The organism is Arthrobacter sp. ISL-28 (assembly GCF_018613875.1).
Lineage (GTDB): Bacteria > Actinomycetota > Actinomycetes > Actinomycetales > Micrococcaceae > Arthrobacter.
On the sequence record NZ_JAGGPJ010000015.1, the window covers coordinates 1 to 57,671 of the forward strand.

The 57,671-nt window shown below is 64.8% G+C and carries 52 protein-coding genes, 1 tRNA gene and 1 pseudogene; 40 read left to right on the forward strand and 14 right to left on the reverse strand.

All coding sequences use genetic code 11. The annotated features are described in order from the left end of the window. The 4 genes and pseudogenes from J7E80_RS11605 to J7E80_RS11620 form a co-directional block, all read right to left on the reverse strand. Positions 1–198: pseudogene (locus J7E80_RS11605) on the reverse strand (MmgE/PrpD family protein); the annotation flags it as partial. Between the two features lie 41 nt (positions 199–239). Next, positions 240–881 (reverse strand): GntR family transcriptional regulator, encoded by a 642-nt coding sequence (locus J7E80_RS11610; protein WP_215051683.1) that lies wholly within the window; start codon positions 879–881, stop codon positions 240–242. A gap of 291 nt (positions 882–1,172) precedes the next feature. Beyond that, positions 1,173–1,886: a response regulator gene (locus J7E80_RS11615; RefSeq protein ID WP_215051685.1), complete on the reverse strand. Its 714-nt coding sequence runs from the start codon at positions 1,884–1,886 to the stop codon at positions 1,173–1,175. Beyond that, a complete protein-coding gene (locus J7E80_RS11620; RefSeq protein WP_215051687.1) occupies positions 1,883–3,532 on the reverse strand; it encodes a sensor histidine kinase in 1,650 nt (549 codons plus the stop codon). Before J7E80_RS11620 ends, J7E80_RS11615 begins: the two co-directional genes overlap by 4 nt. A gap of 138 nt (positions 3,533–3,670) precedes the next feature. Between J7E80_RS11620 and J7E80_RS11625 the strand changes: the two genes are divergently transcribed. The 10 genes from J7E80_RS11625 to J7E80_RS11670 all read left to right on the forward strand — a co-directional run bounded on the left by J7E80_RS11625 (position 3,671) and on the right by J7E80_RS11670 (position 13,313). Continuing rightward, positions 3,671–5,011, forward strand: a complete 1,341-nt coding sequence (locus J7E80_RS11625; protein ID WP_215051688.1) for a cation:dicarboxylate symporter family transporter — start codon at positions 3,671–3,673, stop codon at positions 5,009–5,011. Between the two features lie 239 nt (positions 5,012–5,250). Next, entirely contained in the window at positions 5,251–6,150 is a 900-nt protein-coding gene (locus tag J7E80_RS11630; RefSeq protein ID WP_215051690.1) for a ParA family protein, read from the forward strand. Positions 6,151–6,175: 25 nt separating this feature from the next. Continuing rightward, the gene (locus J7E80_RS11635; RefSeq protein WP_215051692.1) at positions 6,176–6,988 is read left to right on the forward strand and encodes a ScpA family protein; all 813 of its coding nucleotides are present in this window, start codon (positions 6,176–6,178) and stop codon (positions 6,986–6,988) included. Continuing rightward, positions 6,985–7,647 carry an SMC-Scp complex subunit ScpB gene (locus J7E80_RS11640; RefSeq protein WP_215051694.1) on the forward strand — a complete coding sequence of 221 codons (663 nt, stop codon included), beginning with the start codon at positions 6,985–6,987 and terminating at the stop codon, positions 7,645–7,647. The genes J7E80_RS11635 and J7E80_RS11640 overlap by 4 nt, the downstream gene beginning before the upstream one ends. A 106-nt stretch (positions 7,648–7,753) precedes the next feature. Next, positions 7,754–8,983 (forward strand): pseudouridine synthase, encoded by a 1,230-nt coding sequence (locus J7E80_RS11645; RefSeq protein ID WP_215051695.1) that lies wholly within the window; start codon positions 7,754–7,756, stop codon positions 8,981–8,983. Between the two features lie 3 nt (positions 8,984–8,986). Next, positions 8,987–10,096: a prephenate dehydrogenase gene (locus J7E80_RS11650; protein WP_215051697.1), complete on the forward strand. Its 1,110-nt coding sequence runs from the start codon at positions 8,987–8,989 to the stop codon at positions 10,094–10,096. Beyond that, entirely contained in the window at positions 10,096–10,809 is a 714-nt protein-coding gene (gene cmk / locus J7E80_RS11655) for a (d)CMP kinase (RefSeq protein ID WP_215051699.1), read from the forward strand. Before J7E80_RS11650 ends, cmk begins: the two co-directional genes overlap by 1 nt. Before the next feature lie 43 nt (positions 10,810–10,852). Continuing rightward, on the forward strand, positions 10,853–11,536 hold the full coding sequence (locus J7E80_RS11660) for a 1-acyl-sn-glycerol-3-phosphate acyltransferase (RefSeq protein WP_215052139.1): 684 nt from the start codon (positions 10,853–10,855) through the stop codon (positions 11,534–11,536). Between the two features lie 10 nt (positions 11,537–11,546). After that, entirely contained in the window at positions 11,547–13,097 is a 1,551-nt protein-coding gene (gene der, locus J7E80_RS11665) for a ribosome biogenesis GTPase Der (protein ID WP_215051701.1), read from the forward strand. A gap of 139 nt (positions 13,098–13,236) precedes the next feature. Further along, positions 13,237–13,313 (forward strand) — tRNA-Pro (locus J7E80_RS11670). 96 nt (positions 13,314–13,409) lie between these two features. Here the strand turns inward: J7E80_RS11670 and J7E80_RS11675 are convergent. Then, positions 13,410–14,282 (reverse strand): Fpg/Nei family DNA glycosylase, encoded by an 873-nt coding sequence (locus J7E80_RS11675; protein WP_215051702.1) that lies wholly within the window; start codon positions 14,280–14,282, stop codon positions 13,410–13,412. Between the two features lie 206 nt (positions 14,283–14,488). On the opposite strand from J7E80_RS11675, the gene gcvH reads away from it, so the two are divergent. From gcvH to J7E80_RS11700, 5 genes are all read left to right on the forward strand, one after another. Further along, positions 14,489–14,875: a glycine cleavage system protein GcvH gene (gene gcvH, locus J7E80_RS11680; protein ID WP_215051704.1), complete on the forward strand. Its 387-nt coding sequence runs from the start codon at positions 14,489–14,491 to the stop codon at positions 14,873–14,875. A 135-nt stretch (positions 14,876–15,010) separates the two neighbouring features. Further along, positions 15,011–15,487 (forward strand): FHA domain-containing protein, encoded by a 477-nt coding sequence (locus tag J7E80_RS11685; RefSeq protein ID WP_215051706.1) that lies wholly within the window; start codon positions 15,011–15,013, stop codon positions 15,485–15,487. Between the two features lie 22 nt (positions 15,488–15,509). After that, positions 15,510–16,226 (forward strand): MerR family transcriptional regulator, encoded by a 717-nt coding sequence (locus J7E80_RS11690; protein ID WP_215051708.1) that lies wholly within the window; start codon positions 15,510–15,512, stop codon positions 16,224–16,226. After that, the gene (locus J7E80_RS11695; protein ID WP_215051710.1) at positions 16,226–16,729 is read left to right on the forward strand and encodes a bifunctional nuclease family protein; all 504 of its coding nucleotides are present in this window, start codon (positions 16,226–16,228) and stop codon (positions 16,727–16,729) included. Before J7E80_RS11690 ends, J7E80_RS11695 begins: the two co-directional genes overlap by 1 nt. A gap of 251 nt (positions 16,730–16,980) precedes the next feature. After that, complete coding sequence (locus J7E80_RS11700) at positions 16,981–17,577, forward strand: MerR family transcriptional regulator (RefSeq protein WP_215051712.1); 597 nt, start codon at positions 16,981–16,983, stop codon at positions 17,575–17,577. Positions 17,578–17,677: 100 nt separating this feature from the next. Here the strand turns inward: J7E80_RS11700 and J7E80_RS11705 are convergent, their stop codons facing one another. After that, on the reverse strand, positions 17,678–18,502 hold the full coding sequence (locus tag J7E80_RS11705; RefSeq protein ID WP_215051713.1) for a ParA family protein: 825 nt from the start codon (positions 18,500–18,502) through the stop codon (positions 17,678–17,680). A 306-nt stretch (positions 18,503–18,808) separates the two neighbouring features. Between J7E80_RS11705 and J7E80_RS11710 the strand changes: the two genes are divergently transcribed. Beyond that, positions 18,809–22,204, forward strand: coding sequence for a pyruvate carboxylase (locus J7E80_RS11710; RefSeq protein ID WP_215051715.1), 3,396 nt, complete (start codon positions 18,809–18,811; stop codon positions 22,202–22,204). Positions 22,205–22,335: 131 nt separating this feature from the next. Here the strand turns inward: J7E80_RS11710 and J7E80_RS11715 are convergent, their stop codons facing one another. After that, positions 22,336–24,156, reverse strand: a complete 1,821-nt coding sequence (locus tag J7E80_RS11715) for a long-chain fatty acid--CoA ligase (protein ID WP_215051716.1) — start codon at positions 24,154–24,156, stop codon at positions 22,336–22,338. Positions 24,157–24,444: 288 nt separating this feature from the next. Between J7E80_RS11715 and J7E80_RS11720 the strand changes: the two genes are divergently transcribed. Next, the gene (locus tag J7E80_RS11720) at positions 24,445–25,434 is read left to right on the forward strand and encodes an ROK family glucokinase (RefSeq protein ID WP_215052146.1); all 990 of its coding nucleotides are present in this window, start codon (positions 24,445–24,447) and stop codon (positions 25,432–25,434) included. A 47-nt stretch (positions 25,435–25,481) separates the two neighbouring features. On the opposite strand, the gene J7E80_RS11725 is transcribed toward J7E80_RS11720, so the two are convergent. Genes J7E80_RS11725 through J7E80_RS11735 form a run of 3 tightly spaced genes read right to left on the reverse strand, consistent with a single transcriptional unit; the run spans position 25,482 to position 27,680 of the window. Then, positions 25,482–26,090, reverse strand: a complete 609-nt coding sequence (locus J7E80_RS11725) for a hypothetical protein (RefSeq protein WP_215051718.1) — start codon at positions 26,088–26,090, stop codon at positions 25,482–25,484. Further along, positions 26,083–26,895 carry a carboxylesterase gene (locus tag J7E80_RS11730; RefSeq protein ID WP_215051720.1) on the reverse strand — a complete coding sequence of 271 codons (813 nt, stop codon included), beginning with the start codon at positions 26,893–26,895 and terminating at the stop codon, positions 26,083–26,085. The genes J7E80_RS11725 and J7E80_RS11730 overlap by 8 nt, the downstream gene beginning before the upstream one ends. Further along, positions 26,892–27,680 (reverse strand): carboxylesterase, encoded by a 789-nt coding sequence (locus J7E80_RS11735; protein ID WP_215051721.1) that lies wholly within the window; start codon positions 27,678–27,680, stop codon positions 26,892–26,894. The genes J7E80_RS11730 and J7E80_RS11735 overlap by 4 nt, the downstream gene beginning before the upstream one ends. Before the next feature lie 111 nt (positions 27,681–27,791). Here J7E80_RS11735 and J7E80_RS11740 point away from each other — a divergent pair, with 111 nt between their 5' ends. Together J7E80_RS11740 and J7E80_RS11745 are read left to right on the forward strand one after the other, a co-directional pair. Then, positions 27,792–28,718 carry a 1-acyl-sn-glycerol-3-phosphate acyltransferase gene (locus J7E80_RS11740; protein WP_215051723.1) on the forward strand — a complete coding sequence of 309 codons (927 nt, stop codon included), beginning with the start codon at positions 27,792–27,794 and terminating at the stop codon, positions 28,716–28,718. A gap of 118 nt (positions 28,719–28,836) precedes the next feature. Further along, entirely contained in the window at positions 28,837–30,228 is a 1,392-nt protein-coding gene (locus J7E80_RS11745; RefSeq protein WP_215051725.1) for a class II 3-deoxy-7-phosphoheptulonate synthase, read from the forward strand. A gap of 118 nt (positions 30,229–30,346) precedes the next feature. Here the strand turns inward: J7E80_RS11745 and J7E80_RS11750 are convergent, their stop codons facing one another. Further along, positions 30,347–32,497: a Stk1 family PASTA domain-containing Ser/Thr kinase gene (locus J7E80_RS11750; protein ID WP_215051727.1), complete on the reverse strand. Its 2,151-nt coding sequence runs from the start codon at positions 32,495–32,497 to the stop codon at positions 30,347–30,349. Positions 32,498–32,605: 108 nt separating this feature from the next. Then, on the reverse strand, positions 32,606–33,883 hold the full coding sequence (locus tag J7E80_RS11755; protein ID WP_251036791.1) for a lytic transglycosylase domain-containing protein: 1,278 nt from the start codon (positions 33,881–33,883) through the stop codon (positions 32,606–32,608). Here J7E80_RS11755 and J7E80_RS23800 point away from each other — a divergent pair. Next, entirely contained in the window at positions 33,846–33,983 is a 138-nt protein-coding gene (locus J7E80_RS23800; protein ID WP_251036835.1) for a hypothetical protein, read from the forward strand. The genes J7E80_RS11755 and J7E80_RS23800 overlap by 38 nt on opposite strands. 198 nt (positions 33,984–34,181) lie before the next feature. Then, a complete protein-coding gene (locus J7E80_RS11760) occupies positions 34,182–34,535 on the forward strand; it encodes an Rv2175c family DNA-binding protein (RefSeq protein ID WP_215051731.1) in 354 nt (117 codons plus the stop codon). A 157-nt stretch (positions 34,536–34,692) separates the two neighbouring features. Here J7E80_RS11760 and J7E80_RS11765 read toward each other — a convergent pair whose 3' ends face one another. Both J7E80_RS11765 and J7E80_RS11770 read right to left on the reverse strand, forming a co-directional pair. Continuing rightward, positions 34,693–35,787 carry a polyprenyl synthetase family protein gene (locus J7E80_RS11765; RefSeq protein WP_215051733.1) on the reverse strand — a complete coding sequence of 365 codons (1,095 nt, stop codon included), beginning with the start codon at positions 35,785–35,787 and terminating at the stop codon, positions 34,693–34,695. Further along, positions 35,784–36,308 carry a hypothetical protein gene (locus tag J7E80_RS11770; protein WP_311380812.1) on the reverse strand — a complete coding sequence of 175 codons (525 nt, stop codon included), beginning with the start codon at positions 36,306–36,308 and terminating at the stop codon, positions 35,784–35,786. Before J7E80_RS11770 ends, J7E80_RS11765 begins: the two co-directional genes overlap by 4 nt. A gap of 75 nt (positions 36,309–36,383) precedes the next feature. Between J7E80_RS11770 and dinB the strand changes: the two genes are divergently transcribed. The 19 genes from dinB to J7E80_RS11865 all read left to right on the forward strand — a co-directional run bounded on the left by dinB (position 36,384) and on the right by J7E80_RS11865 (position 57,516). Further along, entirely contained in the window at positions 36,384–37,631 is a 1,248-nt protein-coding gene (gene dinB / locus J7E80_RS11775) for a DNA polymerase IV (protein WP_215051734.1), read from the forward strand. Positions 37,632–37,919: 288 nt separating this feature from the next. Beyond that, on the forward strand, positions 37,920–38,291 hold the full coding sequence (locus J7E80_RS11780) for a DUF3040 domain-containing protein (protein WP_215051736.1): 372 nt from the start codon (positions 37,920–37,922) through the stop codon (positions 38,289–38,291). A 430-nt stretch (positions 38,292–38,721) separates the two neighbouring features. Beyond that, complete coding sequence (gene mraZ / locus J7E80_RS11785) at positions 38,722–39,150, forward strand: division/cell wall cluster transcriptional repressor MraZ (protein WP_215051737.1); 429 nt, start codon at positions 38,722–38,724, stop codon at positions 39,148–39,150. A gap of 163 nt (positions 39,151–39,313) precedes the next feature. Next, entirely contained in the window at positions 39,314–40,312 is a 999-nt protein-coding gene (rsmH, locus tag J7E80_RS11790; RefSeq protein WP_215051739.1) for a 16S rRNA (cytosine(1402)-N(4))-methyltransferase RsmH, read from the forward strand. Further along, positions 40,309–40,965, forward strand: coding sequence for a hypothetical protein (locus J7E80_RS11795; protein ID WP_215051741.1), 657 nt, complete (start codon positions 40,309–40,311; stop codon positions 40,963–40,965). Before rsmH ends, J7E80_RS11795 begins: the two co-directional genes overlap by 4 nt. A gap of 47 nt (positions 40,966–41,012) precedes the next feature. Further along, positions 41,013–42,815: a penicillin-binding protein 2 gene (locus tag J7E80_RS11800; protein ID WP_215051743.1), complete on the forward strand. Its 1,803-nt coding sequence runs from the start codon at positions 41,013–41,015 to the stop codon at positions 42,813–42,815. Positions 42,816–42,898: 83 nt separating this feature from the next. Then, positions 42,899–44,566, forward strand: coding sequence for a UDP-N-acetylmuramoyl-L-alanyl-D-glutamate--2,6-diaminopimelate ligase (locus J7E80_RS11805; RefSeq protein ID WP_215051745.1), 1,668 nt, complete (start codon positions 42,899–42,901; stop codon positions 44,564–44,566). Positions 44,567–44,572: 6 nt separating this feature from the next. Beyond that, positions 44,573–46,042, forward strand: a complete 1,470-nt coding sequence (gene murF, locus J7E80_RS11810) for a UDP-N-acetylmuramoyl-tripeptide--D-alanyl-D-alanine ligase (RefSeq protein ID WP_215051747.1) — start codon at positions 44,573–44,575, stop codon at positions 46,040–46,042. After that, positions 46,039–47,148 (forward strand): phospho-N-acetylmuramoyl-pentapeptide-transferase, encoded by a 1,110-nt coding sequence (gene mraY / locus J7E80_RS11815; protein ID WP_215051749.1) that lies wholly within the window; start codon positions 46,039–46,041, stop codon positions 47,146–47,148. Before murF ends, mraY begins: the two co-directional genes overlap by 4 nt. Next, a complete protein-coding gene (gene murD / locus J7E80_RS11820) occupies positions 47,130–48,764 on the forward strand; it encodes a UDP-N-acetylmuramoyl-L-alanine--D-glutamate ligase (protein ID WP_215051750.1) in 1,635 nt (544 codons plus the stop codon). The genes mraY and murD overlap by 19 nt, the downstream gene beginning before the upstream one ends. 2 nt (positions 48,765–48,766) lie before the next feature. Continuing rightward, positions 48,767–50,119, forward strand: a complete 1,353-nt coding sequence (ftsW, locus tag J7E80_RS11825) for a putative lipid II flippase FtsW (RefSeq protein WP_215051752.1) — start codon at positions 48,767–48,769, stop codon at positions 50,117–50,119. A gap of 10 nt (positions 50,120–50,129) precedes the next feature. Further along, the gene (gene murG, locus J7E80_RS11830; RefSeq protein ID WP_215051754.1) at positions 50,130–51,230 is read left to right on the forward strand and encodes an undecaprenyldiphospho-muramoylpentapeptide beta-N-acetylglucosaminyltransferase; all 1,101 of its coding nucleotides are present in this window, start codon (positions 50,130–50,132) and stop codon (positions 51,228–51,230) included. Next, positions 51,227–52,606, forward strand: a complete 1,380-nt coding sequence (gene murC / locus J7E80_RS11835) for a UDP-N-acetylmuramate--L-alanine ligase (RefSeq protein WP_215051755.1) — start codon at positions 51,227–51,229, stop codon at positions 52,604–52,606. Before murG ends, murC begins: the two co-directional genes overlap by 4 nt. After that, the gene (locus J7E80_RS11840) at positions 52,599–53,558 is read left to right on the forward strand and encodes an FtsQ-type POTRA domain-containing protein (RefSeq protein ID WP_215051757.1); all 960 of its coding nucleotides are present in this window, start codon (positions 52,599–52,601) and stop codon (positions 53,556–53,558) included. Before murC ends, J7E80_RS11840 begins: the two co-directional genes overlap by 8 nt. A gap of 189 nt (positions 53,559–53,747) precedes the next feature. Then, complete coding sequence (gene ftsZ, locus J7E80_RS11845; protein WP_215051759.1) at positions 53,748–54,980, forward strand: cell division protein FtsZ; 1,233 nt, start codon at positions 53,748–53,750, stop codon at positions 54,978–54,980. An 87-nt stretch (positions 54,981–55,067) separates the two neighbouring features. After that, positions 55,068–55,757 (forward strand): polyphenol oxidase family protein, encoded by a 690-nt coding sequence (locus J7E80_RS11850; RefSeq protein WP_215051760.1) that lies wholly within the window; start codon positions 55,068–55,070, stop codon positions 55,755–55,757. Beyond that, entirely contained in the window at positions 55,750–56,484 is a 735-nt protein-coding gene (locus tag J7E80_RS11855; protein ID WP_215051762.1) for a YggS family pyridoxal phosphate-dependent enzyme, read from the forward strand. The genes J7E80_RS11850 and J7E80_RS11855 overlap by 8 nt, the downstream gene beginning before the upstream one ends. Before the next feature lie 87 nt (positions 56,485–56,571). Then, positions 56,572–57,099, forward strand: coding sequence for a cell division protein SepF (locus tag J7E80_RS11860; protein ID WP_215051764.1), 528 nt, complete (start codon positions 56,572–56,574; stop codon positions 57,097–57,099). 129 nt (positions 57,100–57,228) lie between these two features. Further along, a complete protein-coding gene (locus J7E80_RS11865; protein WP_215051765.1) occupies positions 57,229–57,516 on the forward strand; it encodes a YggT family protein in 288 nt (95 codons plus the stop codon). Positions 57,517–57,671 lie beyond the last annotated feature (155 nt).

Below are 57,671 nucleotides of genomic sequence, written 5' to 3' on the forward strand. Positions count from 1 at the left end.
GGCCACGATCGGGGCCCGGTTCAGCGACGCGATGGCGACCGAGGCGTTGTCGATGATGCGGTTGATCACCATTTCGGTGACGTCGTCCGTGACGGCCACCGGGTCGGCTGCCACCACGGCGATCTTGTGGGCCAGCTGGTCCTCGCGGGGCAGGTTTTCCTCGCTCTTGTACACGCGGACGTGGTGTTCCTTAACCATGGGGGCTCCCTTGCTATATATGGACTGCTATGTGTGGACCGTTAATGAGGTGTATGGGTGGCTTTGACGTGGGAAAGACTGCGGTGCAGGTGCACGGTGGTGGCAGCTTCGGCCAGCCGCGGGTTGCGGGCGGCGATGGCTTCGGCGATGGCCGCGTGCTCCGCCGCCGCTGCGGTGAGCCGGGCGGCGTCGTCCGCGGCCAGCCGCCGGACCCGCACGAGATGCACCCGAAGACTCCGCATGGCCTGGGCCAGGTAGGAGTTGGAGATGGCGGCGTCAATCGCCTCATCGAGCCGGCCGACAAGAACGTAGTAGTCATGGCGGGCCGGATCAGCGCCGCTGATCAGGTCCGGCGCTTCGAGCAGCTCCTTCTGGATCTGCAGGAACAGTGCGGCGTCGCCGCGCTCAGCAGCCAGCGCCGCTGCCTTGCACTCGAGTGTTTCGCGGAGTTCGAACAGTTCGTCAATATCCTCAAGCGAAATATCGGTGACGACGACGCCGCGGCCGCCCGCCGCCGTCGTCAGTCCTTCCGCCGTCAGACGGCTCAGCGCCTCCCGCAGCGGCGTCCGCGAGACGCCAAGCCGTTCGGACTGCTCGACTTCGGCGAGGACTGTTCCGGGGAGGAGCCGCCATTCGATGATGTCATCGCGCAGTGCGGCGTAAGCCCTGTCGCTGGCGCGCATGCTGCCTCCCTTAGTTCATCGACTTCCTTCAGTGTATACAAAAATACCGATTCAGCCCAGCATTGGCGAATATTTCCGCCATTTACTCGTTCGATGTATACAGGTGTGGTCCGATGCCGATGCCTTCCCGCTGGCGCAGGAACGCAGGGTGTTCCGGTTGGAGACCGCCGGTGGCAGACGGAAGGGCCCGGCAGCCTGCCGGGACGGCAACATGTGCTGGGACTTCCGCTGCCCGGGGCCAAGGACGCTGGTTGTGCGTGTCAAACTGCTGGTTGAGTGTGGCGAAACCGGTTATGTCCGGGACCAGCGGTATTCGTTTTCCGGCCGTCCCGGCGCACCGTAGCGGGCCGTCCGGGAGACTGTCCCGGCGTCGGCGAGGTACTCGAGATAGCGCCGGGCCGTGACCCGCGACATGCCCAGTGCCGTCATGACTTCGGTGGCCGAGACCGCCCCCTGCTGCTGCTTGATGAAGTCGCGGACGGCGTCGAGGGTGGAGGGGGCCAGGCCCTTCGGCAGCGGCAGCTCCGACGGCGCCCGGAGGCTGGCGAATGCCTGGTCAACATCGCTCTGGGAGGCCCCGGTTTTGGCCGATCCGGTTTCGGGCGTGGCGAGCTGCTCACGGAAATGCCGGTAGCTGTCGAGCTTGTCCGCGAAGGTGGCAAACGTGAATGGCTTGATGAGGTATTGCACCACCCCGATCGAGACGGCACTGCGGACGATGGCGAGTTCACGGACTGCGGTGATCGCGATGATGTCCGCGAAATGGCCTGCCGAGCGCATCCGCCGTGCAATGTCGAGGCCGTGCAGATCCGGCAGGTTCATGTCCAGGAGAACGAGTTCGACCGGACTCCCCGCGGACGCGAATTCGGTGAGCAGCCGAAGCGCCGACTGGCCGTCCGGGGCGGTCCCGGCAAGGGTAAATCCCTCCAGCCGTCCCACATAGGCGGCATGCGCCGCCGAAGCCACCGGTTCGTCCTCGACGACGAGGACTCGGATGTCTGTCACGTGTGCTCCTCCAGGAGGCTGGGCCGGTACGGCGCCGGCAGCACAATGTGGAAGCGTGCCCCGCCGGTGCTGTCGGAATTGGTGATCGTCATCGTACCGGCCATACGCTGGACGGCCTGCTTAACAAGCGCCAGTCCGAGGCCGCGGCCAAAGGGGCCGGCGGCTTTTGTGCTGTAGCCATACCGGAAGACATCGTCGATCGCCTCTGGTTCGATGCCCTTGCCGGAATCCTCGACCGTGATGTCCAGCCCGCCGTCGCCTGATGCGACCCTCAGCTCCACCCGCCTGGGGGCAGGAGCGTCTGCGGCTGCGTCGATTGCGTTGTCCAGCAGGTTCCCGAGGATCGTGACGAGGTCCTGGACGGCGAGGCCGTCGGCACCGGCCTGCCCGGAGGCTTCAATCACAAGTTCCACGCCGCGCTCGTTGGCCTCAGCGGCTTTCCCCATGATGAGCGCGCTGAGCACGGGTTCCTGCACGGAGCTCAACATGTCATCCGTCAGCTGCTGGCTCAGCTCGAGATCCTTGGTGGCGAAGTCGAGGGCCTCGTCGGTCCGGCCGAGCTCGAGGAGCGAAACCATGGTATGGAGCCGATTGGCGTGCTCATGGGTCTGGGCCCGGAGCGCGCCGGACAGCGTGCGCATGGTCTCGAGCTCGCTTCCCAGGGACTCGATTTCTGTACGGTCGCGGATTGTGGCTACCGTTCCGAAAACCGCCGGACGTTGCCGCCCGGAAGAAGAGTGTGGTCCCACAGCCGGACCTTGGTTCACCACGAGGACGCCGGAGTCCGTCAGATGGATTTCATCGTGGGCCGTCCGGCCCGACTCGAAGAGGTTTTTCAGGCTGGGAGCCAGCGGGAGGTCCGCGATGAATGGAGCGTCCGACCTGTCGCTGTCCGAGTCCCGCGGCGCGAGCCCCAGCAGTTCAGCCGCCTGGTCGTTGTGCATCACCACTCTTCCCTTGGTATCGATCAGGATGACGCCTTCCCTGACTGAGTGGAGCACGGATTCGTAGTACGCAAAGAGCTGGGCGAGCTGTTCAGGCCCCCAGCCACGGGTCACCCGGCGGAGGTAGCGTCCGAGGAGCCAGGATGCGAGCGAGCCGCTCACGAGCAGTCCGCCTGAGATGGCCAAAAGGGCGGGGATCCTGCCGCTCACCGCGACGTCGACTGTCCTGACCGTGACGCCGGCAGCAACCAGGGCCTTCACCGAACCGCGGGCGTCCTTGACCGGTGCGATGGTGCGGACGGACGGGCCCAGGGTGCCGGCGGTGATCTCCGTGAAGACCTTCCCCTCCAACGCATCGGTGATCGAGCCGATGTAGGGGCGGCCAAGCTCCTCACTGCGGGGATGGGTCCACCGCGTCCTGTCCGGCGCCATGATGGTGATGAAATCGGCGCCGGCGTCTTCCATCACCTTCAGGGCATAGGGCTGGAGCCGGGCCGAGGGATCAGGGGAAGCGGCTGCCTGGAGCACTAAGGGGTTGTCCGCAACGGAGACAGCCACCGCGGCCATCCTCCGGCCCGCCTCAGCATAGGTGCGGTCACGGGCATCCACGAAGACCGCCGTCCCCACGAGCGCGGTGAGCGCCAGCACGAACAGCAGGTTAGCCACGAACAGCCGCCTGGCAATGCTCCAACGGTGGATCACAACACCTCCTATGACCAATATGAACGCAACAGTGAGCCAAGTCACTCCATGCCCAATGATGGAAATCACAAAGGACCGACGCGAAGAGCTCAGAGACTGTGCGAAGCGTCTTCCAGATTATCCATAAGGAGACACATCATGGCTTCTCAACGAGGAGAGTCGGCTGCGCCGGCCAAGGCCGCGCGCAAAGGGCTGGACAAATCCCACTACCTTTACATGGCCGTCATCGCCGCCGTTATTCTGGGCGCCCTCGTGGGGCTGCTCTTCCCGGAGGTAGGAAAATCCCTGAAGCCCCTGGGTGACGGGTTCATCAAGCTCATCAAAATGATGATCGCTCCGATCATCTTCTGCACCATCGTCCTGGGCATTGGCTCCATCGCCAAGGCCGCAACAGTGGGCAAGGTCGGCGGTTTGGCCCTGGGCTACTTCGTGCTGATGTCCACGTTCGCTCTGGCGATCGGCCTCGTCGTCGGCAACCTCATCCACCCGGGTGAAGGGCTGAAGCTCGCGCCGTACGACCCCAACAAGAAGGCGGCCACCGACAGCACCGTTGACTTCCTCCTGGGTATCATCCCCAGCGACGTTCCGGTGCTTCCCACCCTTCTCGCCGCCATCCTCATCGGCTTCGCCCTCCAGAAGATGGGCCAGCAGGGCGCTCCGATCCTCAAGGCCATCGGCTACGGCCAGGCACTGGTCTTCCGCATCCTCGTCATGATCATGTGGCTCGCCCCGGTCGGTGCCTTCGGCGCCATCGCCGCAGTAGTGGGTGCGACCGGTTTCCAGGCCATCGTGAGCATGTTCACCCTGATGCTTGCCTTCTACATCACTTGCGCGCTGTTCATCGTGGTCATCCTCGGCGGCCTGCTGCAGGTTGTCACCGGCGTGAACATCTTCAAGCTGATGCGGTACCTGGCCCGGGAATACCTCCTGATTTTCTCGACCTCGTCATCCGAAGCCGCCCTCCCGCGGCTCATCGCCAAGATGGAGCACCTGGGTGTCTCCAAGCCCGTGGTCGGCGTCACCGTCCCCACCGGCTACTCCTTCAACCTCGACGGTACGGCCATCTACCTGACAATGGCGTCGCTCTTCGTAGCCAATGCCATGGGGACGCCGCTGGACCTTGGTGCGCAGATCTCCCTGCTGCTCTTCATGATCATCGCTTCCAAGGGTGCAGCCGGCGTTACTGGTGCAGGCCTCGCCACGCTGGCAGCCGGTCTGCAGGCCCACAAGCCCGAGCTCCTCGGCGGCGTTGGCATGATCGTCGGCATCGACCGCTTCATGTCCGAGGCCCGCGCCCTGACCAACTTCACCGGCAACGCAGTGGCAACCCTGCTGATCGGCACCTGGGTCAAGGAGATCGACGGCGAGCAGGTCACCCGCGTGCTGTCCGGCGAGGAACCGTTCGATGAGACGACCATGATTCCCCATCACCACGGTGTGGAGGAATCGCCCGAGAAGATCGTCCCGGCACACGCCTAGTCTCACAACAGATCCGGACCGGCGCCGGAAAACCGCCCGCACAGGCAATCCTGTGCGGGCGGTTTTCATTTCCCTCGACAGCAACCTTCGACTTAAGGTACAAGGTCAAGGCTCAAGCGCCATCAAAAGTCAAGTTCCACAGAATGCCGTGTCGGGCGCTGTAGCCTTGGGTGGAAGAAGCATGGGCGCTGTATATGCAGCGGCAAAAAATCACCGTCATCGAAAGTGTGGATAGATACGTGAGCAGCGAACAGGGTTCAGCAACTCTGGAAGGCACGGAACTCGACCTGGAAGACGCCGTCATGGGTCCCACAGGACGTCCCCACCGCGAATTTCCGGAGCCCGCGCCGCTGTCCTCCCATGGGCCCGCGCGCGTGATTGCCATGGTCAACCAGAAGGGCGGGGTGGGTAAAACTACCTCCACCATCAACCTCGCAGCCGCGCTGGCAGAGTACGGCCGCCGCGTGCTGCTGGTGGACTTCGACCCCCAGGGCGCGCTGTCCGCTGGGCTCGGCGTCAACCCGCATGAATTGGACCTCACCGTGTACAACGTCCTGATGGACCGCAAGGTAGACATCCGCGAGGCCATCCACAAGACCGGCGTCGAGAATGTTGACCTGCTGCCGGCCAACATTGACCTTTCCGCCGCGGAGGTCCAGCTGGTCAACGAGGTTGCCCGCGAGCAGGTTCTGGACCGCGCGCTGAAAAAGGTCGAGGACGACTACGACATCGTCCTGATCGACTGCCAGCCCTCGCTTGGCCTACTGACTGTCAATGCCTTGACGGCAGCCCATGGCGTGATCATTCCGCTGATTTGCGAGTTCTTTGCGTTGCGTGCCGTGGCTCTGCTGGTAGAAACCATCGACAAGGTCCAGGACCGCCTCAACCCGAGGCTGCAGGTGGATGGCGTGCTGGCGACCATGTACGACGCCCGCACGCTGCACAGCCGCGAGGTCATCACCCGTCTGGTGGAGGCCTTCGGGGACAAGGTCTTTGAAACCGTCATCAAGCGCTCCATCAAGTTCGCCGATGCCACCGTCGCCGCGGAACCCATTACGAGCTACGCCGGCAATCACATCGGCGCCGACGCTTACCGCCGACTGGCGAAAGAGCTGATTTCGCGCGGCGGCGCTCCGTAAACAGACTGTGGATGAAGCCTCGGCCGTGGCCGCACAAAAGCCGGGTTTTGAGGTGCGGCTGGCAAACTTCACCGGCCCCTTTGACCTCCTGCTCGGCCTGATCTCCAAGCACCAGCTGGACATCACCGAGGTGGCACTCGCCACGGTGACGGATGAGTTCATCAAGTACATCCGGAACCTGCAGAAACTGGGCGAGGACTGGGCCCTCGATGAAGCCAGCGAATTCCTTGTCATCGCGGCCACCCTCCTGGATCTCAAGGCCGCGCGCCTGCTCCCGGCCGGCGAAGTCGAGAATGACGACGACATTGCGCTGCTGGAGGCCCGGGATCTGCTTTTTGCCCGGCTGCTGCAGTACAAGGCGTTCAAACAGGTTGCTGTACTGATGGACGCCACGCTGGAACTCGAGTCCCGGCGGTATCCGCGGCAGGTGGCGCTGGAGGAGCACTTTGCGGCCATGCTACCGGAGCTCATCTGGAAGCACACTCCCCAGCAGTTCGCCGCCCTGGCCGACACCGCCCTGAAACCCAAGGCCCCGAAGCCCACGGAAGTGGGGGTTGCACACTTGCACGCCAGCCCCGTGAGCGTCAAGGAACAGGCGGAGCTGATCGGGCTGCGCCTGCAGCAGGGCAGGCCGCTGTCTTTCCGGGCACTGATTGCCGATGCCGAATCCACGCTTGTCGTGGTTGCGCGTTTCCTGGCCCTGCTGGAACTTTTCCGGGACCAGGTGGTGGCTTTCAGCCAGCTGGCACCGCTCGGTGACCTGACCGTCCGATGGACGGCGCCGGGCGCGGAGTGGAGCAGCGACCACCTGAGCGAAGAATATGAGGAGCAACCGTGAAAAATGCGCAGTCGGAACCGTCGCCCGATGCCGGCACTGACGTAGCCGGGCTCCCGGGGGGCGCCCGCGCTGCCCTCGAGGCCGTGTTGATGGTGCTGGACCAGCCTGCTTCAGCCACGGACCTGGCAGCCGGGCTGAATCTGACCGTGGACGTCGTGGAGCAGCTGCTGCTGGAACTGCAGCGCGAGTATGACGGCTATACTGTTAAAGCCCCGGATATGGAAATTGCCAGTGACGCTGGCTTCACGTCCAGCCCCCGGGGCTTTGAATTGCGGAATGTTGCCGGTGGCTGGCGCATCTACTCACGGGCCGAATTTGCCGAGATCGTCGGTGCTTTCGTCCTTGAGGGTCAGACAGCCAGGCTGACGCAGGCGGCGCTAGAAACGCTCGCCGTGATCGCCTACAGGCAGCCCGTTTCCAGGGCCAGGGTGTCTGCAATTCGAGGAGTTAACGTTGACTCTGTCGTGCGGACGCTGACCCAGCGCGGGCTGATCGAGGAGTCCGGAACGGATCCGGAATCGGGTGCGGTCCTGTACCGCACGACGTCGTATTTCCTGGAACGCATGGGAATCGGCTCGGTGGCTGAGTTGCCTCAGATTTCACCGCACCTTCCGGGGCTTGAAGGAATCGACGAGTTCTACGATGCCGGAAGAATGTAGGCAACCGTGCCTGCATCACAGTATTTACCAGGGCAGATTTAATCTGCACGGCTGGCTAGTGTTGTCCTTGGACAACCGTGCCGGTCAACATAACGAAGGACGGGTCATGACACAGGCGGGACGCCAGAGTTCACCACGTAACAGTTCAGGACGTAAAGGTCCGGAACGCGATCAACCGCGCGGCGCAGGGCAGGGCGGCCGTGCAGGCCAGCGCGGCGCTGGCTACGGTTCAGGGCAGCGCGACTTTTCCAAGGGCGGCGACCGGCCCTACGGTGATCGTCCGCATAAGGCGCCGAAGCCGCGCGAGGAGCGCTTCGTCGATCCGGACGAAGTGCCCGCCGGCCAGACGGCCAGGCCCGCCGCAGGGGATTGGAAATCAGGAGCCAAGCCGTCGGCCCGCAAGCCCGGAGCCCGCAAGCCCGGTGCAGGAAAAGCCGCCGGCACGCCCGGAGCGCTGAAGCCCAAGCCCCGGGCAGGCGCGCCCAAGACCGCCGGTTCGCGAGCCTTCGGCAGCGAACGCTTCGGGCAGAACCTCGGTCCGGTCCGCAGGCCCTCCCGTAAGCGCGGCCCCCGCGGCGACGTTCCGCAGTCGGAAGTCCACGACGCCGACGGCGTCCGCCTGCAGAAGGTCATGGCCTCCGCAGGCGTCGCGTCGCGCCGCGTCTGTGAGGAGATGATTGCCGAAGGCCGGGTGGAGGTCGACGGCAAGGTCGTCACCGAGCTTGGCGTCCGCGTCGACCCCAAGACCGCCGTGATCCACGTGGACGGTCTCCGCATCCAACTGGATGACACCCTCGTCTACATGGTGTTCAACAAGCCCAAGGGCGTTGTGTCCACCATGGAGGACCCGGACGGCCGCCCGTGCATCAGCGACTTTGTCCGCAAATCCCACCAGGGCGAGCGCCTCTTCCACGTCGGACGGCTCGATGTCGCCACCGAGGGCCTGCTGCTGCTGACGAACGACGGCGAACTGGCCAACCGCCTGACCCACCCTTCCTATGAGGTGCCCAAGACGTACCTGGTCCAGGTACGAGGTCCTTTCCCACAGGGCGTCGGCGCACAGCTGAAGGCCGGCGTCGAGCTGGAAGACGGCATCGCGTCCGTGGACTCCTTCCGCCTCGTTGACTCCACTCCGGGACATGTGCTGATCGAAGTGGTGCTCCACTCGGGGAAGAACCGGATTGTGCGCCGGCTTTTCGACGCCGTCGGGTTCCCCGTGCAGCGCCTCGTGCGTGTCAAGGTCGGCCCCATCGGGCTGGGCGACCAGCGTCAGGGGAGCATCCGCAACCTTGGCAAGCAGGAAGTCGGCCACCTGCTGGCATCCGTAGGACTGTAGGGCATGTCGGCATTCCGTACTCACGGCCGCGGGCACCTGAACGGCCCGGTCGTTGTTGTCGGCACGGGCCTGCTCGGTACAAGCATCGGCCTGGGCCTTCGCGGCCGCGGCGTGGCCGTCTACCTGTCTGATCCGTCTCCCACCAACCAGGCCGTTGCCGTGGATATCGGCGCCGGGCTTCCCCTCGCCGCGCTGGGCGCGGAGCAGCCTGAACTGGTGGTCGTGGCATCTCCTCCGGACGTGACGGCGGACGTCGTGGAACGTGCGCTATCCGACTACCCGGAGAGCACAGTGGTGGACATCGCGAGCGTCAAAGCGGGCATCCAGGACGAGCTCCGCCGCCGCGGAGCGGACCTGGGACGCTATGTGGGCACGCATCCGATGGCCGGCCGCGAAAAGTCGGGGCCGGTTGCTGCACGCGGCGAGCTTTTCACGTCCATGCCCTGGGTCGTTTGCCCCTCCGCGGAAACGTCGGCAGCGGCGCTGCAGGCAGCCCGGGCCCTGGCCGTTGACCTCGGCGCCCTGGTGTCGCAGTTCACGGCGGAGGAACACGACGAAGCGGTGGCATTGGTATCCCACTTGCCACAGGTAATGTCCTCGCTGCTGGCCAGCAGGCTGCAGGGCACCCCGCTGCATGCGCTGTCCCTTGCGGGCAACGGACTGCGCGATACGACCCGGATTGCTGCCAGCGACCCCACCCTCTGGGTACAGATTCTGGGGGCAAATGCGGAGAAGGTCGTGGAGATCCTGCACGGTGTCAGGGAAGACCTGAACCGGCTGATCGGCACACTCGAAGACCCGGCCGCACCCGGTGCCCGCCTGGACCTTGCCCAGCTGATGAGCGAGGGCAACGCCGGCCAGTCACGCATTCCGGGAAAGCACGGAGGGCCGCCGCAGGCGTATTCCTGGCTCACTGTGCTGGTGGATGACAAGCCTGGGCAGATCGCCCGCCTGCTGACGGAGATCGGCGAGATCGGCGTCAACGTGGAAGACCTGCGGCTGGACCACTCGTCCGGGCAGAACGTCGGCATGGTGGAACTGTCCGTCCTGCCGAACAGACATGATCTCCTCATCGAAGCCCTTAACGACCGTGGATGGCGGGTACTGCAGTGATGACACAGGAAGCTACGGACACGCTGCCTGCGCTCCGACTGGGCAAGCCACTCGTGGTGGCCATCGACGGGCCTTCGGGTTCAGGCAAGTCCAGCGTCAGCAAGGAAGTGGCCCGTCGCCTGAACCTCGCGTACCTGGACACCGGGGCCATGTACCGTGCCCTGACCTGGTTCTGCCTTGACCGGGGCACCGACCTCACTGACGCCTCTGCCGTTGAGCTGGCAGCCGAAGATCTGCCGCTCGAGATCAGCACCACGCCGCATGAGGAGTACGTGCGGGTGGACGGCACTGACGTCACCGAAGCCATCCGGGAGCCGGAGATCTCCTCGGCGGTCAGCGCGGTGGCCACGACGCTCGGGGCGCGGACGGAACTCATCCGCCGCCAGCGCGCTCTGATCGAAAAGCACCACCGCCGCATGGTGGTGGAGGGCAGGGACATCACCACCGTCGTCGTGCCTGGCGCCGAAGTACGGATGCTGCTGACGGCGAGCGAAGAAGCCCGGCTCCGCCGGCGGGGAATCCAGCTGGGCGGCACGCAAAGTGCCGAGCAGCTCGCCGCCCAGGTGACCCAAAGGGACGCCAAGGATTCGACCGTCGTTAACTTCACCCAGGCCGCCGACGGCGTGGTGACCCTCGATTCCTCCGATCTGGACTTTGAGGAGACGGTGGCGGCGGCACTGCGGATCGTCACCAAGGTCATCAACCATGAGTGACGCCACTGGCCTTCCGGGCAGCGGTGTCCCGGCGCGCTGGACCATGGGCTGGAGCCGCCCGGTGGGCTGGCTGCTGGACCACCTGGTCTACCGGACCTCCGTCACCGGCCGCTCCAACGTCCCGACCCAGGGCCCGGTGATTTTCGCCGGCAACCACATCAGCTTCCTGGATGGCCCGGTGATGTTCGGAGCCTCACCCCGTCCAATGCACATCCTGGTTAAACAGGAGATGTTCAGGGGATTCCTCGGACGGGTCCTGCGGGCGTCCGGCCAGCTTCCCGTGGACCGTTCCGGCGACCGGGTCGCACTGCAGCTCAGCAAGGCAGTGCTCGACGCCGGTCGCTGTGTCGGGATCCTGCCGGAAGGCACGCGGGGGAGCGGAAAGGCTGCCGGCATCAGCAACGGCGTCGCCTGGCTCGCGCTGAACTCGAAAGCAACGGTGGTCCCCGTGGCCATCCTGGGGACGCGCCAAGGCGGCGAGCACCTGGACAGCATTCCCCGCCCAGGCCGAAGGCTCCACGTCAGCTTCGGCGAGGCGATCAGCATCAGCCGGAATCCCGGCGAGACCGGGCGTGCTTCAATGGACAGGGCGGGAATGGAAATCCGCGCCGCGCTGGCGAAGCATGTCCAGGACACCATTCAAACAAGCGGGCAGGCCTTGCCCGACGCGGATTTCCCGCAAGAACGTTCCACCGCAGTAGCCGGGTCGCCGGCAGATCACCACTAAGGAAAGTGCAATGAGCGATACGACTCAAACTTCCGGCCGCTCCGGCGCCGGCGAAGACGAATACACGCCCACCGGCACCGACCAGGTGGCTGAGCATCTTGCCGCCCTGGACGATGACGAGGCGGAGCTCCGCGCGGCCTCGCTCCGGGCCGGGCTGGACGACTACGAACTCGACGAGGAAGACGCCGCCCTTCTCAGCGGCCACTACGATGACGAGGACCTGCAGGGTCCGGTCAAGCTGGACCCCGTCCTGGCCATCATCGGACGCCCGAACGTGGGGAAGTCCACGCTCGTCAACCGCATCCTTGGCCGCCGCGAGGCAGTCGTGGAGGACACCCCCGGGGTGACGCGCGACCGCGTCATGTACTCCGCTCACTGGAACGGACGCAACTTCACGGTTGTGGACACTGGCGGGTGGGAACACGATGCCCGCGGCATCCACGCCCGCGTGGCCGAGCAGGCAGAAATGGCCGTGGAGCTCGCAGACGCGGTGCTGTTCGTGGTCGACTCCGCCGTTGGTGCCACCGCCACGGACGAAGGCGTCATGAAGATGCTGCGCAAGAGCAAGAAGCCGGTCATCATGGTGGCCAACAAGGTGGATGACTTCGCACAGGAGGCCGACTCCGCCACCCTGTGGGGCCTCGGATTCGGCGAGCCGTACCCCGTTTCGGCCCTCCACGGCCGGGGCGTTGCCGATCTCCTGGACCACGTCATGGACACGCTGCCGGAATACTCCACGATCGAGGGACTCGAACGCTCCGGCGGCCCGCGCCGCGTCGCACTGATCGGTCGGCCCAATGTGGGCAAGTCATCCCTTCTGAACAAGCTCGCCGGTTCCGAGCGCGTGGTGGTGGACAACACCGCCGGCACCACCCGTGACCCGGTGGATGAATTCATCGAACTCGGCGGCCGGACCTGGCGTTTCGTCGACACCGCCGGCATCCGCCGGCGGCAGCACATGGCACAGGGCGCCGACTTCTATGCCTCCCTGCGCACGCAAAGCGCTCTCGAAAAGGCGGAGGTCGCCGTCGTTCTTCTTGCCGTTGACGAGGTGCTGAGCGAGCAGGATGTCCGCATCCTCCAGCTGGCCATCGAGTCCGGCCGTGCGCTGGTGCTCGCGTTCAACAAGTGGGACCTGCTGGACGATGAACGCCGCCGCTACCTGGAACGGGAAATCGAGCAGGATCTGGCCCACGTCGAGTGGGCTCCCCGTGTCAACATCTCGGCCAAGACCGGCTGGCACAAGGACCGCCTCGTGCCCGCACTGGATCTGGCCCTCGAAAACTGGGACAAGCGCATTCCGACCGGACGGCTCAATGCCTTCCTTGGCGAACTCGTGGCCGCCCACCCGCACCCGGTCCGCGGCGGCAAGCAGCCGCGCATCCTGTTCGGCACCCAGGCATCCAGCCGTCCGCCGAAGTTCGTCCTCTTCACCACGGGATTCCTGGATCCGGGCTACCGCAGGTTCATCACCCGCCGACTTCGCGAAACGTTCGGCTTCGAAGGTACGCCTATCGAGGTCAACATGCGTGTCCGCGAAAAGCGGGGCAAGAAGCGTTAATTAGGACACACCATGCCCGTGGCGGCAGAAAATGTCACGGGCACCCTCCGGAATCGTGTAAGCTTTTGGAGGTGGTTCGGCCGGACTGCTTAGGTGAAATTCTTCTGGACCTCACTGAAGCGGAGAACGGCGGAACTGACGGGCTGTAGCGCAGCTTGGTAGCGCACTTGACTGGGGGTCAAGGGGTCGCAGGTTCAAATCCTGTCAGCCCGACCAAAAGAAAAACCCCGCCAATCCTTTATGGATTGGCGGGGTTTTTTGCTTCCCGGGGGAGCCTTTTCCGTGGAGCGAGGGCCAGCAGTTCCGGGCACGTTATTTGAGGAAGCGGGACGTCCGGCGGTCGGCCAGGACCTTGCCCTTGGTCTGGCAGGTGGGGCAGTACTGGAGTGCTGTGTCCGCGAAGGACACTTCGCGGACGGTATCCCCACAGACCGGACACGGCTCCCCGGCCCGGCCGTGAACGCTCATGCCGCCCCGCTTCGTATCCTTGAGATCTCCCGGCGCCTTTCCCCTGGCCTCCCGCACTGCTGTTCCCAGCACATTGTGGATGGCCTCGTACAGGGTCCGGATGCTGTCCTTGTCCAAGGTGTTGGCCATGGCGAAAGGGGAGATTTTTGCCGCATGGAGGATCTCGTCGCTGTATGCGTTGCCGATCCCGGCCATCACGCTCTGGCTTCGCAGCACGCCTTTAATCTGGTGCGGATTGGCGGCCAGGATCTCCGCGAACTCTCCGAGGCTGAACCCGGACTCCAGCGGATCCGGCCCCAGGGCAGCAATTCCCGGCACATCCTGAGGATCCGCAACCACGTAGACGGCAAGGCTCTTCTTGCTGCCCGCTTCAGTAAGGTCGACGCCGATGCGAAGTCCGTCCCTGCCGGTGAAGCCCAGCCGCGCGGCGATGGGGCCCTTGCCCGGGCGCAGCGGAGCCTCCGACGGGGACTCGGTGTACCGCAGCCAGCCGGCGCGGGCGAGGTGGAAGACGAAGTGCAGGCCGTCGGCATCAATGCTGACGAATTTGCCGAAGCGCCGCACCCCGTGCACGGTGCGGCCTTCGAGGGCGGTGTAGGGCGGATCAGCCGTCTTGAGCACGGCCACGGAAAGGACCTGGAGCTTCGTCAGCACGGTGCCCTCAAGGTGCTCGCCGAGAAAGGTGCTCAGACCGGCCACTTCGGGTAGTTCTGGCATGCCCCCACTGTGGCACAACAGCGCACGCGTGTCAGGAGTTTAGATTCCAGCGGTCGTTCCGGACCCCCGCGGAGGCGATATCTGTTCCGGCACGCCTCAAGCCCGGGCGCCCGTCTGCCGATGGATGGTTATGCCTATACTTTCAGCGGTGGCTTGTTCCTTACGCCTCCGTTGACATTGGTGATTGACCCGATGAAAGGCCCCTGATGAGCAACATTCCCTCTGATCTTTCCTACACCGCCGAACATGAGTGGGTTTCCGCGCCAAACGCCGACGGTGTGGTCCGGGTCGGGATCACCGACTTCGCCCAGGATGCCCTCGGGGACGTCGTCTACGCACAGATGCCGGAAGTCGGAACTACCGTCAAAGCCAACGACGTCGTGGGCGAAGTCGAGTCCACCAAGAGCGTCAGCGATATATACGCCCCGGTGTCCGGCGAAATAGTGGCCCGGAATGAAGCCCTTGACACTGATTCGGCCCTCATCAACTCCGATCCCTACGGTGACGGCTGGCTCATCGAGGTCAAGCTTGCAGAACCTGACGCAGTGGACTCCCTGCTCAGTGCATCGGAGTACGAACAACAGGTAGGCTAAAGCTAACCGTTCTCGCAGACCGGGCCATTGGCATACAGTGGCCCGGCCGGCGGGCGGCAAACCGGATCTGCCAGGCATTTCCGGACGGTATGCGTTGATTGCAGGGGGACATCTGCAACGAAGGAGGAGGAATCCATGGTTGGCGGCGGACAGAACCACACCAGCGGTGATTACGGCACGGGCGTGGGCAGGGCTTCGGAGACAACCTCGATCAACCTCACTCCAGTTCACGATGAGCCGACCATCGTGCCCAAGCTTTCACCGGAGGAGAGGGCTGCCGTAGAAGCGCTGCCCGCCGGTTCAGCACTGCTGGTCGCCCACAGCGGGCCCAACTCGGGTGCCCGTTTCCTGCTTGACTCCGACATCACCACCGCCGGGCGGCACCCCGATGCAGACATCTTCCTCGACGACGTCACTGTCTCACGCCGCCACGTCGAATTCCGCCGCACTGCCCGCAGCTTTGAAGTGGTGGACACCGGCAGCCTTAACGGCACGTACGTCAATCATGACCGTGTGGACAGCGTCGAACTGAAGTCCGGAAACGAAGTCCAGATCGGCAAATTCCGACTCACCTTCTACCTGAGCCCTGCCCGCGCAGCAGGACGCGTCTGATTCGGAGCGGCTGCCTGTGGCAATGGCACAACCGGAGCGCCGTGGACCCCTGGTCCTGAACATCGGGGAGGTCCTCGCTCAGTTGAGCGACGATTTCCCGAGCATGACGGCGTCGAAAATCAGGTTCCTTGAGGAAAAGGGACTCATCAATCCTCGGCGCACACCGGCAGGCTACCGGCAATACTCCGACAGTGATGTCGAGCGCCTGCGCTTTGTCCTGTCCCTTCAGCGGGACCAATACCTTCCGCTGAAGGTCATTAAGGACTACCTCGATGCCATCGACCGCGGTGAGCGCCCGGAGAATCTTCCGCCCGGCGTAACAGTCTCGCCGCGGATCGTCTCAGATGAGCTCGCGGCTGAACTGCAGAACAAAGCCCGCAAGCTCAGCGAGGAACAGTTGCGGGCGGAGTCCGGGGCAAGCGTGCCGCTGCTGCAGTCCCTGCTGAGCTTCGGGCTTATCGGCCACACGAATGGCACGTTTGATGAACACGCCCTGCACGTGGCGCGTGCGTGCGTCCAGCTGGAAGGCCACGGACTGGAACCCCGGCACCTGCGCCCCTTCCAGGCGGCGGCGGAGCGTGAGTTCGGACTTGTGGAACGGGCGGTTGCCACTCTGACGTCGCGCAAGGACGCCGCCTCGCAGGCGCGGGCCGCAGAGGCGGCCCGTGAAATCAGCGACCTGTGCCTGACGCTGCACCGGGCTCTGGTCCAGGACCGTATTTCACGGATGGAGATCTGATGATCGAAGTCGAGATTGTGGGCGTCCGGATCGAGCTGCCCTCCAACCAGCCATTGGTGCTGCTCCGGGAGATGCACGGGGAGCGGCATGTGCCGATCTGGATCGGCACGCCGGAAGCCAGCGCGATCGCCTTGGCGCAGCAGGGCGTGGTGCCGCCGCGGCCCATGACGCACGACCTTCTAGTGGACGTCGTGGAGACACTCGGACACTCCGTGGTCAGCGTCAACATCGTGGCGGTGGAGGACAACATTTTCTATGGGCAGCTCCAGTTTGAAAATGGCGCCACGGTCAGCTCGAGGGCGTCGGATGCCCTGGCCATAGCCCTGCGGGCGAAATGCCGGATCTGGTGCGCTGATTCCGTCATGGACGAGGCTGGTGTGCGCATCACCGAACACGATGAGGGGGAGGACACTGAGCCCGCTCCTCCCGTGGACGAAGAACGCGAATTGCGCAGGTTCCGTGAATTCCTGGACGACGTAGAACCCGAAGATTTCGATGGCTAAGGTCACGTTAAGGTTAAAGTTGAGGATGAAAGTTCCGACACGCCCCCTCAATGACTCCAACATCTTTGACCTTGGACCGCGGCAGGCCTAACGTCGAAGGTACCAAGTTCCCATTGCATACGACAGCCGCGCAAGTCACACTGGAAAGTGCTACTCCGGCCAAATTACACGCGTGAATTTCATGCTGATCTTCATGATGTAGGGCTGTTGCGGCAACTTCCCCAGGGGAACTCATGACAAGGAGGATCCACGTGAGTCCGAAAGGCGAAGCAGGCGAGCTGAAGCAGCCCTCAACGGCCGGCGTAGCTGTGCCTGCAAGCGGTGCTCAGGGCCTTCTCTTCACCGAGGACCTCCCAGTCCTTGACGAGGACGCCGGCTACCGTGGCCCCACAGCCTGCAAAGCGGCAGGCATAACTTACCGGCAACTGGACTACTGGGCCCGGACTGGCCTGGTTGAACCCGCAGTCCGCGGCGCTGCCGGCTCGGGATCGCAGCGGCTGTACGGCTTCCGCGACATCCTGGTGCTCAAGGTCGTCAAGCGGCTGCTGGACACCGGCGTTTCGCTCCAGCAGATCCGCTCCGCGGTGGAGCACCTGCGTGAGCGCGGCGTCGAGGACCTGGCGCAGATCACGTTGATGAGCGATGGCGCGAGTGTCTACGAATGTACTTCAGCTGACGAAGTCATCGACCTTGTCCAGGGCGGACAGGGTGTGTTTGGAATCGCCGTTGGCCGCGTGTGGCGCGAGGTGGAGGGCAGCCTCGCCTCCCTGCCCAGCGAGCACGCCAGCGACCAGACCTTCCCCGATGACGAACTGAGCAAGCGCCGGGCAGCCCGCAAGACCGGCTAGCAGCCCGTTCCGGCGCTCCAACGCAGGGCGCTCGAGAGCAGCAAAGCGAAGGCCGCCTCCCCGACGGGGAAGGCGGCCTTCGCTTTGCTGCGTTGCTTCTCTAGCGGCTGCTGCGGCTGCGGCCGCCCGCCCTGCCAGCCGACATCAGATTGCCCAAGAGGGTGTCGAACAGCCCGGCCGCGGACTTGGCGGAATCGCCAGGCCAATGGTGGATGGCATGCGCAGCGCCCTGGATCTGCTGCCAGTTCGCCTGTTCCGGAATATGGGGGGTCAGGAGGAGATCGCCGAACATCGACTGCATCTCGGCCAGGCGGAACGCATGTTCGGAGGACCCGGACCGCACACGGTTTGCGACAATGCCGGCCGGGGAGAGGCTGGGGGCGAATTCCTGACGGAACAGCTGGATGGCTCGCATGGTGCGCTCCGTCCCTGCAACGGAAAACAGGCCGGGCTCGGCGACGAGGGCCACCTTGGTGCTCGCGGACCAGGCCATGCGGGTCAGACCGTTCAGGGAGGGCGGGCAGTCCACCAGAACCAGCTCGTATTTGTCTGCTCCCGTGAGGACGGCGGACAACCGGCGGAGGTCCCTTTTGCCCAGATCGGGGCGGTCATATATTCCCGTGTAGGCCGATCCGACAGCCACATCCAGGACCGCCGGGCCGGAGCCGTTGCTTTCCGCCCGCTGCGTCCAGCCGCTCGCAACAACGTTTTCGGGAAGCCGGGCTTTACGGGGGTTCTTGAGCATCCGGGCGATGTCCAGCGTGTCGCTCGGCTGCACTCCCAATGCGGTACTGGCGTCGGCGTGCGGATCCAGGTCCACCACGAGCGTTGGAATGCCGGCGGCCAGGGCCGCAGACGCCAGTCCGGTTGTCACCGATGTCTTACCGACACCGCCTTTGAGGCTGCTGATGCTGACTACTTGCACTTGAAAAACCAATACCTAACGCCGGTTGCCGTGTTGGGGGTAGTTTCCGTTCCGGCACTGCCGGAACCGGCGACAGGCTTCCGCCGCCCCATTCATCATATGTGGACCCGGCGCCTAAACCCTTCTCATCCGGCCCGGCATGGCTCACCGACGCACCGTTCCGGCGTCAGGCCTGGGGCGGGGTGATTGTGGCCGCGACATGACGGATAATTTGTGACGGTGGACACAAAGATTTGTGTTTCAATACGCGCGTCTTACACACTGTGACGACACTTACCGAACCACCCGCGATGATGCAGGAGAAGTATGTTTTCCAAGATTCTGGTGGCCAACCGCGGCGAGATCGCAATCCGTGCTTTCCGCGCAGGCTACGAACTCGGTGCCAAGACCGTCGCCGTGTTCCCCAACGAGGACCGTAACTCGATCCATCGCCAGAAGGCCGACGAGGCATACCTCATCGGCGAAGAGGGCCACCCCGTACGGGCATACCTGGACGTTGACGAGGTCATCCGGGTCGCCAAGGAATCCGGAGCCGACGCCATTTACCCCGGCTATGGCTTCCTGTCCGAGAACCCGGACCTGGCCCGTGCCGCCAAGAACGCCGGCATTACCTTCGTCGGGCCCCCGGCTGAGGTCCTGGAACTCGCCGGCAACAAGGTTGCCGCGCTGGAGGCTGCCCGCAAGGCCGGCGTCCCCGTACTGAAGTCGAGCGCGCCCTCCAAGGACCTCGACGAACTCATCGCCGCTGCGGATGAAATCGGCTTCCCGATCTTCGCGAAGGCAGTTGCAGGCGGCGGCGGACGCGGCATGCGCCGCGTCGATACCCGCGAAGCGCTGCCCGAGGCGCTGCAGTCCGCCATGCGTGAGGCCGACGCTGCGTTCGGCGACCCCACCATGTTCCTGGAGCAGGCCGTGCTCCGTCCCCGGCACATCGAAGTGCAGATCCTGGCCGACGCCGAAGGCAACGTCATGCATCTCTTCGAGCGTGACTGCTCTATCCAGCGCCGCCACCAGAAGGTTATCGAGATCGCCCCGGCGCCCAACCTCGACGAGGGCATCCGCCAGGCCCTGTACCGCGACGCTGTGAAGTTTGCCAAGGCGCTGAACTACGTCAACGCAGGTACCGTCGAATTCTTGGTGGACACGGTAGGGGAGCGCGCCGGCCAGCACGTCTTCATCGAAATGAACCCGCGCATCCAGGTGGAGCACACGGTCACCGAAGAGGTCACCGACGTCGACCTGGTCCAGGCGCAGATGCGGATCGCCTCGGGCGAAACCCTGGCCGACCTCGGCCTGTCGCAGGAGACGGTCTTCCTCAAGGGCGCGGCGCTGCAGTCCCGCATCACCACCGAGGATCCGGCCAACGGCTTCCGCCCCGACGTCGGAAAGATCACCGGCTACCGCTCTGCCGGCGGCGCCGGTGTCAGGCTCGACGGCGGCACTGTCTACTCGGGTGCCGAAATCAGCCCCCACTTCGACTCCATGCTCGTCAAGCTCACCTGCCGCGGCAGGGACTACCCCGCCGCAGTAGCCCGTGCGCGCCGGGCTCTCGCAGAATTCCGAATCCGCGGCGTCTCCACCAACATTTCGTTCCTGCAGGCTGTGCTGGACGACCCTGACTTCATCGCGGGTGATGTGGCCACGTCGTTCATCGACGAGCGCCCTCAGCTGCTGAAGGCCCGCGTTTCAGCCGACCGCGGCACCAAGCTGCTGACCTGGCTGGCTGAGGTCACCGTCAACAAGCCGAACGGTGAGCTCAAAGTCCACACCGACCCCGCCGAGAAGCTTCCGGCCATGAAGGGGAGCGAGCCGCAGCCGGGCTCCCGCCAGCGTCTGCAGGAACTGGGCCCGGAAGGTTTCGCGCGTGCCCTGCGTGAGCAGAAGGCCGTAGCGGTCACGGACACTACCTTCCGCGACGCCCACCAGTCGTTGCTGGCCACCCGCGTCCGCACCAGGGACCTCGTTGCCGCCGCCCCCGCTGTGTCCTCGCTGTTGCCGGAACTGCTGTCCGTCGAGGCCTGGGGCGGCGCCACCTACGACGTCGCCCTGCGCTTCCTCGGCGAGGACCCGTGGGACCGCCTGGCCGCACTGCGGAAAGCCATGCCAAACATCTGCCTGCAGATGCTGCTCCGCGGCCGGAACACCGTGGGCTACACGCCGTACCCGGAGGAAGTGACGGAGGCCTTCGTTAACGAGGCGGCCGCCACGGGCATCGACATCTTCCGCATCTTCGATGCGCTGAACGACGTCAACCAGATGGCTCCGGCGATCCGCGCAGTGCGCGCCACCGGCACCGCCGTCGCCGAAGTGGCTCTCTGCTACACCGGCGACATGCTGGACCCGAACGAGAAGCTGTACACGCTGGACTACTACCTCCAGCTGGCGGACAGGATCGTCGAGGCAGGCGCGCACATCCTCGCCATCAAGGACATGGCAGGCCTGCTGCGTCCAGCGGCTGCCGCCAAGCTCGTGGCGGCGCTCCGGGAACGGTTCGACCTCCCCGTCCACCTGCACACCCACGACACCGCCGGCGGACAGCTCGCCACCCTGTTCGCGGCAGTTGATGCCGGTGTTGATGCCGTCGACGTCGCCTCGGCATCCCTGGCCGGAACCACGAGCCAGCCGTCCGCCTCCGCCCTGGTCGCAGCCCTGGCGCACACCGAGCGCGACACCGGCCTGAGCCTCGCCAACGTCAGCTCCCTGGAACCCTACTGGGAAGCCGTGCGACGCGTGTACGCCCCGTTCGAGTCCGGCCTGCCGGGCCCAACAGGCCGCGTCTACCAGCACGAAATCCCCGGCGGGCAGCTGTCCAACCTCCGCCAGCAGGCCATGGCGCTGGGCCTGGGCGAACGCTTCGAGGCCATCGAGGACATGTACACCGCCGCGGACCGCATCCTCGGCCACCTGGTAAAGGTCACACCGTCCTCCAAGGTGGTGGGCGACCTCGCCCTGCACCTTGTCGGGCTGAACGCCGATCCTGCGGACTTCGAAGAGAGCCCGCAGAACTACGACATCCCGGACTCGGTCATCGGCTTCCTGTCAGGCGAGCTCGGCGATCCTCCCGGAGGCTGGCCGGAACCGTTCCGCACCAAGGCACTGCAGGGGCGGAGCATCAAGGTCCGCGACGCTGAGCTAAGCGCAGAAGACAGCGCAGCGCTAAAGAGTGACTCAAAGACCCGGCAGGAGACGCTGAACCGCCTGCTCTTCGCCGGCCCCACCAAGGACTACCAGAAGAGCGTGGAAACGTACGGCAACGTTTCCGTCCTGGACACGCGCGACTACCTTTACGGTCTGCAGCGCGGCCAGGAGCACGTGATCCAGCTGGAGAAGGGTGTCCGCCTCATCGCCTCGCTGGAGGCCGTCTCGGAGCCGGACGAGAAGGGCATGCGCACCGTCATGTGCACGCTCAACGGCCAGTCCCGTCCGGTCGCGGTCCGCGACAAGTCCGTGGTCAGCAACGTCAAGGCAGCCGAGAAGGCCGATCCCGCCCAGCCGGGTCAGGTGGCTGCCCCGTTTGCCGGCGCCGTCACAGTGACCGTCAAGGTGGGAGACACGGTCAAGGCCGGTGACACCGTCGCCACGATCGAGGCCATGAAGATGGAGGCATCCATCACGACGCCGGTTGCCGGCAAGGTGACGCGGCTGGCCATTTCCGCTGTGGAACAGGTACAGGGCGGAGACCTGCTGCTCGTGGTCGAGTAGGAGTCGGTCGAGTAGCGGCCAGCCCGACGCAAAGAGCCCCGCAGGAGAATTCCGGCGGGGCTCTTTCGTACCGCTTTTGCTGGCTTAGTCGTGCATGCTGGCTTTGGTGTGCCCGCTTTCGCGGGCAGGAGCTAGGCTCGCGTGGGTTTCGGCGCGGCGTACATTTCGTCGATGACTGACTCGAAGTCCTTCATGACCTGCGCCCGCTTGACCTTCATGGACGGGGTCAGGTGGCCGGAGGCCTCGGTGAAGTCGCGCGGCACGATCCGGAACGACTTGATGGCCTCCGCCTGGGAGACGGACTGGTTCGCGCTGTTGATCAGTTCCTGCACCGCAGCCCTCACGGTGTCGTTATCGGCTGCTTCCGTAATGGACGTTTCCGCAGGCAGCCCATGCCGCTGCAGCCATCCCGGAAGGGCTTCCTCGTCGAGCGTTACGAGAGCACCGATGAATGGCCGGTTGTCGCCCACCACAAGTACTTGGGACACCAGTGCGTCGGCACGGATCTGGTCTTCAAGCAGGGCAGGGATCACGTTCTTGCCTCCGGCCGTTACGATGATCTCCTTCTTCCGGCCCGTGATCGCCAGGAAGCCGTCGGCATCGAGTTGCCCGATGTCTCCCGTGCGGAACCAGCCGTCGACGAATGCCTCGGCCGTCAGGTCATCGCGCTTGTAGTAGCCCTTCATGACGCAGACACCCTTGGTGAGGATCTCGCCGTCGTCGGCAATTCTTACGGTATTCCCGGGAAGTGGTGCTCCAACGGTGCCGATCTTAATCCGCTCGGGCGTGTTGACGCTGACCGGGGCCGTGGTCTCGGTGAGGCCATAGCCCTCCAGGATCTGCAGCCCGATGCCCTGGAAGAAGTGGCCAAGCCGCTCGCCCAGCGGACCGCCGCCGGACACCGCGTGCGCCACGTGGCCGCCCATGGCGGCCCGGAGTTTGCCGTAGACGAGCTTGTCGAAGAGGGCGTGCCTGATCTTCAGCCCGACGCCCACGTTGCCGTCCTGGCGGGCACGGGAGTAGGCGATGGCCGTGTCCGCTGCCTTGTGGAAGATGGCTCCCTTGCCGCCGTCTTCGGCCTTGGTCATCGCGGAGTTGTACACCTTTTCGAAGACGCGCGGCACGGCAAGGATGAAGGTGGGCTTGTAGCTCTGCAGGTCAGGCAGCAGGTGCTTGATGTCAGGCGTGTGGGCGACCGTAACGCCAGCCCCCACGGCGAGGACTGAGATGAACCGTGCGAACACGTGCGCCATCGGGAGGAACATGATGGTCCGCGCCTGCTCGTTAACGATCTGGCGCAGGGACGTGGCCAGTGCATTCTCCGTGAGTTCAACAAAGTTTCCGTGCGTTAGTTCGCAGCCCTTGGGCCGTCCCGTGGTTCCGGAGGTGTAGATAATCGTGGCGACGTCGCCCAGCCCGGCCGTGCTACGGCGCATCTCGAGTTCGTCATCGCTGACGTCTTCTCCGGCCTCCCGGAGGGCATCCAGTCCTCCACCTTCAAGCTGCCAGACGTGGGTGAGGGCCGTGAGCCCTTCGGATGTGGCCGCCTGCCTGATGACGTTTTCGTGATGGCCGGACTCGCCGAAGGCGGCCACCGCGCCTGAATCTCCCAGGTTCCAGGCGACCTGCGAGGGGGAGGACGTCTCGTAGATGGGAACGGACACGCCGCCGGCGAACCAGACGGCGAAGTCGATCAGCGCCCATTCGTAGCGAGTCCGGGACATGATTCCCACCCGGTCCCCGGCTTTCACGCCGCTGGCCACGAGCCCCTTCGCCAGGGCGGAGACATCCGCCAGGAAGTCACTGGCAACGACGTCCTGCCACTGTCCGCCGGCATCCAGCCGGGAAAACAGCGCCGGACTAGACGGCTTGGCCGCCTGGCGCACTAAAAGGTCCGTGATGTTGGTGTCCGGGGGGACGTTGACCAGGGGCGGAACACTGAATTCGCGCACGATAGCTCCTTTGAGATCCGTAGGCCGCTGCGGCTAGTCCTAACCTTAGTACTCCGCCACCTGGGCCACGGGACATTCGGTTACTGGCCAGTAACATTACGGTAGAGCACGGTTCGCGCCAAGAGGTCATGACCAGCCACGGCCCCTGCCGGGCCCCTAGAATGGGGAATTATGCAGCCTTCCCCGTCGAGTGAACAGCCCGGATCGTCCAGCCCCACGCGCCATTATGGACCTCGGGCGTGGCGGCGCGGCTCGCTGGGCAATCAGGCAGGCGGCACGCCCCGGCGGATGTTCCGGGATCACCTGCGTCCCGCGGGCTCCGGGCTGGCCATAGGCATCGACATCGGCGGGACGAAGGTTGCGGCAGGTGTGGTCGACGCAGACGGAACGATTCTCAGCGAAGCCAGGCGGTCCACGCCGGGAAGCGACCCGCGTGCCGTCGAACAGGTCATCGTCGAACTGGTCGAGGAATTGAGCCGCGGCGCCCGCATCAGGTCTGTGGGCATTGGCGCCGCCGGCTGGATGGATCTGGACGGCGGCACGGTTCTCTTCAGCCCGCACCTGGCATGGCGCAACGAACCCCTGAGGGATAACCTGCAGCGGCTTCTTCGGCGTCCCGTCATGCTGGCAAACGACGCCGATGCCGCCGCCTGGGCCGAGTGGCGGTTTGGTGCCGGGCAGGGCCAGGACCGCCTGGTGTGCATCACGCTGGGGACGGGTATTGGCGGGGCCATGGTGATGGACGGTCGCGTCGAACGGGGACGGTTCGGCGTCGCCGGCGAATTCGGTCATCAGATCATCATGCCCGGCGGCCACCGCTGCGAATGCGGTAACCGCGGCTGCTGGGAACAGTACGCATCCGGCAACGCCCTGGGCCGGGAGGCCCGCGAGCTCGCCCTAGCCAATTCCCCCGTGGCCCAGGAGCTCCTCAAAGCCGTGGACGGACATCCGGAGCGCATCACGGGAACGACGGTGACCGAGCTGGCCATCAGCGGGGACGCGGCGTCGAAGGAACTGCTGGAAGACGTGGGGGACTGGCTGGGACTGGGGCTGGCAAACCTGGCCGCAGCACTGGACCCCGGAAAATTCGTGATCGGCGGGGGACTCTGCGCTGCAGGTGAGCTGCTCGTAGCACCGGCCCGCAAGGCCTTTTCCCGGAACCTCACCGGACGAGGGTTCCGGCCAGCCGCTGAGATCGCCCTGGCGGCCCTGGGACCCAACGCCGGCCTTATCGGCGCCGCCGACCTGTCCCGAGTGAGCAACCGTACGCATATTTGATCCGGCCTTGCCGGAACTGTTGACCTTGCTTGGACGCGCGACCTTGTTTAGACGCGCGCGCCGTCGTCGTTTTCGTCCTTCTCCTGGGGCAGTTTCATGATCAGGTACACCACCGCCCCCACGAAGGTGACCACCATGCCGAGGATTGCCAGGACCGGCGCTGAGCGCCAGAACATCGCCGACAGCACCAGGGCTACAGGAGCGCCCACCGCGCCAAGCCACGCCAGCATGGTCAGGGGATCGATGCCGGAAAGACTGGGCGGATCCTCCGGCACGAATTCGCCGTCATCATCCACGCCATAGTCGCGGGGCCCCTCCGGCTCGACCGGGCCTTGGGCGTCGGCGGTCTCGGCTGCTCGCTGGCGGGCGGCCGCCTGCTGCCGCTCTTCAGCCGACAACTCCCTGGGCGCGCCGGCCCGCGGGGCCAGCCCCAGGGGATCAAAGTCAGTGAACCGTTTGGCAGGGCTGTCAGGGGTGGAGCCTGGCTCGGTGCCGCCCGCCTGGGGAGAGTTCCCGGGCCCGCTGTCACCGCCATCGGCACTTGTTTCGGCACCAAAACTGGAAGTGTCCGCTTCGAGCCTCGCCACCAGGTCAAGCCAGACGGCGTCGTCTTGGTTGGCGCTGGGGTCGGACGAATTTGAATCAGGCCTATTCATCGGTTTCGCCCTTCTGGCTGGCTGTCGCGGACTGGTTCAGACCGGGGCGTGCGTCGCCGAGAACGTTCCGGATAAAGTCCACCGAACCGCTGAAGATTTGGTCGGCGTCGTTATCGAGGGTGGCTACATGGTAGCTATTCTCGAGCCTGGTCAGGTCCAGCGGTGCGTTCGCCAGACCCTGCCTTAGCGCCGCGATGCTCGAGTCGGACACCACGTGGTCCACAGTGGAGCGGAACACGCGCACGGGGGCCGTGATGCGCGGCAGCAGCAGGCGGGTGGCCTTGAACAGCTTATTCAGCTCATGGGCGGCCGCCACCGGCGTCCGTGCGTAGGCGCCTTCATCCATGCCCGGTTTGAGGATGTCGTTGCCTATGGACGGGGTGCTCTTCAACACCAGTTTGAGAATCCCGGCCAGGGGAGCGCGGGGATCGTCAATGACCAGCGCGGGGTTCACGAGGATGGCACCGGCAACGGGCCGGGTGGCGGCGATGCGCAGCGCCAGGGCTCCGCCCATGGAGATGCCTGCAGAGAAGACGTGGTCGCACTCAGCTTCCAGGTCGAGATAGGCCGAATCCATGGCGTCGTGCCACTCAGTCCATCGACTGCGCGCGAGCTCCTGCCACGTGGTGCCGTGGCCCGGAAGCAGGGGCATGCGGACTGCGAAACCGGCGGCGGCGAATGCCGAGGCCCAGGCCCGCACTCCGTGCGGGCTGCCGGTGAATCCGTGTGAGAGGGCTACACCAACGCGCGGGCCATCACCGGAAAAGGGGCTGCTGAAGGGACTGTGGTCCGGGACTGTGCTCATGACTTCTCCGACGGTACATTGTTTCGCGCATGCACCTGGAAGAACCGTGCGGACGTTTCGAAAATTTCCGGGGCGTCGGCGTCCAGGGTGGCAACATGGCCGCTGTGTTCCAGCGGAACGACCTCGAGGCTTGCTGACCCGAGGCGCTTCCTGATCATGGCGAGGGACGTGGGCGGCACCACGGCGTCGTTCAGTGACTGGAAAACGAGAACCGGCGCCTTGACGCGGGGGAGTCCGCGCACGGCGGCAGCGAAAAGCCGTTTCAACTGATGCACCGCTGCCAGTGGTGTACGGGAATAGTCGCCGTCTTCGGTGGGGGACGCGGTCGGATTTTCTTCTTCGATGGGAATCGTGGTCGGCTGGAAGTACTTGAGCACTCCGATGACCCGGACACGCCGGTCATAGAAGCTCAATCCCGGATTGACCACTGCCACCCCTGCCACTTTGCGGCGGGCGGCCGTCAGGAGCGCGATGGCGCCGCCCATGGACAGCCCCGCGGCGTAGCAGTCGTCGGTTCTGGCGGCGAGTTCCTGATAGGCCTTGTCGAAAGCACTGTGCCAGTCGGCCCAGCCGGTGCGGGCCAGGTCCTGCCAGTGAGTCCCGTGGCCGGGCAGCAGCGGCACTGATACGGCGAAGCCGCGCTCGGCCAAGAATTGGGCCCAAGGGAGGATACTCAGGGGACTGCCGGTGAAGCCATGGCAAATGGCGATTCCGATGCGTGCATTGGGTCCGTGGCCCGGGTAGCTGAAAGCGGCGGGCGTCGTCCGGTCGCTGCTTTCTGTCATGAGACCATCGTGTCACTGTTCCGTATAAATCTCACTAGAGTAGGGTTGCATTTGCAGTGCTGGCCTGCCCTTTGGCGTGCGTGCCAGTTGTCTTCCGGAGGGATTGGACACGTGTTTTATTGGGTCATGAAAAGGGTCTTTCTTGGTCCGGTGCTCCGCACGCTCTTCCGGCCGTGGGTCAAAGGACTGGACAATGTCCCGGCCGAGGGCGCGGCGATTATTGCCTCGAATCATCTGTCTTTTTCAGACTCCATCTTCATGCCGCTCATGGTGCCGCGGCCCGTGATCTTCCTGGCCAAATCGGAGTATTTCACCGGCACCGGACTTAAGGGCAGGCTGACGGCCCTGTTCTTCCGGCTCACCAACCAGCTCCCTATGGACCGCTCCGGAGGGGCGGCGTCCGCCGCCTCCCTGGAGGCGGGCATGGATGTACTGACCCGAGGGGGACTGCTGGGGATCTATCCCGAGGGGACGCGAAGCCCTGATGGCAGGCTATACCGGGGCAAGGTGGGAGTGGCCCGGCTGGCCCTCCAGGCCGGAGTCCCGGTCATTCCGGTGGCGATGATCGGTACGGACAAGGTGCAGCCGATTGGAAAACGTCTGCCCAACATCCGCCGCATCGGGATGATCTTCGGCGAACCACTCGACTTCAGCCGGTACGCACGAATGGCGGATGACCGGCTGATTCAGCGGTCCGTGACCGACGAAATCATGTATGAGCTCATGCGCCTCTCCGGGCAGGAATATGTGGATGAATACGCCGCAGTGGTGAAGCTGCAACTTGCGGGAAAGGGCCCCGCCGCTGCCGCCCCCGCCGACGAAGCTCCGGAACCGCGCATCCCGCCTGATGGCGCCGCGCCGGTGGAAGCGCAGCACACCGAACCGCCGTCGAAACCTGCCGCGTCTGCTGGCCCGTCTGATGCCGGGGAACAGTCCCGTGCCGGCGGACCTGAAGACGCGGCGGGCGGAACCCCCGGAAGCCGCCCCGGGCAGGAGCCGGGGGAAGGGAACGACGCCGGTTCCGCCCGCACTGCCTAGCCGCTCCGCCACGCGCCTTCCCCCGACGTTCGCCTGGGCGGACGCGTGTGACGCCCCGCCCCGGGTCAATGACAGGCCGGGTGTCCGGATGCCCGCTCCGGCCACTACTCTTAGTAGTGTGACTGAGCTATCTGCAAAACCGGCCTCTTCCCTGACCAGCACCGCGCAGAGCGGTGCCGCCAACTATCCGGGACTGGATAACTGGCGGGACCTTCCCATCTCGCAGCAGCCTACCTGGCAGGACAGGGACGTCTTCGATGCCTCCGTCCGGGAACTCTCGGCGCTCCCGCCGCTCGTATTTGCCGGTGAAGTCGACGTCCTCCGCGAACGGCTCGCCGCCGCCGCCCAGGGCAAGGCTTTCCTCCTCCAAGGCGGCGACTGCGCCGAGACCTTCGGGGACGCCACGGCGGACAAGATCAGCGCGCGCGTGAAGACTATCCTGCAGATGGCAGTGGTCCTCACCTATGGTGCGGCTATGCCGGTCATCAAGATGGGGCGGATGGCGGGGCAGTTCGCCAAGCCGCGCTCCTCGAACGACGAAACCCGCAACGGCGTGACTCTTCCCGCATACCGCGGCGACATCGTCAACGGGTACGATTTCACGCCCGAATCCCGCGCCCACGATGCCAGCCGGATGCTCAAGGCGTACCACACATCCGCCTCCACGCTTAACCTGATCCGCGCCTTCACCCAGGGCGGCTTCGCGGACCTGCGCCTCGTGCACCAGTGGAACAAGGGCTTCACCGAAAACCCCGCCCATGCACGTTATGAATCGCTGGCACGGGATATCGACCGGGCCATCCAGTTCATGGCATCGTGTGGCGCAGACTTCGAGGCGCTGAGGCGCGTGGAGTTCTATGCCAGCCACGAGGCGCTGCTGCTCGACTACGAACGCGCCCTGACCCGCATCGATTCGCGCACCGGTTTCCCCTATGACACATCGGCGCACTTCCTCTGGATCGGCGAGCGAACCCGCGAACTGGACCACGCCCACGTAGACTTCCTCTCACGTGTCCGCAACCCGATTGGCGTGAAGCTTGGCCCGTCCACTACTGGTGATGACGCCCTGCGGCTGATCGACAAGCTGGACCCGGACCGCGAACCCGGCCGCCTGACCTTCATCAGCCGCATGGGCGCCGGCAACATCCGTGAAAAGCTCCCCGCGATCGTGGAAAAGGTCACCGCATCCGGCGCGCAGGTCCTTTGGGTCACGGATCCGATGCACGGAAATACCGTCACCTCGCCGAACGGCTACAAGACCCGCAATTTCGACGACGTCATCGACGAGGTCCGCGGGTTCTTCGAGATGCACCATGCTCTGGGCACCGTTCCGGGCGGCCTGCACGTTGAAATGACCGGCGACGACGTTGCCGAGTGCCTGGGCGGTGCAGACCCCATTGATCAGGACGCCTTCCTCGACCGCTACGAATCCGTGTGCGATCCGCGGCTGAACCACATGCAGTCCCTTGAGATGGCGTTCCTCGTAGCCGGTGCCCTCACACGGCACTGATAGAGGTGCCCGGCACTGACTGAGGTGCTCTACAGTTACTCGGGGTCCCGGAGCTTAGGCGCCGGGACCCCGAGCCGGTTTCGGGCATTGCCGGAACCGGGGCATTGCCGGAAACCGGCTAGACGACGGTGAGCGTCACGACCGATCCCTCGGGAACCTCCGTGTCGACAGGATCCTGATCCCGGACCGTCCCGAAGAATCCTCCCAGGATGTTGTTGACGCGGACTTCAAAGCCGCGCTTCTCCAGTGCTTCACGGGCATCGCTGACCTGCTCGCCGATATAGTTCGGCACCTTCACAAGCTTCGGTCCCTCGGAGATGGTCAGGGTCACGGTCTGGCCCTTCGTCAGGTTTCCCGAAGCCGGTGCCTGCCTGACGACGGCGCCCTTCGGGACGTTCCTGTCGTGTACGGTTTTGGGATCGACTACCGCCTTCAGCCCTGCTGCCTCAATGGCTTGGACGGCCGCACCCTGTTCCTCGCCGCGGACATCAGGGACGGGAATGGGCTGTGGGCCTTTGGAAACCGTGAGGCTTACAGGGGTTCCGTGCTTCACCCGCGTTCCGGCTGCAGGGGACTGAGCGAGGACCGTTCCTGCCGCTGCCGCTTCATCGAACTTTCCCGTTACCTTGCCCAATGCCATTTCTGAGCTGTTGAGGGCCGATTTCGCATCGTCTAAGGATTTACCAGACAACGCGGGAAGGGGAAATAGCTGCGGACCCTTGGAAACGAACAGCGAAACCTGCTGGAACTTACGGATCTCGGTTCCGGCTTCCGGCTCGGAGCCCACCACCAGCCCTGCGCGGACGTCGTCGTCGAAAACATCCTGTGTGCTGGACTGAAATCCGGCCGCACGGAGTAGTTGCTGCGCCTCCGCTACCGTCCTGTTCGCTACTGCCGGCACGGTCCCGGGGGATCCGGGCCCCATCCCGAAGAACCAGCCGGCGCCGGTGGCCAACAGTGCAGCGATGACCAGAATCACGATCCAGAGAACCCCGCGACGCCGTGGGTTACCTTCACGCAGTGTTCGAAGGGGAGTGGCGGCAGCCCGGGCGCGCGCTCTTTCGTCGTCGCGATCAAGTTTCCGCTGCTCCCGTTTGCTCAGCGCCCTTTCGTTCGGTTCCCCGTGCCGCAATCCTCTGCCGTTGCCGTGCAGGGCAGGGGGGTAGGCCTCGTCACCGTCCGCTGGCTCCAGTCCGAAGGCGGGGGGCAGTTGCCGGGGGGCACGGGGAAAGATCGAGGTGGGGTTGCTCGTGTGCGATATGACTTCCGTGGGGCGCTGTACCGGAGCCAGGACCTCCGTATGGTTCCCGGCTGCCGGCCGCGGGGGCATCGGAGGCCTTTCCGGACCGGGTCCGGCCGTGTCCGGGCGTCCTCCCGCCGCTTCGGCAGCATGGAGCGCTGCGGGAGGTTGCAGGTCGAGCTCCTGGTCGGAGAGGTTGGTGCGGATGTGCCTCAGCTCCGAGAGGAGGGCATTGCCGTCCACCGGGCGCTTTTCGGGATCGTTCGCTGTGCACCATTGCACCAGCTCGTCGATCTCGCCAGCCAGCCCCGGCACAAGCTCCGACGGCGGCCCGACCGTTGAATTGACGTGCTGGTAGGCAACCTGGATGGGCACTTCGCCGTCGAACGGCTGCTGGCCGGTTAGCATCTCGAAAAGCATGATTCCGGTGGAGTAAATATCACTGCGCGCATCCGCGGGCTTGCCCAGGACCAATTCGGGCGAGAGGTAGGCAACCGTGCCGATTAACGTCCCTGTGCTCGTGGTGGTTGTGACCGCCCGGGCCAGTCCGAAGTCGCCGACTTTTATCCGGCCGTCTTCGGCGATTAGCACGTTTTCCGGTTTGACGTCCCGGTGGATGAGGCCGGCGGCGTGGGCTGCGCCGAGGCCTTCCACTACTGGATCTATGAGGGCGAGGGCGAGCCGGGGAGATAAGGCACCCTTGGCATTGATGACGTCGCGAAGGGTGTGGCCCTTGATGTACTCCATGACCAGGTAGGCGGTTTGGCCGTCGAACCCCTGGTCCAGGACACCCACAACGTGCGGATGAGAGAGTTTGGCGGCGGCGCGTGCCTCGCGCGCGAGCCGGTCAAGGAAATTACTGTCGTTTACCAGGTGCGGGTGGAGGACCTTCAGCGCGACATCCCGGTCGAGCCGCTGGTCGGTGGCCAGGTAGACCGTGGACATTCCGCCCCTTGCCAGCCTGTACTTTACCCGGTAGCGGTTATCCACCAGGGAACCAGCGAGACTGTCCGACACGTTTTCCTGCACCCTACGATCCTAATTGCTGCAACGATACGGGTCCGAATCAACATGCGATCCGGACCCGTATCGTTATTCTCAGCGGCCCTGCATCACGTGGATGAGGGCATTGGCGGCCTAGCGGAAGTTCTTGCGGTGCGCCTTGATGGCCGCAACATACGTTTTTGTATCGGAGTACATGCCGTGCTTGCTGACCGAGTACTGCCCCTGGTAATAGCCGGCAATCGCATAGTCCAGGTTCTTGCTGGTCCGGATCAGCTGCCGGATGATCGCGACGCCGGCGGTCGCGTTGTCGTACGGGTCAAGCAGGTTGAGTTTCCGGCCCACGAGACCGGATGCCCACTCGCCTGAGGACGGTATGACCTGCATGGTGCCGATGGCATTGGCAGGGGAGACGGCACGCTGGTTGAAGCCGGACTCCTGGTAGGCGAAGGCCATGGCGAGTGCAGGGTCGACTCCCATGCGGCGCGCTGTATCAGCCACGATGGACTTCATCTGCGCCAGCGAGGGCACCGGCGACGCGTTCAGCAGCGCCTTGTTCTTGTTGGCGGAGCTCACCACCGCAGGCGGATACGTGAAACCGAGGAACGAACTGGGCACCAGCGGTGTAACGTTCGACGCCGGCTGCACGGCGCTTCCTGCCCCGGACTTCCCGGGAATGACCAGCTTCTGTCCGGGATAGATGATGCTGGTCACCTTGAGCCGGTTGGCTGACAGGACGGCGGCCAGCCGGACACCGTGCCGGGATGCAATTCCGGAAAGCGTATCGCCGGACTTGATGGTGTAGGACCGGGACGAAGCCGTGGCAGCGGGTGGGTTGGCCTTGGCCGGAGCCGCGCTGCTGCCGCCGATCCGGATTTTCTGGCCCGGGTAAATGATCGAGGACATGGAGAGGCGGTTCCAGCTCAGCACCTGGGAGAGCTTGACGCCGTGCCTGGCTGCGATGCCGCCCAAGGTGTCGCCGGACTTCACGGTGTACGTCTTTCCACCGGTGGTGGCCGGGGCAGCAGGTGCCTTCCTCGGCGTCGGTGCGGAGCCGCCGGTCAGCTTGAGCTTCTGGCCGGGATAAATCACCGAGTTGAGCTTCAGCTTGTTCAGCTTGAGCACTGCCGAGGTGCTCAGGCCGTAGCGGGCGGCGATGCCGCTGACAGTGTCCCCGCGGACAACCCGATGGCTGCTCGGCGTTACCCGCGCAGGCTGCAGTGCGGCCGGAACTGCGGCCGGCACAGACGCGGCGGGGATGACGCCGGCCTTGGAGGCAGCGGCCTGGGCTTCCATGGCTGCCGCGAGCATGGCGGGAATGGTGCTGGGCCGGGCATCTGCCCCCGCCGGCTGCGCAAGCGCCAAGGACGAAAGCATGACGGCAGGCAGCGTTGCCGTGGTCGCCGCGATCATGGGAAGGCTCGGCCTGGTGGGCTGCTTTGGCGAGCTGGTCGTCGTCATGGGAAAGATCCTCTTCTCAGCGGCGAATGCTGTCGGTCAGGCCTGTGCCTAGTGATACTAATGTTACTTGAGTTATTCCTGTTACAAATGTGATCTAAGTGAATCTCTCATGATTTTCCGATTAGCACAAGAATTAGCTGCGGTGCTGAAAGCAGGCTTTTGCGGTGTGTCATTGAAGGAAAGCAGCAAAAATGCATGGCGGCGTGGCAGCGACTAGGCGCGCAGGTCTCCGCCATGGCAACCTTGAGCCGTGAGTACTGTAGAAAGCCTTGTCGGCGATTGGTTGCCCCTGCCCGATGTAGCACAGTTGCTGGATGTTTCCATCACCAAAGTCCACGGGTTGCTGGATGAACGCGCACTGGTCGCCCTCCGTGTCGGCGACCGCCGCATCCGGTCCGTACCTGCCGCCTTCCTGCAAGACGGACACGTCGTGGAAAGCCTCAAGGGCACCATCATTGTCCTGTCAGATGCCGGCTATACGGACGAAGAGCTGATCACGTGGCTCTTTACCCCCGACGATTCCCTCCGCGGGCGCCCCATCGACGCGCTCCGGGAGGGGCGCAAGACCGAAATTCGCCGGCGGGCACAGTCCCTCGCCTGGTAGAAGCGCCGCTGGTAGAAGCGCCGCCCGCCCGGTAGCCGGAACGTGGTCCGGCGGGAAACGCATTAAGACAGGGAGGGCAGCGCCGGGCTCCCGCCCGGCGCTGCCCTCCCTGTGCTAATCCCCGCCCACCCCGACTTTGTGGCCGGATGCAGACGGCTTAGGCGGCGCGGCTTACCGTTGCCTCCGCCAGCTTCCTCAACGCAGTCTTCGGAAGGTCGTCCAGCGGCAGCAACTCCAGGGCTTCAAACGCCGCTGCCCCGAACTCGTCGATCAGGACTTCGGTTGCATGCAGCGCCCCGCAGTCCGCAATGATTCTGCGGATCTCCGCCACGTCGTTGTCGCTTAGGTGCGGACTGCCGAGCTTCGCATCAATGAACGCTGATTCCTCCGGTGTGGACAGGTCCAGGGCGAAGGCCACCAATACGGTCCGCTTGCCTTCCCGGAGATCATCCCCTGCGGGCTTTCCGGTGGTGACCGGATCACCGAAGACGCCAAGGACGTCGTCGCGGAGTTGGAACGCCTCGCCCAGCGGAAGGGCAAAGGCGGAATAGCCGCGAAGGAGTTCATCCGAGGCCCCTCCAAGCGCTCCGCCGAGAGCGAGCGGGTGTTCGGTGGAATACTTGGCGGATTTGAAGCGGATGATCGACTGGGCACGGCTCACGGCCCCGGCCCGGTCCCGCACCGGCCCGGCCACTTCTTCCAGGATGTCCAGATATTGCCCGGCCATGACTTCCGCCCGCATCAGGTTAAAGATCAGCCGCGCCCGGCTTCCCGACGCCGCGTGCTCGCCGATTTCCGTAAATGCTTCCTCGCTGAAGGACAGGCAGAGATCCCCGGCGAGGATGGCTGCGGCGTGGCCGAACCGTTCACTGTCCAGGGCCCAGCCCTGGCTCTCGTGCAGCTGGCTGAACCGGCGGTGGACGCTGGGGCCGCCACGCCGCGTATCCGACCGGTCGATGATGTCGTCGTGGATCAGGGCGGCGGCCTGGAAGAGTTCGAGCGCCGCGCCCGCGGTGATGACGTCATCAGCGGATGCCGGCCCGCCTGCTCCGCGCCAGCCCCAGTAACACATGAGTGCCCGGAGCCGCTTGCCTCCGGTGACAAGGTTTGAGATGGATCCCATGATGGGATCAATATCCGGCGAGATCGCCGTCATTACGGTTTGCCTGGAGGACAGGAAGTCAGTGAGTTTGCCTGCGACAGCGGCCACAAAGGCTGTCTGTTCGACCCGCAGCTGTTCGGCGACCGTCACTTGACGGACTCAGGTGCCACGTTGGCGCCGATGGTGAAGGTGGACCTTCCGGCGCTCTCCGGAACCGCTATGTTAACGGTCTCGTTGCCGGCCCGGACGAAGTCCTTGGAGGCTACGGTGCCCACAGCGTTGCCCGGAACGGCCTTAAATCCCTGCGCCTCGAGCGCTTTGGTGTAAAAAGCGACGACGGCGGCCGGCTTGGCAGCCACCGAGCCCACCAGTGCGACGGTGGCGGGGGAGGATGCCTTGTCGAAGCTGCTCGACAGCACTTTGGCTCCCGGCATGAGTGGAAGTAGTTTTTGCGGGAACCCTGCTACGAGTGCGCCAACACTGGCTGATGTGCCGGGAGACGCTGACGGGCTGGGGGGCGCCGTGGTGCTCGCTGGGGCCGACGCCGAAGTGGACTCTGCGTTTGCGGCGGGTCCTGCGGCTGGTGCCGTGCAGGCCGACATCACCACCATCACCGTGCCGGCCGCAAGCAGGCCAAGGCCTGCAGGCATGTGCGTTCCAATGACCTTCACAGGTGCATTCCTCCTGGGGTTTGATGCCGGATTCAGCCTCCAGTTTAGTCAGCCCCAGGGCATAGGATTGCAGATGTGGGGCCGGACCAGGACAAAGACCAATTCGAAGCGCGTCTTCGGGACCTCCGGCGCAGCAGCATTTTGCACGTGGACATGGATGCGTTTTTCGTGTCCGTAGAGCTGCGGGGACGCCCTGAGCTGCGCGGCAGGGCGGTCATCGTGGGATATCCGGCGGACCGCTCGGTGGTGCTGTCCGCCTCGTATGAAGCACGGGCTTTCGGCGTCAGGTCGGCGATGCCCATGGTCGTTGCGCACCGCATCTGTCCCCAGGCCATCATCATCGAGCCGCGGCACAAGCTTTACTACGAGGTTTCGGGGCAGCTGATGTCCATCTTTGAATCCATTACCGAGCTTGTGGAACCCCTGAGTGTGGATGAGGCGTTCCTGGACGTCGGGGGAGCGATTCGCCGGCTGGGTTCCCCGCAGGAAATCGGAGAGCTGATCAGGCGTCGAGTGGCCCGCGAACTCGGGATCACTGCGTCTGTAGGCATCGCCGCCAGCAAGTTCGTTGCCAAGATCGCCTCCACTCGCTGCAAGCCGGACGGCCTGCTGCTGATCCGCCCCGAGCAGACGGTGCCCTATCTCCACAGCCTTCCGGTCAATGCCCTGTGGGGTGTCGGTGCCAAGACCGCGGAGGTGCTGGCCAGGATGGGTATCCGTACCGTCGCTGATGTTGCCGCCACGCCTGTGGCGTCGCTGAAAAAGGTTCTGGGGGCCACGGGCGAGCACGTCCACCGGTTGTCCTGGGGGATCGACCCCCGGTTGGTGACACCCGTCAGGCTGGAGAAGAGCATCGGGGCAGAGGAAACGTTCGCAGTGGACACTGCCGACGACGTCATGCTGCACCGGGAATTGCTGCGCCTGTCCCACCGGACCGCAGAGCGCTTGCGGGCGTCCGGAATGGTGGCACGCACCGTAGCGCTCAAACTGCGCTATGCCGATTTTTCCACGGTGACCCGGAGCCGGACAGTGCATACGCCCGTCGACAGCGCGCAGCTCATCTATGCCGTCGCCATCCAGCTGCTGGAGTCCCTGGGGAACCGCCCCATGACGGTCCGGCTCGTGGGCGTCCGGGCCGAACAGCTGGAGTCGGAGGCCCAGACATCCCTGCAGCTGAGCCTCGACCGGCGGGACGACAACTGGCGGGCGGCCGAGCAGGCACTGGACAAGGTGGCGTCGAAATTCGGCAGCAAATCGGTCCTTCCGGCCAGGCTGCTGGACCCCGTGACACCCCCCGCCAAGCCGCCTCCGGGCAGGGCCTGAACTGTCGCGCCCCTGGCCCGGTTTTTCAGCGGTATTTCAGGGGTTGTTCAGGTTGCGATCCGGGAACAGCGTCTTTCACAACACCGCCCAACAAACTATCCTTAGAGATACATAGATTTCGAACGTCTGGACTCGTGTGGATCACCTGACCCGCAACGTCCGTATGCTTGGAACCACGGCCCCGCCAAGGAAGGGGAGCCGGGAACCTGTACAGCATGCCGGTCGTTGACGAGGCAGAAACAACTGGTCCCGGCTAGTCCGGACGTTGGCCTACTTAAGGAGGTCGTGATGCCGCTCTCGGAGCACGAACAGAAGCTGCTCGAGCAACTCGAGAGGCAACTGCATGAGGACGATCCCAAGTTCGCCCATTCCATGGGCTCGGATCCCGGCCGTACATGGTCCACCCGGCACATTGTGATTGGCGTACTGGCAACGCTGGCAGGAGTCCTGCTCCTCCTGGTGGGGGTTTCGCTGCAGCACATCTTCGTCGGAGTTCTCGGATTCATCGTGATGGGCGCAGGGGTTTACTTCGCCACCATGCGCAGTGCTTCGACCCGCAAGGAAAAGGCTGGCGGTCACGGGAAGAAATCCAAGGGCAAGAGTTCATTCATGAGCAGCCTCGAAGAGCGATGGGACGAAAGGCGCCGCGGAGAATCCTGACCTCCAAGGCCTCCAATTCCACCACCTCCACTTTGCACCACCTGGCCTCTTTGGTGGCTTGAAACAATGACCCGCTCCGGCGGGTCATTTGTTGTTTAAATGAACGGCCGCATGGCCGGGAAGGCGGCTTCCCCGGAATATGCCCGATTTGCCCGCTTTCGAGGCAGGGCGCCTTGCAGGGGAGGCGCCGCCGTCGTATTTGTTTCACCGTCTCCCCCTGGGAATGTCCGGCGCCCGGCGGCGATTTCCCTCCACTTTCCACCCCCGGGCATAAACCGCTGAAATCCGCGGCAAAACTGTTTGTCCATCCGCCGGATAATCCCCCGTGTTGCGTTGACTGTGGGGAGAAGTGGAGTAAAGTGGAGGACGTAAGAGGGTAGTGGCAGCGCGGGGGTTGTTCGGCTTCTGACGACAGACGGGCGGTGGGGATGTGTTCCTGGGGACACACTCGCCGCGTCTGGATGAAAAGGGTCGGATTATTCTCCCCGCCAAGTTCCGTGAGGAGCTTGCCGGCGGACTTGTTCTCACGCGAGGCCAGGAGCGCTGCATCTACGTCTTCAGTGAGCAGGAATTCGCGAGGGTTCACGAGCAGATCCGGGAGGCTCCCATCTCCAATAAACAGGCTCGTGACTACATTCGTGTTTTTCTCTCCGGAGCCTCGGACGAGGTGCCTGACAAGCAAGGGCGGGTGACTATCCCTCCTGCCCTTCGGGAATACGCAGGGCTTGGCAGGGAGCTGGCCGTCATCGGTGCCGGCACCCGTGCCGAGATCTGGGATGCCGAGGCCTGGAATGTGTACCTGGCGGAGAAGGAAACCTCCTTCTCCGAAACCGACAACCCCATCGCCGGAATTCTCTGAGGACCGGCGCGAAACATCTGAACCTGTTTCTTGGACGAGATCTCCAGCCGCCCATCCACCGTCCTCCTGGCTCACTTCCCCGGAGCCAGGCGGCCGCCAGGAGAGGCGCGGATGGGGATCTGGCTCAAGAAACACCCCTAGGCGAGTAAGGAAGGACGAAGGAATGAACGATCACGATCCCGCCAAACCGACGTCCGAACGCCATGTGCCAGTCCTGAAGGATCGGTGCATCAATTTGTTGGCCCCGGGCTTCGAAGCAGCACGCCTCCGGGGCGAGACCCCGGTGGCAATCGACGCCACGCTCGGAATGGGAGGCCATTCTGAGGCCATGCTGCAGCGCTTCCCGGACCTTCATCTGGTGGGTATCGACCGCGACGAGGAGGCGCTCGCCCTCGCCGGAGAGCGGCTGAAACCGTTCGCCGGGCGCACGGACCTTGTTCATGCCGTCTACGACGAAATTGCCGAGGTCCTCGAGGACCTCGGCATTTCCGAAGTTCACGGCATCCTGATGGACCTCGGCGTGTCGTCCTTGCAGCTGGACGAGCGGGAACGGGGGTTTGCCTACTCCTTCGATGCGCCCCTGGACATGCGGATGGATACCAGCCGCGGGCAGACCGCGGCCGACGTCGTGAACAACTACAGCGAAGAGGACCTGGTCAGGATCATCCGCAAGTGGGGCGAGGAGAAGTTCGCCGGCCGGATCGCCAACCGGATTGTCACGGCACGGGCCGTGAAGCCCTTTGCCACCACGGGCGAACTGGTGGAGCAGATCCGGGCTGTTGTCCCGGCAGCCGCCGCCAAGTCCGGAGGGCACCCGGCCAAGCGGACGTTCCAGGCGCTGCGGATCGAGGTCAACGAGGAGCTTGAAGTCCTCGAACGGGCAGTACCCGCGGCGGTGGAGGCGCTTGCCCTGGGAGGACGGATTGTCGTCATGTCCTACCACTCGCTCGAGGACAAGATCGTCAAAAGCGTCTTCCAGGCGCGTTCCAAGTCATCGGCTCCGCTGGGGTTCCCGGTGGAGCTCGAAGAACACAAGGCTGAACTTAAGACCCTTACCAAAGGCACCGAAGTGCCTACCGCCGTCGAGATCGCAGAGAATTCGCGCGCAGCATCAGCCCGGCTGCGTGCAGTGGAACGCATCAGAGCCAGGAGAGCCGCATGAGTACCGCAGCTGTCAAGAACTTCACCGCGCCCGGCCGGAACGCCGGGGACACGGACGCCGGGCTCTCCGGGAACCGCAAGGCACGGACACCGCTGTCGGTGGTCCGCTCCGTGCCGCGGAAACGCCGCGCGCCCTTTGTCGTTCTCTGCTTTGGCATGCTCGCCGTGGCGCTGATGGCCGTCCTCGTCCTGAACATCTCTGTGTCCACCGCCCAGTACCAGCTGGTGAAGCTCCGCAGCGAACAGACCAGGCTGACCAAGCAGAACCAGGATCTGACACAACAGGTCCAAAACTTCGAAGCTCCGCAGAACCTGGCGGCCAAAGCCGCAGAATTGGGAATGGTGGCTTCCACCGGCAAAGGCCAGATAGACCTGTCCACCCTGACCGTCAGCGGTGAGGCCAAGCCAGCCGTCAAGGGTGACTCCGCCGGAGCGGTCATTGCCGCCCCGGCCGTGCCGGGGCAGCTCAACGTTGTGCCGCCTGCCAGTATCGCCGATCCGCTGGAAAGCCGGCGGCCGGTGGCTGATGACGTGGCGGCCTTACCGATACGGCGGGTGCCCGCTGCCGCCGCAAAACCCGCGGCGGTCCTGAACGGGGGCACCATCCCGGCGCCGGCCCAGAAGGCGCCAGCCAAGAAAGCACCGGGGCAGTAACTGGCAGGACTCACATGGCTAGCAGCCAGCAAGCAAGGCAGTAAGGGATGATCGTGGCGCGAGGCAAGGCAAGCAGGCAGAAAGTCCCGAACGCTACCAAGCGGCTGCGCCTCGGGCTCAGCATCATGTTGGCGCTGCTGCTGGTCGTGGGCGGAAAGCTTTTCCTGGTCCAGGGCCTTGACGTCGGCGGGATGGCGGAAGCCGCCCTGGATAACCGGCTCCGGCCAACGGTTCTTCCCGCGGAGCGCGGCAGCATTGTGGACGCCAACGGCACAGTGCTCGCCAACAGCGTGATCCGCTACAACATCACCGTGGACCAGGCGGTCAATACCAAAACGGAATCCTTCAAGCGCCTCAAAACAGTGAACGGCGAGGAAGAACTGGTCACGGTTTCCCGCGACCAGGGGATCTCTGAGCTTGCCACCGTTCTGGGCATGGATGTTGATGACGTCCGGGACGCGGTCACGGGCAAGAAGACCTACTACATCGTGGCCAAGGACCTTAAGCCGGACGTTGAAGACCGGGTGTCCAAGCTCCAGATCCCGGGCATTTTCTCCGAAGGAACGAGTAAGCGCGTCTACCCCAACGGCTCGATCGCCGGCGGCATTGTGGGCTTTCTCGAAAACGGCGACAGGGGACAGGCCGGTCTCGAGCAGACTCAGGACGCGATCCTCAGGGGAACTCCCGGCAAGCGCCTTTTTGAGATTGGCGCGGACGGCCTCAGGATTCCCGTGGGTGTGGACCAGTTGACACCGGCGCAGGACGGCAAGGACGTCAAGCTCACCCTCAATTCCGATCTCCAGTATTTCGCCCAGCAGGCCATCCAAAGCCAGTCGGACAAGCTGAGCGCCGAGTGGGGCACCATCATCGTGTCCGACATCAAGACCGGCAACATCATCGCCATGGCGGACACCAATGCCCCCGACCCGAACGATCCCGGCAAGGTAGCGGCCAAGGACCGCGGTGTCCGCGCCGTGACCGCAGCGTACGAACCCGGATCGGTGGAAAAAATGATCACCGCCTCTGCGGTGATTGAAGAAGGCAAAGCCAAACCTCTGGACACCTTTGTCATTCCGCCGTCCTATGTGGTTGACGGCCAGCAGTTCGATGACGCCTTTCCCCACGGGACCGAGAAACGGACGCTGGCGGGTATCCTTGGCTGGTCCATGAACACAGGCACCGTCATGGCCGGCCAGCGGCTGACGAAGGAACAGCGTCATGACTGGCTGAAGAAGTTCGGCATCGGCGAGGCTCCGCGGATCGGCCTGCCGGCAGAGGCCAAGGGCATCCTGACCCCGGCCGACCAGTGGGACGGGCGGCAGCAGTACACAGTGCTGTTTGGCCAGGGTGTGTCGCAGTCGACGCTCCAGACTGTCCGCGCCTACCAGGCAATCGCGAATGGCGGAGTGATGCTGCAGCCGCGGCTCATCGACAGCTACATCAGCCCCGACGGAACCGAAGAGAAAGTTCCCGCACAGCCTCCCCGGAAAATCGTGTCCAAGGAGACGGCCAAGCAAGTCCGCGACATCCTCGAAAGCGCCGTTACCGAAGGCCAGATCAAGGAAGCGGCGATTGACGGCTACCGCGTCGGCGCCAAGACGGGAACGTCGCAGTCGCCCTGCGATGACGGCACGGCAGGCTTCTGTGGTTACACGGCCTCCATGGTGGGAATGGCGCCGATGGACGATCCGCGGTTTATTGTTGAGGTGGTCCTGCAGCGGCCCAAAGGTTCCATTTACGGCATCACCAACGGGCCTGTGTTCCGTTCGGTGATGAGCCAGGTATTGCGGACGTACAACGTTCCGCCGTCCAAGGGTCAGCCGGTCAAGCTGCCGCAGTTCGCCAAGTAGCACACCCGCTTATCAAGACCGCGTGCACCTGAACACTTCGTTCTGCCGTGTCCGTTGGTCCACTAGTACCAACGGAGATCCACTTGTCAGAGCACAACGCCCCCGGCACTGCCGATGCCCAGGACGGGCAGGCTGTCCGCAGCGGCTTCCGCCCCACGGCAGTCGCCTCAGTCGAGCTGGGGGCCATAGGCCAGTGGGTCGGCGTCACGGTGGCCGGGGCTGCGGCCTCCGTCCCGGTTACCGGCATCTCCCTCAATTCACGCACGGTGGAGCGCGGGGACCTCTATGTGGCGCTCCCGGGTTCCGCGCACCATGGCGCCGACTTCGCCGCCACGGCGATTGAGTCCGGTGCGGTGGCCGTGCTGACGGACGACGCCGGTGCGCGGCTCCTTGCGCTGTTGCCCGACACTTCGGTTCCGGTGCTGGTGGTGGATGAGCCGCGCTCCGTGGTGGGCCGGCTGTCGGCGCTGATCTACCGGAGCCAGACCTCCGACGCGTCCTCGCCCTCGCTCTTCGGCGTCACGGGCACCAACGGCAAGACGACCACCACCTACTTCCTCAATTCCCTGCTCCAGGCTCTGGGGAAGAAGACCGGGCTGATCGGCACCATCGAGATTGTGGCCGGCGGCGATCCGATCCCCAGTCTCCTGACGACGCCCGAGTCCACAGACATCCATGCCCTGCTCGCCCTGATGCGGGAACGGGGGCTCGATGCGGCGTCCATGGAGGTGTCCTCCCACGCCGTCTCATTCCGCCGGGTGGACGGCGTCGTGTTCGACGTCGTCGGCTTCACCAACCTGACCCAGGATCATCTTGACCACCACGGGACGATGGATGACTACTTCCGCACCAAGGCGGAGCTCTTCTCGCAAGAGCGGGCCCGCGCCGCCGTTGTGACGGTCGACGACGATTGGGGACGGCGCCTCGCCGCTGAGGCCCGGATCCCGGTGACCACGCTTTCAACCCTGCCGACCGTCGTGTCCAACGGTACGTCCGACTCCGTCGATGACGCCGACTGGACCGTCACGGACCAGCGGTCGCGCGGCCTCGGCACGGAATTCACCCTCCGCGGCCGCGCAGGCGTGGAATTGAGGGTGCACACCGGGCTGCCCGGAACCTTCAACGTCTCCAATGCGGCGTTGGCCCTTGCCATGGTGCTGGCCAGCGGTGCCGATCCGGCCGAAGTGCAGGCAGCCCTCGATGCCGGCGACCCTTTCACTGTCGCCGTGCCTGGCAGGATGCAGCTCGTGTCCGCCAAGCCCGCCGCCGTGGTCGACTTCGCGCACAATCCCGATGCCCTGGCCCGCGCACTGGAGGCCGTCAGGTCCACGGACCCTTCGTCCAGGGTCATAGTGGTCTTCGGCGCCACCGGGCAGCGGGACCAAGGGAAGCGTCCTGCCATGGGTGCCATCGCTGCCCGGCTCGCCGACGTCGTCATCATCAGCGACGACGATCCCCACGACGAGGATGCCGCGGCCATCCGGGCTGACGTGCTGGTCGGCGCAACGGATGCCAAGGAAGCCGAACAGCTCGACTGCCGGATTCTGGAAGTCTTCCCCCGCGACGAGGCCATTCGGAAGGCTGTTGAACTCGCAGCCCCCGAGGACACCATCCTGGTTGCCGGACGCGGGCATGAAGTGTGGCAGGAGGTCAAGGGAGTGAACCTTGCCCTCGACGACAGGGTGGAGCTCCGGAACGCCTTGACGGCACGTGGATTCACCGTTCTTGAAGACGACCGGATAGAGTCCTAGACCGACATGATTGCATTTACTGCGGCGGAAATCGCCGAAATCACCAACGGCCGACTCCTCGCCGATCCCGAGATCACCCCCGGCTCAGTGGTGACCGACTCACGCGAAGCCATCAACGGCTCGCTTTACGTGGCCAAACCGGGCGAATACGCGGACGGACACGAGTTCATGGCGTCCGCCTTTGAGCGTGGCGCCGTGCTGGCGCTTTCCGAACGCGACGTCACCGACGCCGCCGGGCAGAGCTACCCGGCCGTAGTGGTCGACGACGCCGTCCTCGCCATGGGCGCCCTGGCAGCAGAGGCCGTCCGCCGGATCAGGGCACGCCGCGAAGCCGCCGGCGAAGAGCTTACCGTGATCGGCATCACCGGGTCGGCAGGCAAGACCACCACCAAGGACCTCCTGGCCGGCATCCTCTCCAGCGAAGCCAACACCGTGGCACCCCAAGGCTCCTACAACGGCGAGGTGGGCGTGCCGCTCACGGTATTCCAGGCCGGGTTCGATACCCGGTTCCTCGTCATTGAAATGGGCGCCACAGGCATCGGCCACATCCGCTACCTGAGCGAGATGGTCCGCCCGGAAATCGGCGTGGTCCTTGGTGTGGGAACGGCCCATGCGGGCGAATTCGGCGGTGTCGAGAACATCGCGGCGGCCAAGGGAGAGCTCGTTGAAGCGCTGCCCATAACCGGCACGGCGGTCCTGAACCTTGACGATCCCCGGGTAGCCGCCATGGCCGGACGCACCTCCGCTGCCGTTTTCGGTTTCTCCTCGCGCAATGCCGCCTCAGACGGATCGGTGGCCCGGGCCCTGCACCTGGATACCAACGCCGCGGGCCATCCGGAATTCGACCTTGCCCTGCCGGGGGAGGAGCCTGTCCACGTCAGCAGCAGGCTCATCGGAGAGCACCACGTCGCAAACCTCCTTGCCGCGGCAGCCGCCGCTCACGCCGCCGGCATCCCCGCGGCGCGCATCGGCGCCTCCCTTAGCACCCAGTCGGCAGCCAGCCGCTGGCGCATGGAACGCACCGAACGGGCCGACGGCGTGACCATTATCAACGACGCGTACAACGCCAACCCGGAATCCATGCGGGCCGCACTGCGCACGCTCGCCGACCTTGGCCGCGGCCGCCGCACCTGGGCCGTCCTCGGGGCCATGCTGGAGCTGGGCGACGAGTCTATCCGCGAGCACACCGCCGTGGGCACCCAGGTGGTCCGCCTGAACATCTCACGCCTGCTGGTGGTGGGACGGGAAGCGCGGGCGCTGTACGTTTCGGCCATCCAGGAGGGGTCCTGGGGCGAGGAATGCATCTTTGCCGAGACTGCGGAAGAGGCCTTCGACGTGCTGGAGGCCGAGCTGGAACCTGGCGACCTGGTGCTGTTCAAGTCCTCGAACAGCATCGGCCTGCGCCATTTGGGCGATCGGATAGCATTACCCCGACAAAACCGCGCAAATGCCAATGAAGGGAGCGAGCTGCTGTGATTGCACTATTGATCGGCGCTGGCCTGGCCCTGCTGATGGCATTGGTAGGCACGCCGCTGTTTATCCGCCTTCTCGTCCACAAGAGCTATGGCCAGTTCATCAGGGATGACGGACCGACCTCACACCACACCAAGCGCGGCACCCCGACCATGGGCGGAACCGTGGTGGTGACCGCTGTCATCCTCAGTTACGGGCTGACGCACCTCCTCATGTGGATGATGAATCCGCGCTCGGCCGGTCCTTCCGTCTCGGCGCTGCTGCTGCTGTTCCTGATGGTGGGCATGGGCCTCGTGGGGTTCGTGGATGACTTCATCAAGATTTCACGGCAGCGCAGCCTCGGGCTGAACGCCAAGGCCAAGCTGATCCTTCAGGGCGCGGTGGGTATCGCCTTCGCGGTCATGGCGCTCAATTTTCCAGACCCCGGCGGCCTTACGCCGGCGTCCACCAAGATCTCCCTCGTCCGCGACATCCCCTGGCTGGACCTGGCCTTCGGCGGAACAGTGCTCGGGGCGGTCCTCTTCGTCCTCTGGTCCAACCTGATCGTCACCGCAGCCACCAACGGAGTGAACCTGACTGACGGCCTGGACGGGCTGGCGGCAGGTGCCGCCGTGATGGTCTTCGGCGCCTACACGCTGATGGGAATCTGGCAGAGCAACCAGGCCTGCGGCTCGCCGCGCCAGGCCGGTAGCGGCTGCTACTCCGTGCGGGACCCCCTCGACCTTGCACTGCTGGCCGCCATTATGAGCGCGGCGCTGGTGGGCTTCCTGTGGTGGAACACCTCCCCGGCAAAGATCTTTATGGGCGACACCGGATCCCTGGCAATCGGCGGCGCCATCGCCGGGTTCGCCATCCTGTCACGCACCGAACTGCTGCTCGCCTTCATCGGCGGCCTCTTCGTTCTGATCACCCTGTCGGTCATCATCCAGGTGGGCTACTTCAAGGTCACCAAGGGCAAGAGGTTCTTCAAGATGGCTCCGCTCCAGCACCACTTCGAACTCAAGGGCTGGGCCGAAGTCACCGTGGTCGTCCGTTTCTGGATCCTGGCCGGCCTTTTCGTCGCCGCGGGTTTGGGCATCTTCTACGCAGAATGGGTGGTCCTGCTGTGAGCGGCACCGCAACCGGCACAGAGGCCGGAAACGCCAAAACCGGAAGCGGCGCGTCTGCCGGGGCGGCCAGGCTGAAGGACCTCGTCAGCTGGGACTCCGACTGGGCGGGACTTCGCGTAGTAGTCACGGGCATCGGTGTCTCCGGCTTCTCCGCCGCCGACACCCTCATCGAACTGGGTGCCCGCGTGGTGGTGGTGGACGCCTCGACGACCGAGACCGCGAACGCCAAGGCGGACACACTCAGGATCGTCGGGGCGGCTGACGTGCTCCTCGGTGAGGACGCCGTCAGGTCGGTGCCGAAAATCGATGGCATGAAGCCGGACCTGATCGTGACGTCGCCCGGCTGGCGGCCGGATCAGGCACTGCTCGCAGCTGCCGCCCGCGCCCACATTCCGGTCTGGGGCGACGTCGAGCTCGCCTGGCGCCTGCGGGTCCGTGAAGGGCGCAAGACGCCGGACTGGCTGACCATCACCGGAACCAACGGAAAGACGACGACGGTCGGCCTGACCGAGTCCATGCTGCGGGCCGCGGGCCTGAAGGCGATCGCCGTGGGCAACGTGGGCACGCCGATTCTTGACGCGCTCCGGGATCCCGTGGAGTACGACGTTCTCGCGGTGGAGCTGTCCAGCTTCCAGCTGCACTGGTGCGACTCCGTGTCGGCTGTCGCCAGCGTTTGCCTCAACGTGGCGGAGGACCATGTGGACTGGCACGGGTCCTACACGTCCTACCTCGCGGACAAGGCCAAGATCTATGAACACACGCAGAAGGCCTGCATCTACAACGCCGAGCAGATCGAAACTGAACGCATGGTGGAGTACGCGGACGTAGTGGAGGGCTGCAGGGCCGTCGGTTTCACCACGGTCACCCCGGCGATCAGCATGCTGGGCGTCGTCGAGGGCCTGCTCGTGGACCGCGCATTCATTGCCGAGCGCAAGGACAGCGCGGCCGAGCTTGCGTCGATGGCTGATCTTGGGCCCGTGGCTCCGCGGCACATGGTAGCCAATGCGCTGGCCGCCGCCGGACTGGTGAGGGCCTACGGACTCAGCGCCGAAGACGTGCGGCTGGGACTGCAGGCCTACATCCCCGGAAGCCACCGCATCCAGCCTGTGGCCAAGCAGAACGGCGTCCTCTGGATCAACGATTCCAAAGCCACAAATCCGCACGCTGCTGCGGCGTCGCTGTCCGCCTTCGACCCCGTCGTGTGGATCGCCGGCGGCCTGTCCAAGGGAGTCAGCTACGACGAACTCGTGCGCGGGCACGCCGGCCGGCTTAAGGCCGTGGTGCTTATTGGCAAGGACACTGCGTCCCTGGAAGAGTCCCTGCAGCGACACGCGCCGGATGTACCGGTCATCCGGCCAGACGCGGGCGACACTGAAAATGTGCAGTCAGCCGCAGCCGGTCATGACGCCGCGCCGTCTTCACCAGAATCCGGCGAGGCAGTGATGGCGCGGGCGGTCACGTCAGCGGCACAGCTCGCCACCTCGGGTGACACTGTGCTCCTGGCCCCGGCGGCTGCCTCCATGGATCAGTTCTCTTCCTATGCTCACCGTGGCGACGCCTTCATCGAAGCAGTCCGCGAGCTCGTGGAAGGGCAGGCTCAGACCGGCAAGGAGTAAGAATGGTCAGCACGCCCACACGTCCCGCGGCAGCAAGGCCACGGACCACGGATGCTGTCCGCGGCGCCGCCGCCGGGGCTGCCGCCCGGCCTGCCGGCAGTTCCGGGCTGCAGCGGCCGCCTCTGCCGATCAGGGTCCGCCGCTGGTACCGCCGCTTCTGGTCCGCCCTGGAGGGCACCGGGAAGTCCCGGAACGGCTCCACCTACTACCTCATCCTGGGCACGACCCTCGCGCTAACGGCCATCGGCATCATGATGGTGCTCTCCGCATCCAGCGTGGAGGCCATCGCGGCAGGAGAGTCCCCCTACTCGGCAGCCCTGAAGCAAGGGCTGTTCGCGGGGATCGGCATCTTCCTGATGTTCATGCTGTCGCGGATCAACGTGGTCTGGCTGAAGCGACTTGCGTGGCCGGGCATGATGGTCGCCTATGGCCTGCTGGGGCTGGTGCTGGTGATCGGCACCAGCGTGAACGGCAACAAAAACTGGATTGAAGTGGGCTCCTTCTTCACACTGCAGCCCTCGGAGGCCGCGAAGCTTGCCCTGGCGCTCTGGATGGCGACGGTACTCGCCAAGAAGTCAAAGCTGATTCACCGCTGGCAGCATGCAGTGATTCCCGTGGTCCCGCTGGCCCTCGGCATCATCGGACTGGTCCTGGCCGGAAACGACCTCGGCACGGGCATGATCATCATGATGGTCATGGCGGCCGCACTCTTTTTCGCCGGTGTGCGCCTCTACCTCTTCGGCTTCGCGGCGGTTGCCGGCGCAGCGGCCACGGCGGTCATGGCCATGACGAGCTCGAACCGCATGTGCCGCATCACCTCCTGGTGGACGGGACAGGGGTGCGGCGACGGCGTGGACGCCAACTACCAGTCAACCAACGGCCTTTACGGGCTGGCCTCGGGCGGCTGGTTCGGTGTCGGCCTGGGCCAGAGCCGGCAAAAGTACAGCTGGATACCGGAAGCCCACAACGACTTCATTTTCGCCATCATCGGCGAGGAACTCGGCTTGGTGGGGACCGTTGTCGTGCTGGTCCTCTTTGCCATCCTCGGTGCCGCGATCTACCGCGTGGTAGTCGCCCAGGAAGATCTGTTCCACCGGGTCCTCGCCGGCACCATCATGGTCTGGCTCCTGGGCCAGGCCACGGTCAACATGGCTGTGGTCACGGGACTGGTCCCGGTGATCGGGGTTCCACTGCCCTTCATTTCCTACGGCGGGTCGGCCCTGCTGATGTCGCTCTGCGCAATCGGCGTAGTGTTGTCCCTGGCCAGGGTCCAGATGGCACCGAACCTCAGGCCGCGCAAACTGCTGGGCACACTCCGGAAGCCCGCCGGCAAGAAATCCCGTACGAAAGCGTAAACAGCACCTGATGAAAACCGAGTCATTGTCCGTGGTCCTCGCCGGTGGCGGAACGGCGGGCCATATCAATCCGCTGCTGGCCATTGCGTCGGCAATCCGCGAAGCCCGCCCGGACGCCCGGCTGCTGGCTGTCGGAACGTCCTCCGGGATGGAGACCACCTTGGTTCCGGCCGCCGGGCTCGAGCTTGCCACCATAGACCGGGTTCCGTTTCCCCGCCGTCCCTCCGCGGATCTCCTGCGCCTGCCCGCCCGTCTGGCCGGCGCCGTGAAGCAGGCCGGGCGCATTCTCGACGACGCCGGAGCCGACGTCCTGGTGGGAGTCGGTGGTTATGTCTGCACGCCCATGTACCTCGCCGCATGGCGGCGAAAGATCCCCATCGTCATCCACGAGGCCAACGCCCGTCCCGGCCTGGCGAACAGGGTAGGCGCCAGGCTCAGCAACCACGTGGCGGTGGCCTTCGCGGGCACTCCGCTGCGGAACGCCCGCCACGTGGGCATGCCCATGCGCCGGGAAATTTCCGCCATGGTCCGCGCAACGGCCCGCGAGGGCGCGCTGACCGCCCTTGGACTGCAGCCGGACAAGCCCGTGCTCATCGTGACAGGCGGGTCCTCCGGCGCCCAGAGCATCAACCGGACGGTTGCCGCGTCCCTCGAGGCCTTGGCAGAGGCCGGAATCCAGACGCTCCACATCACCGGCCGCGGCAAGTCGGTCGAGGATCAGGACGGCAACGCCCTGCAGGCCGAAGGCTACCGCCAGCTTGAATACGTGGACGGAATGGAGTCGGTCTACGCCGCCGCGGACCTCCTGCTGGCCCGCTCCGGTGCAGCCACGGTGTGCGAGGTCGCCGCCGTCGGCGTTCCAGCCGTTTTCGTGCCGTTGCCCATAGGCAACGGCGAGCAGGCACTCAATGCGGACGGGCTGGTGCAGGCCGGCGGCGCACTTCTCGTGGCGGACCGTGAATTCACCCCGGAATGGGTCCGAAGCCGGCTCATTCCGCTCCTGACAGACCGCGCCAGGCTTGAGTCCATGGCAGCGAACTCCGAAAACCTAGGCATCAGGGATGCCGACCGGCTCATGGCCGGTCTTGTACTGGAAGCGGTATCCAAATGACCAGCAACGGAACACGTCACCAGGACTCGCTTGGCCGCGTCCACTTCATCGGCATTGGCGGTGTCGGCATGTCCGCCGTGGCCCGGATCATGGTGGCCCGCGGGGTACCGGTCAGCGGTTCCGATGTCAAGGACCTGCCCGTCATGGCAGACCTCGCCGCGGCGGGGGCCCGGATTTCTGTGGGCTACGCGGCAGCGAACGTTGGCGACGCCCAGACTGTGGTTGCGGGTTCGGCCATCCGTGCGGACAATCCTGAGCTGGCCGCAGCCAAGGCTGCGGGGCTGCCAGTCCTGCACCGTTCCGAGGCCCTGGCCGCCACCATGGGAGGGGATCTCGTTGTCACCGTGGCCGGCACGCACGGAAAGTCCACCACCACGTCCATGATTGCCGTGCTGCTCCAAGGCGCCGGCCTGGACCCGTCCTTCGCCATCGGGGCCAACGTCCCGGCGCTCGGAGTCAACGCAGCCAACGGCACCTCCAACGTGTTCGTGGCTGAGGCCGACGAATCCGATGGCTCTTTCCTGAACTACCGCCCGCAGATCGCGGTCGTCACGAACGTGGAACCGGATCACCTGGACTACTACGGCTCCGCTGAGGCCGTTTACGAATCGTTCGACCATTTCACCGCGCTGCTGCCCGCTGACGGCGTCCTCGTGGCTTGTGCCGATGACGCCGGGGCGCTCGCCCTCGCGCGGCGCACCCAGGAGCGCGGCAACACACGGGTAGTGCTCTATGGCACCACCGACGCCGCCGACCTGCGGCTCTCCGATGGCGGCCCCGGCAACGTCAGCATTTCGACGGCGGCAGGCCAGGTTCCGCTGGCCCTGCAGGTCCCGGGACGCCACAACGCGCTCAACGCGGCGGCGGCAATGGCCGTGGCGCTCGAGCTGGGTGTGGAGGCCGCCACGGCCGCCTCTGCCCTGGCACGGTTCTCCGGTGCGTCACGCCGGTTCGAATTCAAGGGTGAAGGCAGGGGAGTGCGGGTCTACGACGACTACGCCCACCACCCCACTGAGGTCCGGGCGGCGCTTGCCGCCGCCCGGTCCGTAGCCGGGGACCACAAAGTGCACGTGTTGTTCCAGCCGCACCTGTTTTCCAGGACACGGGAATTTGCGAAGGAATTCGGCGAGGCCCTTAACACCGCGGACACGGCCCTGGTGCTGGACATTTATCCGGCCCGTGAAGATCCCATCCCCGGGGTGACCAGCGGGCTGATCGCCGAACACCTGGGGGCGCAAGGGCGCCTGGTCTCAGGGGGCGCACCGGCCGTGGAGGCCCTCTCCGCCGTGGCACAGCAGGGCGATATCATCCTGACCGCCGGTGCCGGTGACGTCACGGCGTACGGGCCGCTGATCGTGGAGTCGCTCAGTGGCTAGTACCCGCCGGCCCACCTACAGGCCGGCCAGCTCCGGAAAACGGGACAAGGTTCCGGCACCAGGCAAGGAACCGGGCGTCATCACCGCCTCCAAGAGCGCTCCCGTTGTGCCCAGGGACCATGGGCAGGACCGGCAGGACCGCCGGCAGGGGCAGGGGAAGCGGCCGGGAAAGTCTGCGAACAAACAGCAGAACCCCAAGCCAGGAGAGCAGAGGGCCGGCGCTGAACCGGACAATGTGCTGGCCTTTCCCGAGCCCAAGGGCAAGCGGATCAGGCGGAACGTCATTATTGCGGCCTGCGTGGTGACCGCCCTCGTGGCGGGCCTGCTGCTTGCCGCCGTCTATTCACCGATGCTTGCGGTAAAAACGGTAACGGTCAGCGGTACCAAGCTGCTCAAAGCCGCACAGGTCAAGGCAGCGCTCAAACCGCTTGAGGGCAAGCCACTGCCCCAGGTGAACGATGACGAAGTCGGCAGGCTGCTGAAGCCCCTCGTCCAGATCAAATCGGTGACCACGGAAGCGCACCCGCCTTCCGACCTGGTGGTGCACGTCCGGGAGCGGGTCCCGGTAGCGCTCGTCAAGAGGGGTTCTGAATATCTCCTTGTAGACGTGGACGGTGTGCGACTCAGCACGACGGCCGATCCCACGAAGGTGAAGCTACCCGTCATCGACGGCGGCGCCGGGGCCATCGGCAAGGACCTGTTCCAGGCCACGACTGCCGTCCTGGGCGCCCTGCCGGCCGACGTGCTGGCCAAGCTGTCCAACGCTTCCGCGAAATCCGTCGATGCCGTGCAACTGAAGCTGGTGGACGGGCAGACGATCATCTGGGGAAACGCGGGCGAGAAGGAACTGAAGGCACGGGTGCTGGAGGCGCTCCTGAAGGTTCCGGCCGACCCTGCCAATCCCGTCAATATCTACGACGTCAGCGTGCCGCGGCATCCCGTGACGCGCTGACGCGCTCTATTTCGCGGTGATTAGTACGACACGCTGCCGCGGTATTTGAATGTACGAAGCATAGGAAATAGCGTCACAGACATGAGTTACTTGACATAACTATAACCTTCAACTCGAAGGTTAAGGTTCACAGCTTCAAGCTCGACTCCATCAGTTTTCGCAATAGGACACGAACAAGGGACACGTAACGTGGCAGCTCCGCAGAATTACTTGGCCGTCATCAAGGTCGTCGGCATCGGCGGCGGTGGCGTGAACGCAGTCAACCGCATGATCGAAGTGGGTCTCCGCGGTGTCGAATTCATCGCGATAAACACCGATGCCCAGGCCCTGCTGATGAGTGATGCCGACGTCAAACTTGATGTCGGGCGCGAACTGACCCGCGGCCTTGGTGCAGGTGCGAACCCGGAGGTCGGCAAGCAGGCTGCCGAGGACCACGCTGACGAGATCGAGGAAGTGCTCCGTGGTGCCGATATGGTCTTTGTGACTGCAGGCGAAGGCGGCGGCACCGGAACGGGTGGCGCGCCGGTAGTCGCCCGTATCGCACGTTCCCTGGGTGCGCTGACCATTGGTGTGGTGACGCGTCCCTTCACGTTCGAAGGGCGTCGCCGTGCAGGTTCTGCGGAGGCTGGCATCGACGCTCTGCGTGACGAGGTCGATACCCTGATCGTCATCCCGAACGACCGCCTGCTGTCCATCAGCGACCGCAACGTCTCGGTCCTGGACGCATTCCGCTCCGCCGATCAGGTCCTGCTGTCCGGTGTCCAGGGCATCACCGACCTGATCACCACCCCTGGCCTGATCAACCTCGACTTCGCCGACGTGAAGTCCGTCATGCAGGGCGCCGGATCGGCCCTCATGGGCATCGGTTCGGCCCGCGGCGAGGACAGGGCTGTCAAGGCTGCCGAACTCGCGATCGCGTCCCCGCTGCTTGAGGCGTCCATCGACGGCGCCCACGGCGTTCTGCTCTCGATCCAGGGCGGTTCCGACCTGGGCCTGTTCGAGATCAACGAAGCCGCACGCCTGGTCCAGGAAGTGGCCCACCCCGAAGCCAACATCATCTTCGGTGCCGTGATCGACGACGCCCTCGGCGACGAGGCCCGTGTCACGGTGATCGCTGCCGGTTTCGACGACGTCAAGGCCACCTCGCCGTCGATGGACCAGTCGCAGCCGCAGGCTGCGCCGCAGCGCCCGGCGGTTCCGGCCGCAGCGCCGTCCGGCCAGGCGCCGTCGAGCAGCCAGCACGTCCACGTCCAGCCGGTGCACGCCGGAGTCGGCGCCTCTGGTCTGAGCAATTGGGGCCAGCAGCGCCAGTCTGCCATCCCCGCGGACTCGGGGTTCGACGTCGACCTTCCGTCGGTCGTGGAGCCGGACCTCTCCGGTAGCCGCGCCGATGACCTGGATGTTCCGGACTTCCTGAAGTAGGCGCTGGACGGACGGCTGTGCCGTCCGGAGGTTCCTGATTATCGCTCTCCTGATTGTCGGTGTTTTTGATTGTTGTCGGTGTTCTGATTGTTTGTGTGGCGTGCTGAAGTCCTTCCCGGTGTGTCGGTGGCGTTCACCGATTCAGCGGCGGGCAATCTCGCACTGCATGTGGGGGATGACGGGCGGTCGGTCATGCGCCGACGGGAGGAACTGGAGGCTGCTGCGGGCATTGCACCCCGCCGGTTCCAGTACATGAACCAGGTGCACGGCAATCACGTTGCCGTGATGGAGTCCGGCGGTCCGGCGCCCACGGCGGATGCCATGGTTTCACGCGGCCTTCCCCTGGCGGTCATGGTTGCCGACTGCATTCCTCTGGTGCTGGTGGGTGACGGCAGCGCCGGTCCGGTACTGGGCGTGGTACATGCCGGGCGTCCGGGGCTCGCTTCGGGTGTCATTCCCGCCGCACTTGACCAGTTGCGGACGGCGGGGGCGACTGAGATCCGCGCCTGGCTTGGACCCTCGATCTGCGGGCGCTGCTACGAAGTGCCGGCCGACCTGCGGGCGGACGTTGCCGCCGTCGTGCCTTCCGCATGGTCGACCACAAGCTGGGGGACGCCCGCGCTTGACCTGCCGGCCGGAGCGGCAAGCCAACTCGAATCAGAGGGCGTGCTGATTGAATACCGGGGACCCTGCACCCTTGAAACTGACGCGCTCTACTCCTACAGGAGGGACAGGCAGTCGGGCCGGTTCGCTGGCCTGGCATGGACCCATGAGTGAAATGACACCGGAAACGGATCCCCGGACAGCGCAACTGGGCCGGCGGTTGGCCGAAGTTAGACAACGGATTGCGGAGGCAACCGCCGCCGCGGGGCGCACGGACCCGCCGCGGCTCATCGTCGTCACCAAGTTCCACCCTGCCGAGGACATCCGCAGGCTGGCCGAACTGGGTGTGTCCGATTTTGGCGAGAACAGGGACCAGGAGGCCTCGGAAAAGGCCGCCCTGCTCGCGGGACTTGACGTCAGATGGCACTTCGTGGGCCAGCTCCAAAGCAAAAAGGCCAAGACAGTGGTCCGGTATGCGCACGCCGTCCACTCCGTGGACCGTCCGCAGCTCATAGGGGCACTTGGCAGGGCGATGGCCGCGGAACAGGAGCGGTCAGGACGCGGCAGCCTTGACTGTTTCATCCAGGTGAGCCTGGACGAAGCTGCCGGCTCCCACCGCGGCGGTGCTGCCCCCGACGACGTTCCAGTGCTGGCTGACCAGCTGGAAGAGGCCGGCGGACTTCGCCTGGCCGGCGTCATGGCGGTCGCCCCCCTGGGAGCTGACCCGGAGCGGGCCTTCGCGAAACTGGCGGATATTTCGGCCGGATTGCGGGCCGGACACCCGTCTGCCGTGGGGGTTTCCGCGGGCATGAGCCAGGACCTCGAAGCCGCCATCCGTTTCGGCGCGACACACCTCAGGATCGGCTCGGATATTCTCGGTTCGCGCCCGGCGGTGCGGTAGCGTCTGAGTATTGGAATGAATGGCGGGCATTCCATGGCTGTCAGGCGATTTCAGCGGCCCGCTTACGGAGACGATTAGGAGTCGACCATGGCCGGCGCTCTGCGCAAGACAATGATCTATCTTGGGCTCGCCGATGGCGATGAGCACTACGAGTCTGAGCTTTCCAACCAGCAAAAGGACGAGGACCACATGCCGCTTGACCGCGAGGAACGCCGTGCACCGGCACCTGTCCGCGAGGTCGTCCGCGAAACGCCACCCGCTGCCGAAGAGGAATACCGCGCACCCGTGACACCTATTAAACGTGCGGCGTCGAGCCGCGAAGAGACCACCGGACTGCGACAGATCACCACGATCCACCCCAGGTCCTACAATGACGCCAAACTCATTGGTGAGAGCTTCCGGGACGGGATCCCCGTCATCATGAACGTCACCGACATGGGTGAGGCTGACGCCAAGCGCCTCGTTGATTTCTCCGCAGGTCTTGTCTTCGGCCTTCGTGGAAGCATTGAGCGCGTCACGAATAAGGTCTTCCTGCTGTCGCCGTCGTATGTTGAAGTCATCGGCGACGACAAAAAGGCTAGCGAGACCACCGCCAGTTTCTTCAACCAAAGCTAGAGAAGGCCCCTGAATGCCAGACAGGGGACACCTGCCTGGCATCCGTGCTGAAATAGTGGTGAAGTGCAACAGGCAGACCCGCAGGATGCCTCGGCATCCGGAATGAACATTGGAGATATCGGTTAGCTCATGGGATTAGTATTCGGGCTCGTCTATATCGTCCTGCTGTTCGTCTTCGTGGCGCTGATCGTGCGGCTGGTGTTTGACTGGGTCCAGATGTTCGCTCGCGAGTGGCGCCCGCGGGGCGTGGCCCTTGTGGCGGCCCACGCGGTGTACTCGATCACGGACCCGCCTTTGAAAGTCCTGCGCCGCGTCATCCCGCCCCTGAGGCTTGGGGGCGTCTCACTGGATCTAGGCTTTCTGGTGCTGTTTATTGCCCTCAGCGTGGCAATGTCGATCACCAGGGGCTTCGCATAGTTTCATAACAGCTAGCAGCGCAGCGGCGGCCCCACAGGCGGCCGCGGTCCGCTCTAAAGAATCTCCGGTTTGACATCACGGTGTTGAATTGTAGAAAACAGACCATATTTAGGTACCGTAGTTTTGACGGCCGGAAGGCCTACTGACTAACTAGA

Bases quoted from the DNA above. Each gene is read 5' to 3' on its own strand.
- J7E80_RS11690 (WP_215051708.1), top strand. From the start codon at position 15,510: ATGGCACAACCGGAGCGCCGTGGACCCCTGGTCCTGAACATCGGGGAG.
- rsmH (WP_215051739.1), top strand. From the start codon at position 39,314: ATGAACGATCACGATCCCGCCAAACCGACGTCCGAACGCCATGTGCCA.
- J7E80_RS11735 (WP_215051721.1), bottom strand. From the start codon at position 27,680: ATGACAGAAAGCAGCGACCGGACGACGCCCGCCGCTTTCAGCTACCCG.
- J7E80_RS11755 (WP_251036791.1), bottom strand. From the start codon at position 33,883: ATGATCGCGGCGACCACGGCAACGCTGCCTGCCGTCATGCTTTCGTCC.
- J7E80_RS11625 (WP_215051688.1), top strand. From the start codon at position 3,671: ATGGCTTCTCAACGAGGAGAGTCGGCTGCGCCGGCCAAGGCCGCGCGC.
- murD (WP_215051750.1), top strand. From the start codon at position 47,130: ATGGGTGGTCCTGCTGTGAGCGGCACCGCAACCGGCACAGAGGCCGGA.
- murC (WP_215051755.1), top strand. From the start codon at position 51,227: ATGACCAGCAACGGAACACGTCACCAGGACTCGCTTGGCCGCGTCCAC.
- J7E80_RS11685 (WP_215051706.1), top strand. From the start codon at position 15,011: ATGGTTGGCGGCGGACAGAACCACACCAGCGGTGATTACGGCACGGGC.
- J7E80_RS11675 (WP_215051702.1), bottom strand. From the start codon at position 14,282: ATGCCAGAACTACCCGAAGTGGCCGGTCTGAGCACCTTTCTCGGCGAG.
- J7E80_RS23800 (WP_251036835.1), top strand. From the start codon at position 33,846: ATGACGGCAGGCAGCGTTGCCGTGGTCGCCGCGATCATGGGAAGGCTC.
- J7E80_RS11860 (WP_215051764.1), top strand. From the start codon at position 56,572: ATGGCCGGCGCTCTGCGCAAGACAATGATCTATCTTGGGCTCGCCGAT.
- J7E80_RS11695 (WP_215051710.1), top strand. From the start codon at position 16,226: ATGATCGAAGTCGAGATTGTGGGCGTCCGGATCGAGCTGCCCTCCAAC.
- der (WP_215051701.1), top strand. From the start codon at position 11,547: ATGAGCGATACGACTCAAACTTCCGGCCGCTCCGGCGCCGGCGAAGAC.
- J7E80_RS11730 (WP_215051720.1), bottom strand. From the start codon at position 26,895: ATGAGCACAGTCCCGGACCACAGTCCCTTCAGCAGCCCCTTTTCCGGT.
- cmk (WP_215051699.1), top strand. From the start codon at position 10,096: ATGACACAGGAAGCTACGGACACGCTGCCTGCGCTCCGACTGGGCAAG.
- J7E80_RS11855 (WP_215051762.1), top strand. From the start codon at position 55,750: ATGAGTGAAATGACACCGGAAACGGATCCCCGGACAGCGCAACTGGGC.
- J7E80_RS11780 (WP_215051736.1), top strand. From the start codon at position 37,920: ATGCCGCTCTCGGAGCACGAACAGAAGCTGCTCGAGCAACTCGAGAGG.
- J7E80_RS11800 (WP_215051743.1), top strand. From the start codon at position 41,013: ATGATCGTGGCGCGAGGCAAGGCAAGCAGGCAGAAAGTCCCGAACGCT.
- J7E80_RS11795 (WP_215051741.1), top strand. From the start codon at position 40,309: ATGAGTACCGCAGCTGTCAAGAACTTCACCGCGCCCGGCCGGAACGCC.
- J7E80_RS11865 (WP_215051765.1), top strand. From the start codon at position 57,229: ATGGGATTAGTATTCGGGCTCGTCTATATCGTCCTGCTGTTCGTCTTC.
- J7E80_RS11650 (WP_215051697.1), top strand. From the start codon at position 8,987: ATGTCGGCATTCCGTACTCACGGCCGCGGGCACCTGAACGGCCCGGTC.
- murF (WP_215051747.1), top strand. From the start codon at position 44,573: ATGATTGCATTTACTGCGGCGGAAATCGCCGAAATCACCAACGGCCGA.
- J7E80_RS11710 (WP_215051715.1), top strand. From the start codon at position 18,809: ATGTTTTCCAAGATTCTGGTGGCCAACCGCGGCGAGATCGCAATCCGT.
- ftsW (WP_215051752.1), top strand. From the start codon at position 48,767: ATGGTCAGCACGCCCACACGTCCCGCGGCAGCAAGGCCACGGACCACG.
- J7E80_RS11660 (WP_215052139.1), top strand. From the start codon at position 10,853: ATGGGCTGGAGCCGCCCGGTGGGCTGGCTGCTGGACCACCTGGTCTAC.
- gcvH (WP_215051704.1), top strand. From the start codon at position 14,489: ATGAGCAACATTCCCTCTGATCTTTCCTACACCGCCGAACATGAGTGG.
- J7E80_RS11720 (WP_215052146.1), top strand. From the start codon at position 24,445: ATGTTCCGGGATCACCTGCGTCCCGCGGGCTCCGGGCTGGCCATAGGC.
- J7E80_RS11610 (WP_215051683.1), bottom strand. From the start codon at position 881: ATGCGCGCCAGCGACAGGGCTTACGCCGCACTGCGCGATGACATCATC.
- J7E80_RS11725 (WP_215051718.1), bottom strand. From the start codon at position 26,090: ATGAATAGGCCTGATTCAAATTCGTCCGACCCCAGCGCCAACCAAGAC.
- murG (WP_215051754.1), top strand. From the start codon at position 50,130: ATGAAAACCGAGTCATTGTCCGTGGTCCTCGCCGGTGGCGGAACGGCG.
- J7E80_RS11645 (WP_215051695.1), top strand. From the start codon at position 7,754: ATGACACAGGCGGGACGCCAGAGTTCACCACGTAACAGTTCAGGACGT.